The sequence below is a fragment of the Kribbella sp. NPDC000426 genome, from assembly GCF_040300265.1.
Lineage (GTDB): Bacteria > Actinomycetota > Actinomycetes > Propionibacteriales > Kribbellaceae > Kribbella.
Genome location: NZ_JBEPDK010000007.1, coordinates 1 through 56,767 on the forward strand (window position 1 = coordinate 1; position 56,767 = coordinate 56,767).

At 68.8% G+C, this 56,767-nt stretch carries 53 protein-coding genes and 1 rRNA gene (1 of these 54 cut by a window edge); 16 read left to right on the plus strand and 38 right to left on the minus strand.

Going from position 1 to position 56,767, the window contains the following annotated elements; all coding sequences use genetic code 11:
• From ABT313_RS31570 to ABT313_RS31580, 3 genes are all read right to left on the minus strand, one after another.
• A 16S ribosomal RNA gene (locus ABT313_RS31570) occupies positions 1-171 on the minus strand; the annotation flags it as partial.
• A 577-nt stretch (positions 172-748) separates the two neighbouring features.
• A complete protein-coding gene (gene tyrS / locus ABT313_RS31575) occupies positions 749-2,041 on the minus strand; it encodes a tyrosine--tRNA ligase (RefSeq protein WP_350861365.1) in 1,293 nt (430 codons plus the stop codon).
• Positions 2,042-2,101: 60 nt separating this feature from the next.
• Positions 2,102-3,139 carry an App1 family protein phosphatidate phosphatase gene (locus ABT313_RS31580; RefSeq protein ID WP_350861367.1) on the minus strand — a complete coding sequence of 346 codons (1,038 nt, stop codon included), beginning with the start codon at positions 3,137-3,139 and terminating at the stop codon, positions 2,102-2,104.
• Positions 3,140-3,248: 109 nt separating this feature from the next.
• Here ABT313_RS31580 and ABT313_RS31585 point away from each other — a divergent pair, with 109 nt between their 5' ends.
• Positions 3,249-4,196 carry an LLM class flavin-dependent oxidoreductase gene (locus ABT313_RS31585; protein WP_350861369.1) on the plus strand — a complete coding sequence of 316 codons (948 nt, stop codon included), beginning with the start codon at positions 3,249-3,251 and terminating at the stop codon, positions 4,194-4,196.
• A 13-nt stretch (positions 4,197-4,209) separates the two neighbouring features.
• Here the strand turns inward: ABT313_RS31585 and ABT313_RS31590 are convergent, their stop codons facing one another.
• Genes ABT313_RS31590 through argC form a run of 8 tightly spaced genes read right to left on the minus strand, consistent with a single transcriptional unit; the run spans position 4,210 to position 12,083 of the window.
• A complete protein-coding gene (locus ABT313_RS31590) occupies positions 4,210-4,881 on the minus strand; it encodes a DNA-3-methyladenine glycosylase (RefSeq protein WP_350861371.1) in 672 nt (223 codons plus the stop codon).
• A gap of 43 nt (positions 4,882-4,924) precedes the next feature.
• Positions 4,925-6,337, minus strand: a complete 1,413-nt coding sequence (gene argH / locus ABT313_RS31595) for an argininosuccinate lyase (protein ID WP_350861373.1) — start codon at positions 6,335-6,337, stop codon at positions 4,925-4,927.
• Between the two features lie 3 nt (positions 6,338-6,340).
• Positions 6,341-6,850, minus strand: a complete 510-nt coding sequence (locus ABT313_RS31600) for an arginine repressor (RefSeq protein WP_350861375.1) — start codon at positions 6,848-6,850, stop codon at positions 6,341-6,343.
• The gene (gene argF, locus ABT313_RS31605) at positions 6,847-7,782 is read right to left on the minus strand and encodes an ornithine carbamoyltransferase (protein WP_350861377.1); all 936 of its coding nucleotides are present in this window, start codon (positions 7,780-7,782) and stop codon (positions 6,847-6,849) included. Before argF ends, ABT313_RS31600 begins: the two co-directional genes overlap by 4 nt.
• Positions 7,782-8,981: an acetylornithine transaminase gene (locus tag ABT313_RS31610; protein ID WP_350861379.1), complete on the minus strand. Its 1,200-nt coding sequence runs from the start codon at positions 8,979-8,981 to the stop codon at positions 7,782-7,784. Before ABT313_RS31610 ends, argF begins: the two co-directional genes overlap by 1 nt.
• Positions 8,978-9,856: an acetylglutamate kinase gene (gene argB / locus ABT313_RS31615; protein ID WP_350861381.1), complete on the minus strand. Its 879-nt coding sequence runs from the start codon at positions 9,854-9,856 to the stop codon at positions 8,978-8,980. The genes ABT313_RS31610 and argB overlap by 4 nt, the downstream gene beginning before the upstream one ends.
• Complete coding sequence (gene argJ, locus ABT313_RS31620) at positions 9,853-11,055, minus strand: bifunctional glutamate N-acetyltransferase/amino-acid acetyltransferase ArgJ (RefSeq protein ID WP_350861382.1); 1,203 nt, start codon at positions 11,053-11,055, stop codon at positions 9,853-9,855. Before argJ ends, argB begins: the two co-directional genes overlap by 4 nt.
• Positions 11,052-12,083 (minus strand): N-acetyl-gamma-glutamyl-phosphate reductase, encoded by a 1,032-nt coding sequence (argC, locus tag ABT313_RS31625; protein WP_350861384.1) that lies wholly within the window; start codon positions 12,081-12,083, stop codon positions 11,052-11,054. The genes argJ and argC overlap by 4 nt, the downstream gene beginning before the upstream one ends.
• A gap of 169 nt (positions 12,084-12,252) precedes the next feature.
• Between argC and ABT313_RS31630 the strand changes: the two genes are divergently transcribed.
• Genes ABT313_RS31630 through ABT313_RS31640 form a run of 3 tightly spaced genes read left to right on the plus strand, consistent with a single transcriptional unit; the run spans position 12,253 to position 14,178 of the window.
• The gene (locus ABT313_RS31630; protein ID WP_350861386.1) at positions 12,253-12,762 is read left to right on the plus strand and encodes a carboxymuconolactone decarboxylase family protein; all 510 of its coding nucleotides are present in this window, start codon (positions 12,253-12,255) and stop codon (positions 12,760-12,762) included.
• Positions 12,759-13,619 carry an RNA polymerase sigma-70 factor gene (locus ABT313_RS31635; protein WP_350861388.1) on the plus strand — a complete coding sequence of 287 codons (861 nt, stop codon included), beginning with the start codon at positions 12,759-12,761 and terminating at the stop codon, positions 13,617-13,619. The genes ABT313_RS31630 and ABT313_RS31635 overlap by 4 nt, the downstream gene beginning before the upstream one ends.
• Before the next feature lie 40 nt (positions 13,620-13,659).
• Positions 13,660-14,178, plus strand: a complete 519-nt coding sequence (locus ABT313_RS31640; RefSeq protein ID WP_350861390.1) for a GNAT family N-acetyltransferase — start codon at positions 13,660-13,662, stop codon at positions 14,176-14,178.
• Positions 14,179-14,278: 100 nt separating this feature from the next.
• On the opposite strand, the gene ABT313_RS31645 is transcribed toward ABT313_RS31640, so the two are convergent.
• The 9 genes from ABT313_RS31645 to ABT313_RS31685 all read right to left on the minus strand — a co-directional run bounded on the left by ABT313_RS31645 (position 14,279) and on the right by ABT313_RS31685 (position 31,553).
• Positions 14,279-20,002 carry an Ig-like domain-containing protein gene (locus tag ABT313_RS31645; protein ID WP_350861392.1) on the minus strand — a complete coding sequence of 1,908 codons (5,724 nt, stop codon included), beginning with the start codon at positions 20,000-20,002 and terminating at the stop codon, positions 14,279-14,281.
• A 104-nt stretch (positions 20,003-20,106) separates the two neighbouring features.
• The gene (locus ABT313_RS31650; protein ID WP_350861393.1) at positions 20,107-22,317 is read right to left on the minus strand and encodes a hypothetical protein; all 2,211 of its coding nucleotides are present in this window, start codon (positions 22,315-22,317) and stop codon (positions 20,107-20,109) included.
• The gene (locus ABT313_RS31655; RefSeq protein ID WP_350861395.1) at positions 22,314-23,297 is read right to left on the minus strand and encodes a glycosyltransferase family 2 protein; all 984 of its coding nucleotides are present in this window, start codon (positions 23,295-23,297) and stop codon (positions 22,314-22,316) included. The genes ABT313_RS31650 and ABT313_RS31655 overlap by 4 nt, the downstream gene beginning before the upstream one ends.
• Before the next feature lie 47 nt (positions 23,298-23,344).
• Positions 23,345-24,886, minus strand: coding sequence for a gamma-glutamyltransferase (locus ABT313_RS31660; protein WP_350861397.1), 1,542 nt, complete (start codon positions 24,884-24,886; stop codon positions 23,345-23,347).
• A gap of 4 nt (positions 24,887-24,890) precedes the next feature.
• Positions 24,891-27,464, minus strand: coding sequence for a phenylalanine--tRNA ligase subunit beta (locus ABT313_RS31665; RefSeq protein ID WP_350861399.1), 2,574 nt, complete (start codon positions 27,462-27,464; stop codon positions 24,891-24,893).
• Entirely contained in the window at positions 27,464-28,573 is a 1,110-nt protein-coding gene (gene pheS / locus ABT313_RS31670) for a phenylalanine--tRNA ligase subunit alpha (protein WP_350861400.1), read from the minus strand. Before pheS ends, ABT313_RS31665 begins: the two co-directional genes overlap by 1 nt.
• Entirely contained in the window at positions 28,534-29,628 is a 1,095-nt protein-coding gene (locus ABT313_RS31675) for a hypothetical protein (protein WP_350861402.1), read from the minus strand. Before ABT313_RS31675 ends, pheS begins: the two co-directional genes overlap by 40 nt.
• Positions 29,629-29,696: 68 nt before the next feature.
• Positions 29,697-30,011 carry a hypothetical protein gene (locus tag ABT313_RS31680; RefSeq protein WP_350861403.1) on the minus strand — a complete coding sequence of 105 codons (315 nt, stop codon included), beginning with the start codon at positions 30,009-30,011 and terminating at the stop codon, positions 29,697-29,699.
• A gap of 12 nt (positions 30,012-30,023) precedes the next feature.
• Complete coding sequence (locus ABT313_RS31685) at positions 30,024-31,553, minus strand: MFS transporter (RefSeq protein WP_350861405.1); 1,530 nt, start codon at positions 31,551-31,553, stop codon at positions 30,024-30,026.
• A gap of 55 nt (positions 31,554-31,608) precedes the next feature.
• Here ABT313_RS31685 and ABT313_RS31690 point away from each other — a divergent pair, with 55 nt between their 5' ends.
• Entirely contained in the window at positions 31,609-32,316 is a 708-nt protein-coding gene (locus ABT313_RS31690; protein WP_350861407.1) for a TetR/AcrR family transcriptional regulator, read from the plus strand.
• Here the strand turns inward: ABT313_RS31690 and ABT313_RS31695 are convergent.
• The 6 genes from ABT313_RS31695 to infC form a co-directional block, all read right to left on the minus strand.
• Positions 32,306-33,013 carry a hypothetical protein gene (locus ABT313_RS31695; RefSeq protein WP_350861409.1) on the minus strand — a complete coding sequence of 236 codons (708 nt, stop codon included), beginning with the start codon at positions 33,011-33,013 and terminating at the stop codon, positions 32,306-32,308. The two genes, ABT313_RS31690 and ABT313_RS31695, sit on opposite strands and share 11 nt — an antisense overlap.
• Before the next feature lie 171 nt (positions 33,014-33,184).
• Entirely contained in the window at positions 33,185-34,078 is an 894-nt protein-coding gene (locus ABT313_RS31700) for a CehA/McbA family metallohydrolase (protein ID WP_350861411.1), read from the minus strand.
• On the minus strand, positions 34,075-34,875 hold the full coding sequence (locus ABT313_RS31705; RefSeq protein ID WP_350861413.1) for a TrmH family RNA methyltransferase: 801 nt from the start codon (positions 34,873-34,875) through the stop codon (positions 34,075-34,077). The genes ABT313_RS31700 and ABT313_RS31705 overlap by 4 nt, the downstream gene beginning before the upstream one ends.
• A 19-nt stretch (positions 34,876-34,894) precedes the next feature.
• Positions 34,895-35,287, minus strand: a complete 393-nt coding sequence (gene rplT, locus ABT313_RS31710) for a 50S ribosomal protein L20 (RefSeq protein ID WP_130439407.1) — start codon at positions 35,285-35,287, stop codon at positions 34,895-34,897.
• Positions 35,288-35,364: 77 nt separating this feature from the next.
• Positions 35,365-35,559 (minus strand): 50S ribosomal protein L35, encoded by a 195-nt coding sequence (gene rpmI / locus ABT313_RS31715; protein WP_130439409.1) that lies wholly within the window; start codon positions 35,557-35,559, stop codon positions 35,365-35,367.
• 91 nt (positions 35,560-35,650) lie between these two features.
• Positions 35,651-36,340 (minus strand): translation initiation factor IF-3, encoded by a 690-nt coding sequence (gene infC / locus ABT313_RS31720; RefSeq protein WP_137257953.1) that lies wholly within the window; start codon positions 36,338-36,340, stop codon positions 35,651-35,653.
• A gap of 324 nt (positions 36,341-36,664) precedes the next feature.
• On the opposite strand from infC, the gene ABT313_RS31725 reads away from it, so the two are divergent.
• Positions 36,665-37,042, plus strand: coding sequence for a DUF1844 domain-containing protein (locus tag ABT313_RS31725; RefSeq protein WP_350861418.1), 378 nt, complete (start codon positions 36,665-36,667; stop codon positions 37,040-37,042).
• Here ABT313_RS31725 and ABT313_RS31730 read toward each other — a convergent pair.
• The gene (locus ABT313_RS31730; protein ID WP_350861420.1) at positions 37,029-38,108 is read right to left on the minus strand and encodes an FAD-dependent oxidoreductase; all 1,080 of its coding nucleotides are present in this window, start codon (positions 38,106-38,108) and stop codon (positions 37,029-37,031) included. The two genes, ABT313_RS31725 and ABT313_RS31730, sit on opposite strands and share 14 nt — an antisense overlap.
• Positions 38,105-38,785, minus strand: coding sequence for a TetR/AcrR family transcriptional regulator (locus ABT313_RS31735; RefSeq protein WP_350861422.1), 681 nt, complete (start codon positions 38,783-38,785; stop codon positions 38,105-38,107). The genes ABT313_RS31730 and ABT313_RS31735 overlap by 4 nt, the downstream gene beginning before the upstream one ends.
• A gap of 18 nt (positions 38,786-38,803) precedes the next feature.
• Between ABT313_RS31735 and ABT313_RS31740 the strand changes: the two genes are divergently transcribed.
• The 3 genes from ABT313_RS31740 (at position 38,804) to ABT313_RS31750 (ending at position 40,517) form a co-directional block, all read left to right on the plus strand.
• Entirely contained in the window at positions 38,804-39,736 is a 933-nt protein-coding gene (locus ABT313_RS31740; RefSeq protein ID WP_350861423.1) for a phosphotransferase enzyme family protein, read from the plus strand.
• Between the two features lie 46 nt (positions 39,737-39,782).
• Positions 39,783-40,037, plus strand: a complete 255-nt coding sequence (locus ABT313_RS31745; RefSeq protein WP_350861424.1) for a hypothetical protein — start codon at positions 39,783-39,785, stop codon at positions 40,035-40,037.
• Positions 40,038-40,154: 117 nt separating this feature from the next.
• Entirely contained in the window at positions 40,155-40,517 is a 363-nt protein-coding gene (locus tag ABT313_RS31750; protein ID WP_350861426.1) for a hypothetical protein, read from the plus strand.
• 82 nt (positions 40,518-40,599) lie between these two features.
• On the opposite strand, the gene ABT313_RS31755 is transcribed toward ABT313_RS31750, so the two are convergent.
• From ABT313_RS31755 to ABT313_RS31770, 4 genes are all read right to left on the minus strand, one after another.
• Entirely contained in the window at positions 40,600-41,922 is a 1,323-nt protein-coding gene (locus ABT313_RS31755) for a discoidin domain-containing protein (RefSeq protein ID WP_350861428.1), read from the minus strand.
• 82 nt (positions 41,923-42,004) lie between these two features.
• Positions 42,005-42,919: a carbohydrate ABC transporter permease gene (locus ABT313_RS31760; protein ID WP_350861429.1), complete on the minus strand. Its 915-nt coding sequence runs from the start codon at positions 42,917-42,919 to the stop codon at positions 42,005-42,007.
• Positions 42,916-43,794 (minus strand): carbohydrate ABC transporter permease, encoded by an 879-nt coding sequence (locus ABT313_RS31765; RefSeq protein ID WP_350861431.1) that lies wholly within the window; start codon positions 43,792-43,794, stop codon positions 42,916-42,918. Before ABT313_RS31765 ends, ABT313_RS31760 begins: the two co-directional genes overlap by 4 nt.
• Positions 43,794-45,086: an ABC transporter substrate-binding protein gene (locus ABT313_RS31770; protein WP_350861433.1), complete on the minus strand. Its 1,293-nt coding sequence runs from the start codon at positions 45,084-45,086 to the stop codon at positions 43,794-43,796. Before ABT313_RS31770 ends, ABT313_RS31765 begins: the two co-directional genes overlap by 1 nt.
• An 85-nt stretch (positions 45,087-45,171) precedes the next feature.
• On the opposite strand from ABT313_RS31770, the gene ABT313_RS31775 reads away from it, so the two are divergent.
• Positions 45,172-46,188, plus strand: a complete 1,017-nt coding sequence (locus ABT313_RS31775; RefSeq protein WP_350861435.1) for a LacI family DNA-binding transcriptional regulator — start codon at positions 45,172-45,174, stop codon at positions 46,186-46,188.
• A gap of 39 nt (positions 46,189-46,227) precedes the next feature.
• Positions 46,228-47,391 (plus strand): glycoside hydrolase 5 family protein, encoded by a 1,164-nt coding sequence (locus ABT313_RS31780; protein WP_350861437.1) that lies wholly within the window; start codon positions 46,228-46,230, stop codon positions 47,389-47,391.
• Here ABT313_RS31780 and ABT313_RS31785 read toward each other — a convergent pair.
• Positions 47,384-48,571, minus strand: a complete 1,188-nt coding sequence (locus ABT313_RS31785; protein WP_350861439.1) for a serine hydrolase domain-containing protein — start codon at positions 48,569-48,571, stop codon at positions 47,384-47,386. The two genes, ABT313_RS31780 and ABT313_RS31785, sit on opposite strands and share 8 nt — an antisense overlap.
• Before the next feature lie 63 nt (positions 48,572-48,634).
• Positions 48,635-49,348, minus strand: coding sequence for a TetR/AcrR family transcriptional regulator (locus tag ABT313_RS31790; protein ID WP_350861441.1), 714 nt, complete (start codon positions 49,346-49,348; stop codon positions 48,635-48,637).
• A 140-nt stretch (positions 49,349-49,488) separates the two neighbouring features.
• On the opposite strand from ABT313_RS31790, the gene ABT313_RS31795 reads away from it, so the two are divergent.
• Genes ABT313_RS31795 through ABT313_RS31805 form a run of 3 tightly spaced genes read left to right on the plus strand, consistent with a single transcriptional unit; the run spans position 49,489 to position 53,172 of the window.
• The gene (locus ABT313_RS31795) at positions 49,489-49,914 is read left to right on the plus strand and encodes a DUF1707 domain-containing protein (protein WP_350861443.1); all 426 of its coding nucleotides are present in this window, start codon (positions 49,489-49,491) and stop codon (positions 49,912-49,914) included.
• Positions 49,911-50,645 (plus strand): ABC transporter ATP-binding protein, encoded by a 735-nt coding sequence (locus tag ABT313_RS31800; protein ID WP_350861445.1) that lies wholly within the window; start codon positions 49,911-49,913, stop codon positions 50,643-50,645. Before ABT313_RS31795 ends, ABT313_RS31800 begins: the two co-directional genes overlap by 4 nt.
• A 1-nt stretch (position 50,646) precedes the next feature.
• Complete coding sequence (locus ABT313_RS31805; RefSeq protein WP_350861447.1) at positions 50,647-53,172, plus strand: ABC transporter permease; 2,526 nt, start codon at positions 50,647-50,649, stop codon at positions 53,170-53,172.
• Positions 53,173-53,227: 55 nt separating this feature from the next.
• Here the strand turns inward: ABT313_RS31805 and ABT313_RS31810 are convergent, their stop codons facing one another.
• Positions 53,228-53,719 carry an SseB family protein gene (locus ABT313_RS31810; RefSeq protein ID WP_350861449.1) on the minus strand — a complete coding sequence of 164 codons (492 nt, stop codon included), beginning with the start codon at positions 53,717-53,719 and terminating at the stop codon, positions 53,228-53,230.
• An 88-nt stretch (positions 53,720-53,807) separates the two neighbouring features.
• On the opposite strand from ABT313_RS31810, the gene ABT313_RS31815 reads away from it, so the two are divergent.
• Positions 53,808-54,305, plus strand: a complete 498-nt coding sequence (locus ABT313_RS31815; RefSeq protein ID WP_350861451.1) for a hypothetical protein — start codon at positions 53,808-53,810, stop codon at positions 54,303-54,305.
• Positions 54,292-54,963, plus strand: a complete 672-nt coding sequence (locus ABT313_RS31820; RefSeq protein WP_350861453.1) for a uridine kinase family protein — start codon at positions 54,292-54,294, stop codon at positions 54,961-54,963. The genes ABT313_RS31815 and ABT313_RS31820 overlap by 14 nt, the downstream gene beginning before the upstream one ends.
• Here the strand turns inward: ABT313_RS31820 and ABT313_RS31825 are convergent.
• The 3 genes in view from ABT313_RS31825 to ABT313_RS31835 are tightly spaced (at most 5 nt apart) and all read right to left on the minus strand, a layout consistent with a single transcriptional unit that may run on beyond the window.
• A complete protein-coding gene (locus ABT313_RS31825; RefSeq protein ID WP_350861455.1) occupies positions 54,917-55,720 on the minus strand; it encodes a class I SAM-dependent methyltransferase in 804 nt (267 codons plus the stop codon). The two genes, ABT313_RS31820 and ABT313_RS31825, sit on opposite strands and share 47 nt — an antisense overlap.
• Complete coding sequence (locus tag ABT313_RS31830; protein WP_350862443.1) at positions 55,717-56,157, minus strand: globin domain-containing protein; 441 nt, start codon at positions 56,155-56,157, stop codon at positions 55,717-55,719. Before ABT313_RS31830 ends, ABT313_RS31825 begins: the two co-directional genes overlap by 4 nt.
• Positions 56,158-56,162: 5 nt before the next feature.
• Positions 56,163-56,767 carry the 3' portion of an RNA polymerase sigma factor gene (locus ABT313_RS31835; RefSeq protein ID WP_350861457.1) on the minus strand. 616 nt of this gene lie beyond the right edge of the window, so the window shows 605 of its 1,221 coding nt (coding positions 617-1,221); the start codon falls outside the window, past its right edge — the gene reads right to left on this strand; its stop codon occupies positions 56,163-56,165.

A 56,767-nucleotide genomic window follows, 5' to 3' on the forward strand; every position in this document is an offset into this window, starting at 1 on the left:
CCGGTATTAGACCCCGTTTCCGAGGCTTATCCCAAAGTTGAGGGTAGGTTGCTCACGTGTTACTCACCCGTTCGCCGCTCGTGTACCCCCGAAGGGGCCTTACCGCTCGACTTGCATGTGTTAAGCACGCCGCCAGCGTTCGTCCTGAGCCAGGATCAAACTCTCCGTTGAAAAATATGACAAACCAGAAAAACTGGTGAGTCGACAATCGAAAAGCGATCCTTTGAATCAGAAACAAAACCATTACTGGCTTGTCATCCGTATATTTCAAAGGAATCCGAACACAGACAACAAACAACCACCCACCAAAACCCTCCAAGAAGGCCCTGGCAGCAGATCATTCGAAGCCCATGCACGGGGTTAATGCATCTTTCGGCATTGACTTTCGGCACGCTGTTGAGTTCTCAAGAATCGGACGCACACCGCAGCTTGACCTTTCGGTCAGGCTCCCGGGGCAACCTGCGCTACTTTACCGGATCAGATCCACCGAGTCAAGACCCGATTTTCTGACCTTCCACCCGCATCCAAGCTACCGCCCCGAGTCAGACAACCCGGTTCGGCTCAGCTAGCCTTGGGGGGTTCGGAGCGACCGGCCGCTTTCGCGTCCCGCGCCTCGCTCCAACAAGAAGAACATTACGTGGCCCGCAGGTGGCCGGTCAAATCGGTTCCCGGTGTGCTGAATCACAGGCTTGTAATTTGCCTTCGGCGACCCCGATGTGGGAGTGGAGCCCACCCCGCACCCGAGCTCTCAGCCTTGGGTCGGCGACGCCAGAACCCCTGCAAATGAACGCTTCCCGCGCCGCAGCACCAGCACGCCGCCCGGGAGCAGGTCGTCCGTGCCAGGCACGTACTCCGCGTCCTTCACCTTCTCGTTGTTCAGGTACCCACCGCCCTCGGCCACAGTCCGCCGCGCAGCAGACTTGCTGGCGACCAGTCCGGACTTCACCAGGAGGTCGCCGTACGTTGGCATCGGTTCGCCGGCGCCCAGCTCCACATGGGGTGCTTCTCGTAGTGCCGCGACCAGCGTGGAGCCGTCGAGCGACCCCAACTCCCCCTGGCCGAACAGCGCCTTCGAGGCCTCCTGCACCCGACGCGTCTCCTCAGCGCCGTGCACCAGCGTGGTCACGTCCTCCGCGAGAACGCGTTGCGCCTCCCGGGCCTGTGGACGCTCTGCCGTCGCCTGCTCCAGCGCGGCCGTCTCCTCCGGCGTACGGAAGGTGTAGTACCGCACCAGCTGCATGACGTCCCGGTCGTCGCTGTTGAACCAGAACTGGTAGAAGGCGTACGGCGAGGTCAGCTCGCGGTCTAGCCACACCGTGCCGGACTCGGTCTTGCCGAACTTGGTCCCGTCGGCCTTGGTCACCAGTGGGGTGGCCAACGCATGCGCCTTCCCGCCCTCGCTGCGGCGGATCAGCTCCACGCCGGCAGTCAGGTTCCCCCATTGGTCACTGCCGCCGGTCTGCAGTGTGCAGTTGTGCCTGCGGTAGAGCTCCAGGTAGTCCAGCGACTGCAGCAGGACGTAGCTGAACTCCGTGTAGCTGATCCCCTGCTCCAGCCGAGCCTTCACCACTTCCCGGCCGAGCATCCGGTTCACCGGGAAGTGCTTCCCGATGTCCCGGAGGAAGTCGAGGGTGTTGAGGTCCTTGGTCCAGTCGTAGTTGTTGACTATCCGGGCCGGGTTCGGCAGCGACTCGTCGAAGTCGACGAACTTCTCCACCTGCGCACGGACCTTCTCGACCCATTCTTGGACGACGTCCTTCGGGTTCAGCACCCGCTCCGAGGTCTCCTTGGGATCACCGATCAGCCCGGTGGCGCCGCCGACCAACCCGATCGGGTTGTGGCCGGCCAGCTGGAGTCGCCGCAGCGTCAGCAGCTGCAGCAGGTTCCCCATGTGCAGGCTGGGCGCGGTGGGGTCGAAGCCGACATAAGAGGTGATCGGTCCCGCCGCCATCGAGGCCCGAAGGGCATCCGGGTCGGTGGAGTGGGCAATCAAGCCACGGCTCTCCAGGTCATCCAGTACCTGGGTGCGGCGTTCGGTCACTTGGTCTCTCCTCGAGTACGTCGGTCACCTCTAGTGTCCTGTACTGGGGCCAGGCGACGCTCAGGTGGGTTCCGGACGCGCGAGCACGTCACGGAGCTGTGGACGGAGCGCATGTCCGTCCGGCCCCTGCACTGTGACCGCGGTCGGGCGGTGCGGGTCGTGGGCGCCCGGGTCCTGGTTAGGCACGGGGAGTCCGTGTGACAGGACCTGCTCGGCCGGAGTGAGCTGGCGGATGCCGATGGCCAGCACGTGGTCCGGGTGCGACTGCGCGAAGTCGCCGTACAGCTGGGGGTCGTGCTGGCCGTCGTCGCCGATCAGCACCCAGCGCACATTGGGGAACTCACGCGCCAGCCGGCGCAGTGCGGTCCGCTTGTGCTCCTGGCCGCTGCGGAACCAGCCTGTGTTCGTCGGTCCCCAGTCCGTCATCAGTAACGGCCCCGGCGGGTACCCGTGCCGCGCGAAGAAGCGGGTCAGCGTCGGAGCGGTGTTCCACGCTCCCGTGGACAGGTAGAACATCGGCGCACCGGGGTGGTCGGCCAGCAGCTCGTCGTACAGCCCTGCCATCCCTGGTACGACGCGGCGCGCCTGCTCGTCGCGGACGAACGTGTTCCATGCGGCGATCATCGGACGCGGCAGCATCGTCAGGATCACCGTGTCGTCGATATCGCTGACCAGCCCGAACGTGGCGTCCGGATCCGGTACGAAGATGCGCGCCCGGGCCTGGCGCTCGCCGTGGACGCCGAGCATGATCTCGTGCCACCCCGCCGGCAGCACCTCCGGAACGGTCAGGTCGATGAACCCGCCGCGGTCGGTGACGGCGTCGTACGTCCGGCCGTTGATCGTGACGGAGACCAGCACCTTGGTCGCCGGCGCCGTGACGAAGACCCGCCAGCCGCGCACCACCTGGTCCTCGTCGTACCGCGGCTGGTTGCGCGGGTCGCGGCCGAGGACGACGCGCGCCAGCACGCGGACGAACTCCGTGTTGCCGTAGCCGACCTGCGGGATGATCCGCTCCTGCCAGCCACGACGCCGCAACACGGCCTGCACCCCGACGTTGAACCAGTCCTCGAGACGGGACGCGTAGTGCGGACGGGCCATACCAGAAACCTACCCGGAGCATGGTCCCCTAGTCGTCCTCACTCGCGCGCGGCGAGAAGCTTTGACCCGCACTTCACGAACTGTCGGCGGCGTCTCCTAGGTTCTGTCCATGACCGCTCTCGGAATGTGCTTCCCGCGTACCTTCCCGGCCGCCCTCGTCACCGACGTGGCCCGGCGTCTCGACCGCGGCGGCGCGGACGAGCTATGGATCATCGAGGACTGCTTCTTCACGGCCGGCCCGTCGCTGGTGTCGGCCGCGCTGACGTCGACCGAGCGGCTGACCGTCGGGCTCGGCATCGCACCTGCGGTCGCGCGTACGGCGGCTGTGACCGCGATGGAGTTCGCGACGCTGGAGGCGCTCGGACCGGGGAGGTTCCTGCCCGGGATCGGCCACGGCGTGCAGTCGTGGATGGAGCAGATGGGTGTCCGGCCGAAGTCGCCCCTGACAACTCTCGAGGAAGTCACCACGACTGTCACCCGGCTGCTTGCCGGCGAAGAGGTCAGCTTCGCGGGCAAGGCGGTGTACCTCAAGGACGTGAAGCTGGACGCGCCGCCGGTCACCCCGCCGCCGATCCTGCTCGGGGTGATGGGGCCGAAGTCGATGGCGCTGGCGGGGCGGGTCGCGGGAGGCGTCGTGCTCGCGGAGCCGGCGACTCCGGCGTACGTGCGGCAGTCGGTGGAGTACGCCGGTTCGCCGGACGGGTTCGTGGTCGCGGTCTTCGCGGCGATGTGTGTGCGGGAGGACCGCAAGACGGCGTACGAGTGGACCGCGCCGTGGCTGGGCTGGCGGATCGGCGACCAACACCCGGGCGTGACGGCGTTGCCGTTCTTTGAGGACATGAAGAAGTTGTTCGACGAGTCCGGCGTCGAGGGGCTGGTGGGGATGCCGACGGACTGGTGGACGCAGATCGGCGCGATCGGGACGCTCGAGGATGCAGCCGCGCATATCGAGGCGCTGGAGGCAGCCGGGGTGGACCACGTCGGGCTGTTCCCGGATCCGGAGGTGGAGCACGGGCTTCCGCAGCTGGACTACGTGCTCGAGCTGACCAAGCGGTAGGCCCTGATGGGTGTCAGGCTCGGCGCTTCGGGACGTGGGGGCGGTACGGCGAGACTGTCGGGTCGCCCGGGATCCAGAAGCGCCAGGCTCGGTCGGCTGCCTCGCGCAGGCCGACACGCGGACCGGTGGACGGCTCGCCGTCGAAGCCGGGGCCGCGGAGGAGCTGGATCGGTGAGTCCTTGGCGAGCAGGTCGGTGCCGTTGCCTTCACCTCTGATGCCGAGGGCAACACACAGGCGGGCCGGGCCGCGGGCGAGATCGCGGTCCGGGTCGGCCTTCGGGCGCTTGACCACCGGGCCTTGTCTGACGCCGGCCTGGTTGAAGGCGACCTTCTCGACGGCGGGCTGGCCGCGGCGGGCGCGGGCCAGTTCGACGCCTTCGACGATCTGGCCGGCGCGCAGCAGGACGGCCGACGGTTTGCCGGGCGGGCCGACGACGACGTTCATGCAGAAGTGCATGCCGTAGGTGAAGTAGACGTACAGGAACCCGGGCGGGCCGAACATGATCGCGTTCCGCGGAGTCTCACCGCGGTAGGCGTGCGAGCCCGGATCGTTCGGCCCGTCGTACGCCTCAACCTCGGTGATGCGCGCGACAACGGTCCCCTCGTCGGTGGTGCTGCTCACCAACATCCCCAGCAACTTCGGCGCCACTTCCAGCACAGGACCATCAAGAACCGACCGACGCATGCGCAGCACCTTAGGCGACCGCCGGGCGGGCGAGCGGGCGGGGTCAGCCTAGGCGGGTGCTGTGCTGTGCGGCTCTGGTGCGGAGTTCGGTTAGTTGGGTTTCTACCTGGGGCTGGGCGGTGCCGCCTCGGGTGTTGCGGGAGGACAGGGAACCCTGGACGGTGAGGACTGTGTGGACCTCGGGGGTTAGGTGGGGGGAGATCGCGGCTAGATCGTCGTCTGTGAGGTCCCAGAGTTCGATGCCGCGTTTTTCGCAGGCCTGGACGCAGGCGCCGGCTAGTTCGTGGGCCACGCGGAAGGGGACCTTCTGGCGGACGAGCCACTCGGCGATGTCGGTTGCCAGGGAGAAGCCCTGCGGGGCCAGCTCTTCCAGACGGGCGGTGTTGAAGCGCAGCGTCCGGATCATCCCGGTGAATGCAGGCAGCAGGACCTCGAGTGTGTCGATGGAGTCGAAGACCGGCTCCTTGTCCTCCTGCAGGTCGCGGTTGTACGCGAGCGGCTGCGCCTTCAGCGTCGCCAGCAGACCGCTCAGGTTGCCGATCAGACGACCGGCCTTGCCGCGGGCGAGCTCCGCGATGTCCGGGTTCTTCTTCTGCGGCATGATGCTCGACCCGGTCGAGAACGCGTCGTCCAGCTCGACGAAGCCGAACTCCTTCGTCGCCCAGATGATCACCTCCTCGGCCTGCCGGGACAGGTCGATCCCAATCTGCGCGGTGACGAACGCGAACTCCGCCACGAAGTCCCGCGACGAGGTCCCGTCGATCGAGTTGGCCGACGAGTTCGTGAACCCCAGCTCGTGAGCGACGAACACCGGGTCCAGCCCCAGCGAACTCCCGGCCAGAGCACCCGAGCCGTACGGCGAATCCGCGGCGACCCGCGCGTCCCAGTCGGCCAGCCGATCCAGGTCGCGGATCAACGGCCAGGCGTGCGCGAGCAGATGATGCGACAGCAGAACCGGCTGCGCGTGCTGCAGGTGCGTCCGACCCGGCATCGCCACACCGAGGTGCTGCGCGGCCTGATCAGCCAACGCGTTGACCTGCTCCAGCACCAGCCGCCCGATGATCCGGCCGTGCTCCCGCAGGTAGCTCTTGAACAGCGTCGCGACCTGGTCGTTCCGCGAACGCCCCGCCCGCAGCCGACCACCCAACTCAGCACCGAGCCGATCGAGCAACCCGTGCTCCAGCGCGGTGTGCACGTCCTCGTCAGCCTCAGCAGGCAGGAAGCGGCCCGCGAGCACATCCTCGAGAAGCCCGTCGAGCCCGGCAAGCATCGCGGCCAGGTCCTCGTCGGTCAGCAACCCCGCACGGTGCAACACCTTGGCGTGCGCCTTCGACCCAGCAATGTCGTACGGCGCCAACCGCCAGTCGAAATCCGTCGACTTGCTAAGGGCCGCCAACGCATCCGCCGGGCCACCTGCAAACCGGCCACCCCACAGTCCAGCAGTACTCAAGGTCATTCCTTACTTCGGTTCGCGGGCTGCCAGGGACAGGAAGCGGGTGGCGAGTGCTTCGCCGCCGGTTGGGTTTCGGGAGACGACCATGACGGTGTCGTCGCCGGCGATGGTGCCGAGTACGTCGTCCAGGCCCACGTGGTCGATTGCCGACGCGAAGTACTGGGCCGCACCCGGCGGGGTTCGCAGGATCACGAGGTTGGCGCTGCCTTCGGCCGACACCAGCAGCTCGGACGCAACCCGGGCCAGGCGCGCCTCGAAGGCGGCTGCCTCGCCGGCTCGCGGCGTACGGTCACCGCCTTCGCCCGGTACGGCGTACACGAGCTGGCCGGACGAGTCGCGGACCTTGACCGCACCGATCTCGACCAGGTCGCGCGACAACGTCGCCTGCCCGACGACGAGGCCGGACGCGGCCAGCAGATCGGCCAGCTCGGTCTGCGAGCGGACCGGCTGCCGGCCGAGCAGGTCGACGATCCGCTGCTGACGCGCGGTCTTGGTCGTCGGTACGGCAACGTTCATTCCCCGAAACTCCTTGCCAGCAGCCACGACAGCAGCGCCTTCTGCGCGTGCAGCCGGTTCTCGGCCTCGTCCCAGACGACCGATTGCGGGCCGTCGATCACGGCCGCGTCGATCTCCTTGCCACGGTACGCGGGCAGGCAGTGCAGCACGATCGCGTCCGGCTTCGCCTTGGAGAGGAGCTGCTCGGTCACGGCGTACGGCACGAACGGAGCCTCACGCGAGGCCGCCTCGGCCTCCTGTCCCATCGACACCCAGGTGTCGGTGGCAAGCACATCCGCTCCGTCGGCCGCCGCGATCGCGTCCGCCGTCCACGCCACCGATCCCCCGGTCGACGCGGCGATCTCGCCGGCGCGCTGCAGGATTGCGGGATCCGGCTGGTACTCCGCCGGCGATCCGACGACGACATGCATGCCCGCGGTCGCGCCGCCCAACAGGTACGAGTGGGCCATGTTGTTGGCGCCGTCACCCAGATAGACGAGCTTGAGCCCGGCCGTCGAGCCCTTGTGCTGCCGGACGGTCTGCAGGTCGGCGAGGATCTGGCACGGGTGGAATTCGTCGGTCAGCGCATTGATGACCGGCACCGCGGACGCGGCCGCCATCTCCTCGATGCGCGCCTGACCGAACGTCCGCCACACGATCGCCGCGACCTGCCGGTCGAGCACGCGCGCGGTGTCCGCGATCGGTTCGCCGCGGCCCAGCTGCGACGTCTGCGCGTCGATGATCAGCGGTACGCCGCCGAGCTCGGAGATCCCGACCGCGAACGAGATCCGGGTCCGGGTCGAGGTCTTGTCGAAGATCACCGCGACCGTCTTCGGCCCGCTCAACGGCGTGTGCCCGTGCCGGTCCCCCGCCAGCTGTGCGGCCAGCGTCAGTACTTCGTCCTGCTCGACCGGCGACAGGTCGTCGTCCCGCAGGAAGTGCCGTACTGCCATCAGACCTCCACCTTGTCGAGCAGCCCGGGAAGGGCCGCGACGAAACTGTCCGCATCAGCCTTGCTCAGGATGTACGGCGGCGCCAGCCGCAACGCACCCGGGATCGGATTGTTGATCACGAACCCCGCCTCCAGCGCCAGCGCCGCGACCTGGTCGGACACCGGCTGGGTCAACTCGATCGCCAGCAGCAGCCCGCGCCCGCGGACGCCCGCGATCATCGGGTGGTCGAGGGCGATGATCGACGACGCGAGGTGGTTGCCCACGGCATTCACCTGGGCCAGCAGCCCGTCCCGCTCGATCACGGTCAGCACCGCGAGACCCGCGATCGACGCGACCGGGTTGCCGCCGAACGTCGTACCGTGATTGCCCGGCTGGAGCAGATCCGCGGCCGCGCCGAGACCGATGCAGGCGCCGATCGGGATACCCGCGCCGAGGCCCTTCGCCACCGTCACGATGTCCGGCGTGATGCCCTCGGGCTCGAACGCGAACCACGTCCCGGTCCGGCCGATCCCGGTCTGGATCTCGTCGAGCCACAACAGCGCGCCGTGCTCGGACGTGATGCTCCGCGCGGCCCGCAGGTACCCGGGCGGCGGTACGACGACGCCGTTCTCGCCCTGGATCGGCTCGAGCACGACAGCCGCCGTGTCGTCGTCAACGGCGGCGGCGAGCGCCTCCGGGTCGCCGTACGGGACGAACTCCACGTCGCCGGGCAGCGGCGCGAACGCCTCGCGGTACGCCGGTTTCCACGTCACCGCGAGCGCGCCCATGGACCGGCCGTGGAACGCGCCGACGGTCGAGACGATCTTGGTCCGGCCGGTGCGCCGGGTGATCTTGAACGCGGCCTCGTTCGCCTCGGTGCCGGAGTTCGTGAAGAACACCTTGCCCGGGGCGTTGAAGAGACCGAGCAGTTTCTCCGCCAGCGCGATCTGCGGCGCCGAGGCGAAGAAGTTCGAGACGTGCCCGAGGGTGGCGAGCTGCGAGGTGACCGCGGACACCACGAACGGGTGCGCGTGACCGAGGCAGTTCACCGCGAGGCCGCCGAGCAGGTCGAGGTACTTGTTGCCGTCGGCATCCCACAGGTACGCGCCCTCGCCGCGCACCAGCACGCGCTTCGGCGCCCCGAAGGTGTTCATCAGGGCGCTCGAATAACGAGAGGTGAGCGTTGCCTGCGAGCCGTCGACGGTCACAAGTTCGGTCATGACGGAATCACCTGGGTTCCACTTCCGGCGTCGGTGAAGATCTCGAGGAGCAGCGAGTGCGGGACACGGCCGTCGATCACGGTCGCCCGGGACACGCCCGACTCGACCGCGCGCAGGCAGGCTTCCATCTTCGGCACCATGCCGGACGCCAGCGACGGCAGCAACTCGGCCAGCTCGGCCGTGTCGATCTGCGTGATGATCTCGTCGCTGTCCGGCCAGTTCCGGTAGAGCCCGGCCACGTCGGTCAGGACGACGAGCTTCTCGGCGCCGAGCGCGACCGCGAGTGCGGCGGCCGCGGTGTCGGCGTTCACGTTGTGTGCCTGGCCGTCCTCGTCCGGCGCGATCGTCGACACCACCGGGATCCGGCCGGCATCGATCAGGTCGACCACCGCCTCCGGACGTACTTCGACCACGTCGCCGACAAGTCCGATGTCGACGTGCTCGCCGTCCACCAGCGCCGTCCGGCGTTCCGCGGTGAACAGGCCCGCGTCCTCGCCGGACATGCCGACCGCGAACGGGCCGTGCGCGTTCAGCAGACCGACCAGCTCGCGGCCGACCTTGCCGACCAGGACCATGCCGACGACGTCCATCGCCTCCGGCGTGGTGACCCGCAGCCCGCCGCGGAACTCGCTGTCGATACCGAGCCGGCCGAGCATGTCGCTGATCTGCGGTCCGCCGCCGTGGACGACGACGACCCGCACCCCGGCGTACCGGAGGAAGACGATGTCGGAGGCGAACGCCTGCTTGAGCTTGTCGTCGACCATCGCGTTGCCGCCGTACTTCACGACGACGGTCTTGCCGTGGAACTCCTTGAGCCAGGGCAGGGCTTCGGTCAGTACGGCGGCCTTCTCGACCGCGTCTGCATGACTGTTCACGAGGAGTAGGCCGAGTTCTCTTCGACGTAGGCGTGGGACAGGTCGGTGGTGAGCACGGTCGCGGACGCGGGGCCGGCGTGCAGGTCGATCAGTACGTCGATCTCCAGGCCACTCAGGTCCGCCTCGGAGCGATCGACGCCCTTGCCGCCGGCAACGCAGATGGCAGCGCCGTTCAGGGTGATGTCGAGCAACGACGGATCGAATGCGGTGGGCGCGTTCCCGACTGCCATCGCGATCCGTCCCCAGTTCGGATCGGAGGCGAAGAACGCGGTCTTGCAGAGGTTGTCCTCAGCAACGATCTTGGCGGCGGCCAGCGCCTCGGCCTCGGTCGCGGCGCCCTGGACGGTGATGCTGACGTGCTTGGTGACGCCCTCGGCATCGGCCTGCAACTGCTTCACCAGGTCAGCAGCCAGCAGGGTCAGCGCCGCCTCGAACGCCTCGGGCGTGACACTGACCCCGGACGCGCCCGAGCTGAGCAGGAGCACGGTGTCGTTGGTCGACGTACCGCCGTCGACGTCGAGCCGGTTGAACGTCTTGCCGACCGCGTTGCGCAGCGCGTGGTCGAGGTGCGGCTGGTCGAGGACGGCGTCGGTGGTGATCACGCTCAGCATCGTCGCCATGTTCGGCGCGCACATCCCGGCGCCCTTCGCGAACCCGCCGATGCTCCAGCCGTCCGGGTGCTTCAGCGCGGCCTGCTTCGGCACGTTGTCGGTCGTCATCACCGCAGTCGCGGCAGCCAGACCGGCGGCGGCGTCGTCGGCCAGCGCGGCGACCGCCTTGTCGATACCGGGCAGGAGCGCATCCATCGGAAGACGTTCGCCGATCAGACCGGTCGAACAAACGCCGATCTCGGCGGCCCCGACACCCAGAACCGCAGCCAGCTTCTCCGCGGTCTTGTGGGTGTCCTGGAAACCTTCCGGGCCGGTGCACGCGTTCGCGCCGCCGGAGTTGAGTACGACGGCCTTCAGCGCCCCCGCGGTCAGGACCTGCTGCGACCACAACACCGGTGCGGCCTTGACCTTGTTCGTGGTGAAGACACCGGCGGCGACAGTGGAGGGGCCGTCGTTCACGACGACGGTGAGGTCCGGCGTACCGGCGGGCTTGATCCCGGCGATCACCCCGGCCGCGCGGAAGCCGGCCGGCGCGGTCACTCCGGCGCTCCGATCGACTTGGGTGGCGGGAGTGACAGCAAGGCTCACGGTGCGACTCCTACGAGGGGAAGGGCCAGGGTCTCGTCGAGACCGAGGGCCAGGTTCATGCACTGCACGGCTCCGCCGGCGGTGCCCTTGGTGAGGTTGTCCATCGCGGCCACGATGACGGCGCGGCCGGTGCGCTGGTCGAGGGCTACTTGCAACTGCACGGTGTTGGCGCCGAGGGTGGCCTGCGTCTGCGGCCACTGCCCCTCCGGCAGCAGGTGGATGAACGGCTCGTCGCGGTACGCATCCTCATAGGCCTGCCGGAGCGCGGCCAGGTCGGTGCCGTCGGCAATCGGTGCGCTGCAGGTGGCGAGGATGCCGCGGGCCATCGGGACCAGCACCGGCGTGAACGACACGCTCACGGGCTGATCGGCGTACGGCGTGAGGTTCTGCTCGATCTCCGGCGTATGCCGGTGGACCCCGCCGACGCCGTACGCCGACGCCGAGCCCATCACCTCCGCGCCGAGCAGATGCGTCTTCGGGGCCTTGCCCGCCCCCGACGTACCGCTGACGGCGACGACCACCAGCTGGGTCGGGTCGACGAGTCCCTGCTGTACGGCGGGGAGCAGGGCGAGGGTGGAGACGGTGGGATAACAACCCGGTACGGCGACCCGGTTCGACCCGCGCAGCTTGTCCCGCTGACCGGGGAGCTCCGGGAGCCCGTACGGCCACGAGCCGGCATGCTCGCCGCCGTAGAACTCGACCCACACCTCGGCCTCGGTCAGCCGGAAGTCCGCGCCGCAGTCGATCACGGTGACGTCCTCGCCGAGCTGCTCGGCGATTCCGGCGGACTGTCCGTGCGGCAGGGCCAGGAACACCACGTCGTGACCGGCGAGATTCTCCGCCGTGGTCTCGACCAGGATGCGCCCGGCCAGCGGCACGAGGTGCGGGTGGTGCACGCCGAGCGCCGTACCGGCGTTCCCGCCGGCGGTCAGGGCGCCGATCTCCACCTCGGGGTGACTGCTCAGCAACCGGAGCAGCTCGCCCCCCGCGTACCCACTGGCCCCGGCCACCGCCACCTTCACGCTCATGTGAATGAGTATGCCATGAACCGGATGAATATCCAACCGCCGTATCACCAGGTGTGTGATGCGAGTCATGTCACGGGGTGGGGGTGGGGCGTGTCCAGGGGGTGACGACGAACTGGAGGGTGAGATGGCGCGGATCGGGTTGGAGCATCGGCGGGGATGGTTTGTGCGGGTGGCGGAGTGGGGTAGCCGGCGGAAGTACGGGACGGTGCTGGAGCCGGGGCAGGCGGCGTTGCACAACCGGCGGGTGCTGGTGTCGATGCTGCTGCTGGAGGGGTCGGCGGCGCGGTGGAACAAGCTGGACCCGGAGCTGAAGGCGCTGGCTGTGATGGTGACGTCGGCACGGATCGGGTGCAGCTGGTGCATGGACTTCGGCTACTGGGAGTTCCACCACCAGGGTGTCGCCCAGGCGAAGCTGCGTGATGTGCCAGGGTGGCGGGACAGCGACGTCTACTCGGATCTGGAGCGCGCGGTGATGGACTACGCCGAGGCGATGACGGCGACCCCGCCGGAGGTCACCAATGAGCAGGTCGAGCGGTTGCGCGCAGACCTCACCGACGAGCAGCTGGTCGAGCTCACCTCCATCATCTCGCTGGAGAACTACCGCTCCCGCACGAACGCCGCACTCGGGCTGACCAGCCAGGGCTTCAAGGAGACCTGCGAACTGAGGCCGGTCAGATGACCGAGGAGCAGTTGGCCAGCGAGTTCGCCGAGCACCGGTCCGTGCTGGTCGGCGCGGCGTACCGCGTCGTCGGCAGTGTGAGCGATGCGGAGGACGTGGTCCAGGAGGCGTGGCTGCGCTGGACCGGCGTCGACCACGACGAGGTGCGTGACACCCGCGCCTACCTGATCCGCATCACCACACGACTGGCCCTCAACCGGCTGCGCGAGCAGAAAGCCCGCCGCGAGCAGTACGTCGGACCGTGGCTGCCGGAGCCGCTCGCGACGGACGACGATCCCGAGGCAGCGGTCGAGCTGGCGGACTCGGTCAGCATGGCGATGCTCGTCGTCCTCGAGACGCTGTCCCCGCTCGAGCGGGCAACCTTCGTACTGCGTGAGGTGTTCGACCTGCCGTACGACGAGATCGCGGACACGCTCGGCCGCTCCGAACCCGCCGTACGGCAGCTGGCTCATCGGGCCCGCGAGCACGTCCACGCGCGGCAGCCGCGGCACCACGTCGACAAGGCGCGCCACGACGAGGTGACGATGCGGTTCATGCAGGCGGCCGGGTCGGGCGACTTCGACCAGGTGGTCGCGTTGCTCGCGCCGGACGCCGTGCTGATCAGCGACGGCGGCGGCAAGAAGAAGGCGGCGCTGCGGCCGATCCACGGCGCGGACAAGATCGCGCGCTGGCTGTTCGCGGTGATCGCGGAGAACCCGGGCTTCGAGATCCGGATGGGCACGCTGAACGGCGAGGTCGCCTACATCGCGTACGACGGGGACGCGCCGGACACGGTCGCGTTCCTGAAGACCGAGGGCGGGCTGATCAACGAGCTGTACCTGATCCGCAACCCGGACAAGCTCGAGCACATCCACTGACCCGTAGACTATCTGCAACTCAGTCGCAGATGGAGGTGCGGTGAAGTACCTGGTGATCGACTCGGACGAGGCGCTCGATCCGGGCTTGCGGGCGGACCTGCTGGACACCTGGGTCGCGGCGACGAACGCCGGCGGCGCGGTCGGGTACACGCCGCCCGCGCCGGTCGGGCAGATCGCCGAGAACCTCGACGGCGCCCTCGGCCGGGTCGCGGCCGGGCTGGACCTGCTCGGCGTGCTGCACACCGGTGAGCGGTACGCCGGGATGGGCCTGCTGGTGAGCTCGGGCAGCGCGCTGAACGAACACTGGCGGACCGTGTTGCGGGTGATGGTCCACCCGGAGCACCAGGGCAACGGCGCCGGCCGCGCATTGATGGAGGGGTTGCGCGGCTCGGCGGTCGACCTCGGCCTCGAACAACTCCAGCTGACGATCCGCGACGGGCTCGGCCTGGACAAGTTCTACGGTCCCCTCGGGTACCGCATCGTCGGCACCCACCCCCGCGCGGTCCGCGTCGCTCCCGACGACTACCGCGACGAGATCATGCTCGTGCAGGACCTGTAGTCGCGGATCCCCAGGCCATCACATTCGTCGGTCGCCGGCGGCTCGCCGCGTGGTGCGCCCGCGGAGCGTGCGTTGTGATGGCCTGGGGAGCCGCATCCCGTCAGCGGCGGGTGCGGGCGAGGGCGAGGAGGGTGGCGCCCAGGGCGGCTAGGAGCGTGCCGAGGGTGAGGATGATCGCGGGTGGGCCGCCGGTCGGTGGGAGATCGTCGCGGCTGGTACGGAGGTCTTCGGTGGGCTGGGCGCCGACGGTGACCTTGACCGGAGCGGTGGCTTCGCCGACCTGGTAGGTCGCCTTTGCGGTGCCGGTGAACGCGGCCGCTGGTTTGAGGGTGACCGTTCCGTCGCCAGCGACCGACCAGGTGCCGGCGCCGTTGGTGACGTGCTTCGCGCACGTGCCCGTAGACGTGCGGAGGCAGACCGAGCTCGGTTCGATCGCGCCGCTGTCGTTGAGGAGAGGGTTGACGGCGACCGGGTTGCCCGGGGTACCGGTCGCTGTGTCGGGCACTGCCTTGGCGAGCAACGGCCTGGCGACTGTCACGTCGAGCAGCGCGGTGTCGGACGTGCCGTTCGCGTCGGTCACGCGGTACGCGAGCGTTCGCGTCGTCCCGATGAACCCCTTGGCCGGGGTGTAGGTGACTCCCCCGTTCGCGCCGACCACGAACGTGCCGTCCGCGGTCACGGACTTCTTCTCCTTGCCGTCCGCCGGATCACGCAGTACGACGGAAGCCGGCTGGAGCGGTGCGGACGGGTCGCCGGGCTTGTCGTTGTCGAGCACCGGCACCACGACCGCCGTACCGAAGGCTGTGTCGGCGTTGTCGTCCGTGACGACCGGCCGCACCGGCGCAACCGTGACGGTGATGGTCGCGCGGGCCGAGTTCTGGTTGGTGTCCTTCACGTCGTACGCCGTCGGCCGCGTCGTGCCGGTGAACGTCGCCACCGGACGGAACGTGATCTTGCCACTGGCAACGACGTACGTCCCCTGCCCGGCAACCGTCACCTGATCGACCAGCGCGCCGCCGGGTCCGACCAGGAGCAACGAGTCCGGGTCGAGCGTCGCGCCCGGACCAGGCTTGTCGTTCGCCAGCGGGTCGAGCGTCACGGCGACATGCTGCTTGGTCCGCGCCACGTCCGGCACCGCGACCGGGCGATCCTGCACCGTGACCGTCAACGTGCCCGCGCCGACCGTCCCGTTGCGGTCGGCAACCTGATACCCGACGGGCACAGCCACACCGGCGAACCCGTCCACCGGCGCGAACTGGATCGCCCCGGTCGGCTGCACGGTGAACGTCCCCTCCCCTGGCACAGTCAGCGTGGCCACCGGATCCCCGGTCGCCGGATCAACGAGGCGTACGCCGCCCAACGGCGCACTGGCGTCACCCGGCTTGTCGTTCGCGAGCACGTCGACCGTCACCGGAGTCCCGTACGGCGTCGTCGCCGCGTCGTCCGCGATCACCGGCGTCACCGCCGCGACCGTCACCGTGACGGACGCGCTCGCCTTGTTCCCCGTGGTGTCGGTGATCCGGTAAGCGACCGCGACGGCACCCCGGTACGCCGGGTCCGGGTCGAACACAAGCTTCCCCGAGACGACCGTGAACGCACCCTGCCCCGGGATCAAAACCTTGCCGCCCCACGAGCCGCCGTACACCTGCAGGCTGGTCCGATCGAACTGCGCGCCGGTCCCCGGCTCGTCGTTCGCGAGCGGGTCGACAGTGACGTTCACGTTCTGCTTGGTGGTCGCGACATCCGCCACCGCCGACGGACCCTTCCCGACGGTCAGCACCAGCAGACCTTCCGCGGTCGTCCCGTTGCCGTCGGCAATCCGGTACGTCGCCGGCGTCGTCACACCCTGGAACCCTTTCGCCGGCGTGAACGTGACCGCCCCGTCGTCGCCGGCGCGGTAGCTCCCCTCGCCGGCCCGCGTCATGGTCTTGCCGTAGTGCCCGGCCGCGTCCTTCAGCACGAGACTCGACGGGACCAGCGGCGCGGACGGATCGCCCGGCTTGTCGTTCGCCAGCACGTCCACCGCGATCGCATGCCCGTACGGCGTGATCGCCGAGTCCCCGATCGCGACCGGCCGGACCGGCGTCACGGTCATGCTCAACGTGGTGGTCGCGTAGTTGCCGTCCGAGTCCGCGACCCGGTAGCGAATCGCGGTGGCCTTGCCCTGGAACGCCGGCAGCGGATCGAACTCGATCGCGCCGCTCGCCTGCACGGCGTAGGTCCCCTGCTTGGCAACCGTCAGCTTCGTCGCATACCCCGTCCCGTCAAGCAGACCGACCGAACCGCGGTCGAGTGTGGCGTCGGTGCCCGGGATGTCGTTGGACAGCACGTTCACCGTCACGGTCACGTTCTGCAGGGTCGACGCGGTGTCGGCGACGGCGACCGGCGGCTTGCCGACCGTGACCGTCAACCGTGCCGTTGCCTTGGTCCCGTTGCTGTCGGCAACCTGGTACGTCAGCGGCGTACCAGGACCGCGGAAGGTCGCCGCCGGATCGAACCGGACCACTCCCCCCGCCGCCGTGTACACACCTTCGTTCGGGATCGTGACCGATGCCTTCGGCAACCCATCGGCAGGATTGATGAGGACCAGACTCCCCGGCGCCAGCGGCGCCGACGGATCGCCCGGCTTGTCGTTCGCCAGTACCTTCACCGTGACGGTCTTCCCGTACGGCGTCTGCGCGGTGTCATCGGCCGCGACTGGTGTGATCGACGTGATCGTGACCGTGATCGTCGATCGCGCGGTCTGACCGAACCAGTCGGAGATCCGGTACGTCACCTTGGTCGCCGTACCGGTGAATCCCGGCAGCGGGTCGACAGCGACCGTGCCGTCGGCGTTGGCCTTGTAGTCGGCCTGTCCCGGGATCTTCACCAGCTTCTTCAGCGAACCGTCGGCCGGATCCACGAGCGTGAGGCTCACCGGATCAAGCCCGGACCCTCGCCCGGCGGTGTCGTTGGCGAGCGGGTTCACGCGGAGCGGGAGGTTCTGCTTGCCGGTCGCTGTGTCGGCCGCGGCGGTCGGCGCCGGCGGCTTGGCGACCGTGACGGTCAGCGCGGCCGTGGTCGTCGTACCGTTCACGTCCGAGACGCGGTAGGTGACCGCCGTCGCGACGCCGGTGAACCTCGGCATCGGGTCGACCACGACCTTGCCCTCCGGCGTCGCCGTGTACGTCGCCTGACCCGCGACGACGACAGTTGCCTTTGGCTCCTTCGTCGTCGGGTCGATCAGCTGCACACTGCTCGGCACCAGCGGCACGGACGGATCACCCGCGTCGTCGTTCGACAGCACCGGCACCGTCACGTTCGTGTCGTACGCCGTACTCGCGGCGTCGTCGGACGCATCGGGCTGCACCTTCGTCACCCGTACGACCAGCGTCGACTTCCCGACCGCATCGTTGCTGTCGGCCACCTGATAGGGAATCGCGGTCGCCGTACCGTTGAAGGTCGGCAGCGGCTCGAACAGCACCTGACCGTCCGGCTTGACCGTGTACTTGCCCTGACCGCTCACCACCAGACTCGTCAACGGATCGCCGTCCGACAGCGCCAGCAACCGCACGCTCTTCGGATTCAGCGCAGCACCGGTCGGACCGGGCTTGTCGTTGTCGAGGACCGCGATCACCACCGAGCGACCCTGCAGCGTGGTGATCGTGTCCGGGTTCGCCACCGGCGGGCCGGGCGCGTCGACGGAGACGGTGAGGACGGCACGCGCCGGCGTGCCGTTCTTGTCGAGCACCTGGTAGCTCAACGGCGTACCGACGCCTTTGAACCCGTGCACCGGCTGGAAGGCGACCTCGCCGGACGCGACCAGATAGGTGCCCTGCTGCGCGATCGTCACCTTGTCGACGAGCTGCCTGCTGACCGGGTCGACGAGCCGCAGCGTGCTCGGCACGAGCGGTGCGTCGGGCGAACCGGGCAGGTCGTTGTCGAGCACGGGTACGACGACATCGGTGTCGAACGCGGTCGAGATCGAGTCGCCGTTGGCCGTCGGCGTGACCGGCGTGACCGTGACGGCGAGCGTCGACTCGGCCGTCTGGTCGGTGGTGTCGGTGACGCGGTAGCCGATCGACGTGCCGACGCCGATGAACTGCGGTTGCGGGACGAAGTCGACGCCGCCGTCGGGCTTCACGACGTACTCGCCCTCGCCGGCGATCACCACCTTCTTCTTGAAGGTCGCGTCGGCCGGATCACGCAGTACGACGGAGCCGGGGTCGAGCTGAACGCCTGCCGCGGCGTGGTCGTTCGCGAGCGGCTTGACGGACACGCTGACGTTCTGCGGAGTCGTCGCGGTGTCGGGTGCGGCGGTCGGCGCGGGCGGCTTGGCGACCGTGACGGTGAGCGCGGCGGTCGCGGTGATGCCGTTGCTGTCGGCAACGCGGTAGGTGACTGGTTTGGCCGGACCGACGAACCCGGGCACGGGCTCGACGCGGATCGTGCCGTCGGTCTTGGCGACGTACTTCGCCTGGCCGACCACGTTGACCATCTCGACGCACTTGCCGCCGTCGACCAAGCAGAGGGTCGCAGGTGCGAGCGGCGCCGACGGATCGCCTGGCTTGTCGTTGTCGAGAACCGGAACGACGACCGGTGTGTCGAACGGCGTCGTCGCGGTGTCGTCGGTCAGAACCGGCGGAGGCGGCGGGGTGATCGCGAACGGGTAGTCCTCGACCTCACCGGAATCCGCGGCTCCGATCGGCTTCTCGACCTGTACGTCGTTGTAGCCGACCCGCACCCGCGCGTACGACGCACCCGCCTTGGGCGCGATCTCCGACCACCTCAGCGTGACAGTCGTCTGCTTCGCGGCGAACGGAGCGCACGCGCGCTCGCCCGGCTCGAAGGTGCCGTTGACGTTGAGGTCGATCCACCCGCACGCGCGACCGGCCTTCGACGTACCGGCGAGCTGCAGGTCGGTGGTGTACGTCGTCTGGTTGGTGCGCAGCGGCTTGAAGACGACGCCGTCATCGGCCTGATCGGGTGTCGCCGGACCGGTCGTGCCGTTGGCAACGTCGGCGTTGTCCTCGGTGACGTCCTTCCCGAGTTGTACGTCGCTGAGCACCGACCAGGCGGCGCCGTACGACGCCGGGGCGTCACCGAAATCCTCGGGCGTGGTCGCGACGATCGAGAACGCGTCACCGGAGGACGCATTGTTGATGGCCGGGAGCTTCGGGTGCTTCGTGAACTGCGCGGTGACGGCGAAGGTGAGCTTGGTGACGATGCCGTTCACCCGGACCGATCCGCAAGCAGCAGTCGCCGAGGTGTCGAGACCGGACGGGGACTTGGTGTTGACGCAGTTCGGCCCGGCGTCGTGATCGGCGGCGCTGATGGTGTCGCTGGTGACGGCGAGGTTGTTGCCCTGTCCGAGCTTCGTCAGGCTCAGGCCGGCGGTCGTCAGCTTGAGGATCGAGTGCAGCTCGGACTGCGCGATCGGCTTGCCGCTGTCGGTCCGGCTGACCGAGCCGCCGATGCCGCCGAGGTGCAGGACCGGGTTGCGGACGGGCTGGGAGAACGCGATCGTCACCGTGCCACGATCGCCGCACCCGCCGGTGGACGCGCAGTCGCCGGTGTTCACCACGACGTCCTGCGCCGGCACGTTCTTGCCGAGCGCGGGCTGATAGGTGGTCGGGCCGCTGCCGCGGAAACCCGCGGTGGACGGATCGCCGAGCTCGGTCCTGCCGCTCGTCGTGATCGTCTGGCGCAACGCCGAACCCGGCATCACCGCAGTGGCCGCCGAGCTGAACGGCGTGGCCGGCACCTGATAGGCGTTCCCAGCGACACAGCCGAGGCTCAACAGGCCGGTGGCAAGGAGAATGGCCCCCGGTCGGGTAGCCCGCATGTGTCCCGCCCTCCCGAGCAATCAGGGTGCCGAAGTGCATCGGCCGCGGGCGGGCGGACCTGCGTAGACGTAACGGTCTGCGCCGACACAATGTTACGGGAGAATCACTCTCCGAGTTCGTAGATCAGAACCTTGCCGATGCTGTGTCGGCGGACGGCGAGTTGGTCGAGCGCGGGCGAGATCGGGCCGTTGCGGGTGTCGGCGTACAGCCAGCGGACGCCGTACTCGTTTCGCAGCTGCCGGAGTACTTCGGGGGTCGGTGCGGTGAGGGCCTGGTTGGTGAGGGCGACGCGGTCCGGCCAGGGCGACGGCTGCTCGGTGTAGCGGCGGCCGCCGTTGCCCTGCTTGGCCATCGCCTGGTTCGTGTACGCCCAGCCTTCGATCACCGTGCGGCGACCGGCGATCCCGCTGACGAGATACCCGCGCGCATCGCAGCCCGGCGCCGTCGTACCGGCCGGCCGGCACCACGTGTTGGTTGCGACCACGTCAGTAGAACCAGAGTTCTCGCCGAGCCACAGCGCGGCCTCGGCCTCATCCGGATAGACCCACCAGCGCGCGGCCCGGTACGTCGGCGCCTTCTCGGTGTCACCGCGTACGGCGCTCTGCAGGAACGAGCTGATCGGTGCCGTCGACAACAGCACGAGTACGACGAACATGCCGCCGCCCGCTTGCCGGAAGAACAACCGCCAGGCCGCGAGCAGGACCAGCGTGATGCCGAGAACCACGAGCAACATCCGCGTGCTCAGCCACAACTGCCGACCGGTCGACGCGGCCGGCACGCCACGCGCCCAGACCAGCAGACCGGCGTACACGATCGAGAGCGCGAAGGCGGCGATCGCTATCGGGATCGGCCGACGAGCCGCGCGGGCACTGGTCGCCGCGAACCATCCGGCGCCGGCCAGGCTGAAGGGCGCCGCGGTGTAGACGAAGTACGACTCGCTGACCGATGGATGGTCGATCAGCAGATAGCCGGCCCAGCCCGCGATCATCGCACCGAGCAGGAACCACGCGACCGGGTCCTTGCGACCGACGACGCCGAACCCGGCCCAGGACATCGCCTGCAAAGTCAGCAGCAGCCCGAGCAGCAGGCTGAGCGTCCCGATCACATGTCCGTGTGCGAGCGCCGGGAGAATCAGACCGCCGTCACCTGGTTGCGTGGTGTCGCCGGTGGCCGCTGTGTAGACGGGCAGCGACTTCAGTACGGCGAGGAACTGCAGCCGGGACCCACTGGTGCTTCCGGCCACGGTGAGGAAGGTCAGCGCACCTACTAGCAGCAGTGCGACCGTCGTACCAACCAATCGCCATGGCAGACGTCGCGTGGTGATCAGGAGGTACAAGGCGGCCAGTCCGACTGCTGCGACGAGCAGTGGGAGCACTGTGGGCTTCGAGCCGCCGCCAACGACTGCAACAGGCACTGTGAGCAGCCATAGCCACCTCGTGCCCCCTTTGAACAACAGCTCGATCAGGAAGACCGCCACTGCGACACCAGCGACCATGCCGAACGTCTGCGACGGACTGAGCAGGCTGACCGGCGGTGCGAGGTTCACGCTGGTGTCGACCAGCAGGAACAGCTGCGGTGCGGCCAGTGCGAGAGCTGCGAGTACGCCGGTCCACCACGTGCGGCTGACGATGCGGGCCAGTGTCGCGCAGACGAGCAGTGAGACGACCAGCCACGGCAGGACCCATAGCCGGAACAGCACGACCATCGGAGTCAGCCGGGTGGTGTCGACGGCGGCCGCCATGTCGGCGTTCGCGAGCCAGTGGTATTCGAGCCGCTCCCCCACGACCTGCGGGATCTCTGGCGGCACCGTCCGGGTCAGCTCATTCACCATCGACAGGTGATAGAGAAGGTCTGGGTAGTACGCCTCGCCGTGCGGCGGCATCGGGTGGTACGCCATCACGCCGAACGTGGCCGCGCCCATCATCACCGCCGCCGAGACGGCCAGTCCCCAGGTCCACGCCGTGGGCAACGGCTTGGGTTCGGCGATCCGCCAGTAGCTACGGCCGAAGATCGCGAAGCCGACCAGGACAAGCGCCGGCCAGACGATCAGCCAGCGTTGCCAGCCGAGCGCGGTGAAGATCGCCCAGCCGATCAGCTGCCAGGTCGCGCCGACGACCGAGCCGAGTCCCAGGTCCTCGGCCCAGTTACCCGTACTGCGCCAGGCCGCGCGGAGCAGGAGCGTGCCGGGGAGAGCGATCGCGACCGCGAAGTACACGGCGTACTTGAGCAGTGGACCCGGTCCGACATCGCCCAGCGACACGAACCCGCCGGCTGCCACCAGGATCGGCAGCAGCCACGGAAGCGACCTCTTCATCTGTCAGACGGGGCCTTGTGGTGCAGCGGCTCCTGATGGCCGTGGTCGCCGAGGCTGTCGTACCCGACGAGGAACTGCGGTCTGCGCTGACTCGACTGGAACAGGCGCGCGACGTACTCACCGAGCAGCCCGAGACAGAGCAACTGGATCGCGCCGATCACGCTGACCGCGAGCACGGTCGACGTCCAGCCGGGGATGCTCCGGCCGGTCAGCTTGATCACCAGCGCGCCGACGACGAACAACCCGGACATCGCACCACCGAGCAGCCCCAGCCAGGTCGCCAGCCGCAGCGGCGCCGCCGAGAACGCGGTCACGCTGTCGAACGCGAGCCGCAGCATCTTCGAGAAGTTGTACTTCGTCGTGCCGGCGGCCCGCTCGGCCCGGACGTAGCGCACCTCGGCACTCGGGAAACCGAGCCACGGGATCACCAGGCGGAAGACCCGCCCGTCGTCCGGCAGCGCGTTCACCGCATCGACCACGCGCCGCGTCACCAGCCGGAAGTCGGCCGCGTCGAACGGGATGTCCTTGCCGACCAGCCGGCACATCAAGCGGTAGTACAGCCGGGCGCTGGTCCGCTTCGCCCACGAGTCGCTCGAGCGGTCGGAGCGTACGCCGTACACGACGTCGACATCCTGCTCGTTGACCGCCTGGAGGAACTCCGCGATGACCTCCGGCGGATCCTGGAGGTCGGCGTCGATCGTGACGACGTACTGCCCGCGGGCGCGACGGAAGCCGGCCGACTGCGCGGCCTGGTGACCGCTGTTGCGGAGCAGCCGGACCACCCGGAGCTGCGGCCAGTCCTCGGCGGCCGCGAGCAGCAGCGGCGCGGTCTTGTCCCGGCTGCCGTCGTCGACGACGAGCAGCTCGTAGGTGATCCCCAGGCCGTCGAGCAGCGGGTGCATCCGCTCGAAGAAGATCGGCAGCACCTCCTCCTCGTCGTACATCGGTACGACGACGGAGAGCTCGGGATGGTCCCGCATCGGGTCACCTTTCAGGGTCTGAGGTGGCTGACCTTAACAGCGTGCGGTCAGGGGGAAATCGCCACCGCGCCGGTTCGGCGGGGGTCGCCGACCGCCAGCAGGCCGTCGGTCGGGTCCCAGAACGCGGCCGCGACGCCGCCGAAGTACATCGAGTGCGGCGGCATCGGGCGGGTCGGGAGCGCGGTCGAACCCGAGACCGGCAGGTCGTCCTCGTAGTCGACGACCACGTCCTCACGGACGCGGACATGCAGGCGCGGGTGCTCGACGGCTTCGCGGAGCGAGAGACCGCCATGGGTGTAGAGCGCGTAAACCTGGGCGAGCGCGGTCGGGATCCGGTCCGAGCCCGGCGAGCTGATCGCAAGGACGGCGCCGTCGCTCTCGCGGCGGGCGACACTCGGGGCCATGTTCGAGGTGAGGCGGGTGCCGGGCGCGAGGCTGTGCGGGCCGCCGTGCAGAAGCTCCTGCTCGCCGAGCGCGTTGTTCAGCCAGATGCCGGTGCCCGGGGTGAGTACGCCGGAGCCGTAGCCGGACGAGACCGTGATCGCGCAGGCGTCGCCCTCGTCGTCGACGACCGAGACCGTCGCCGTGCTGGGTGAGGTCAGCGCGCGCAGATCGCCGGCCGCGGCCAGGTCGAGCAGCTTCTGGCCTTCGAGCCGCCGTACATCTTCTTCGTCGAGCTCCGCGAGCCGGCGGCCAAGCACGGCGTGCTGCACGTCGACTAGTCGCTCCAGCTCGGCCTGTCTCCAGCTGCCGTCGGCCGGTACACCGTCGAGCAGCGCGAGCATCGCCGCGGCCGCGACTCCCCCGACAGCAGGCGGCGGGTTGGTCGCGAGGCGCCATCCGTTCTGCTTCACGACGAGAGCCGGACGGACGATCGCCTCGTACGCCGCGAGGTCCTCGGCGGTCAGGATGCCGTCGTTCGCAGCCATGTCGTGGATGAGGAGTTGGGCGAGCCGGCCCGTGTACATGGTCTCGGCGCCCTCGCGGGCGATCAGCTCGAGGGCTTCGGCGAGCTCCGGGATCACGACCGTGCTGCCGGCCTTGATCACCTCGCCGTCCTCGTCGTGGACGACACCGTGGCTGGGCTGGTGCCAGCCGAAGATGATCTCGTGGGTGAAGCCCAGGTAATACCCGGAGGTGCGGCTGAGCTCGAAGCCGTTGCGGGCGACGTCGATCGCCGGTTGGACGACCTCTCGCCACGCCGCCTTGCCGGCCCGACGGTGGGCCAGGTCGAGGGCCTTCATCCCGCCGGGCGTGGCGACGGAGCCGTGGCCGACGGTGGTCGTCGTACCGCCGCCGTAATCGGTGGTGATGTCCCAGACGCCTTGGCCGAACCGCTCGGTCGGCAGGCCGCGGCCGGGCATCTCGACCCAGCCGTCGATGGTGATCGCCTCACCACCCGCGACCTGCAACGTGACGAACCCGCCCGAGGCCGGCGACACCACGCCGATCTCGTTCACCATCGTGACCAGGGTGGCCGCGATGGCAGCATCCACCGCGTTGCCACCCTCGGCAGCCACCCGCACCCCGGCCTCGGCCGCGGCCGCGTTCGGCGCCGCGACCGCCACCCTGGGGTGATGGCCACTCATGACGTCAGCCGACCCGTTGGACGGCGCCGAAGCGGTCGACGGTCACTTGAACGGCGGCCTGCCGGGCGTCGGCGACCTCGTTCTCCTTGAGCGTCCGGTCCGGCGCCCGGAACCGCAGCGCGAACGCGAGCGACTTCTTGCCTTCGCCGATCTGCTCGCCGGTGTACACGTCGAACAGCCGCACCGACTCCAGCAACGCACCCGCGCCCTCGGCCAGCGCAGCCTGCACGTCGGCCGCCGCCACGTCGGCCGCAACGATCAACGCCACGTCCTCCTTGGCCACCGGATACGACGAGAAGGGGAGTGCGGTGATCGACTCGGGGCCGGCCGCGATCAACGCTTCGAGATCGAGCTCGACCGCACTCGACCGGGCCGGCAGGCCGAACGCCTGGCAGACCTTCGGGTGCAGCTCGCCCGCATGACCCACGACCTTGCCGTCGACGACGAACTGAGCGCAGCGCCCGGGGTGCCAGGGAGCGAGCTCGACGTTGGTCACGACCGGCTCGACGCCGACCGCCGACGAGATCAGTCGTGCGATCTGCACCGCGTCGGCCCAACCGGCCGGGCGGCCCTTGCCCCACCAACCGGTCGGGGTCATCGAACCGGTCAGCACCACGCCGACGTGCAGCGGCTGGTCCGGAAGCGCGTCGTACAGCGACTGGATCTCGGCGTCGCTCGGGCGGTGCGCGACCGACGGGAGAGGCGCGGGCTTGGTCTCCGCCTTCGGCAGGAAGACCAGGCCGGTCTGGAAGATCGCCAGGTCGGTTGCCCCGCGGCCGACGTTGCGCTCGGCCGTCCGGAGCAGCGTCGCGAGCAGCATCGTCTGCATCGACGGCTCTTCGTCGGAGATCGGGTTGACCAGGTTCACCGTCGTACGGCGTGGGTCGTCGGCGGGCAGGCCCATCGCGTCGAAGTCCGCCTCACCCGTGAACGGGTACGACACGACTTCCGTCAGCCCCGCCCCGACCAGCGCGGTCGCCACCTTGCGACGGCGCTTCTGCGCGACGGTCAGCCCCTGCCCACCCGGCGCCGCCGGCAGGATCGACGGCACGTTGTCGAACCCGAACAGCCGAATAGCCTCTTCGGCAAAGTCGTTGGGGTCCCGCAGGTCGGGCCGCCACGACGGCGGAGTGACGGTCAGCAGGTCGTCGCCCTCGATGTGCGTGGAGCCGACGGTGATGGCGCCGACCTCAGCCAGCGCCGGAGCGTGAACACCGGCAGCCAGCGGAGCAGCAACCGCATCCGCCGGAGCTGCCTCCACCGTGCAGCCCACCGACTCCAGATGACGAACAGTTTCCTCGAGCGTGATCGGCGTGCCTGCCACCCGGGCCGCGTGATCGGCGCGGACGGTCACCGGCTCGGGGAGGTTGTGGGTGTCGACGACGGTTTCCTCGGGGAGGATCGTGCCGCCGGCATACTCGGCCAGCAGATCGGCGACGCGCTGCGCGGCGTACCGCGGGAGCAGCGGGTCCACCTCACGCTCGAACCGGCGCGACGCCTCCGACGACAGCTTGTGCCGGCGCGATGCGCGCGCGATCACAATCGGGTCGAAGTGTGCGGCCTCGATCACCACGTCGGTGGTCGCGTCGGAGATCTCCGTCGACGCGCCGCCCATCACGCCGGCGACACCGATCGCGCCGGAGTCGTCGGTGATCAGCAGGTCCTCGACGTCCAGCTCACGAGTCTGGTCGTCGAGCGTCATCAGCTTTTCGCCGGCGTTCGCCCGCCGTACGACGATGTCGCCGGACAGCCGGCCCTTGTCGTAGGTGTGGATCGGCTGACCGAGCTCGAGCATCACGTAGTTCGCGACGTCGACGCCGATCGAGATCGGCCGCATCCCCGACGCGAGCAACCGCTTCTGCATCCACCGCGGCGACAACGCCTTCGCGTCGATCCCGGTCACCGTCCGCGTGACGAACACGCTGCACGCCTCGGCATCGTCGACCCGGACCGGATAACCGCCCGCGCCGGACCCGCTGAGCGGCAGCTCCGCCGGATCCTTCAGCGGCACGCCGTACGCCGTCGCCGTCTCGCGTGCGATCCCGCGGATCGAGAAGCAGTACCCGCGGTCCGGCGTGATCGCGAGGTCGAGGACGTCGTCCGCGAGCGAGAGCAGCTCGATCGCGTCGTCACCCGGCGTGGCCTCGCCCGGCTCCAGTACGACGATGCCGTGCGTACCGTCGTCGCCGAGGCCCAGCTCCTGGCTCGAGCAGATCATCCCGTTGGAGACATGCCCGTACGTCTTCCGGGCCGAGATCGCGAACCCGCCGGGCAGCACCGCACCCGGCAGCACGACGACCACCAGGTCGCCGACCGCGAAGTTGTTCGCACCGCAGACGACCCATTGCGGCTCGTCCTTGCCGATGTCGAGCGAGCACCAGCGGATCGTCTTGCCGTTCTTCTGCGGCTCGTCCTCGAAGCTCAGCACCTTGCCGACCACGAGCGGGCCGGTCAGATCGGACTCCTCGACGGTCTCGACCTCGAGGCCGGCCCGGATCAGCTTCTCCCCGACGTCGCGGCCGGTCACCCCGGCCGGGAGGTCGACGTACTCACGAAGCCATGACAGTGGGACCCGCATCAGATCTCCATCCCGAACTGGCGGCTGAACCGCACGTCACCCTCGACCATGTCCCGCATGTCCTCGACCCCGTTGCGGAACATCAGCGTCCGCTCCAGGCCCATGCCGAAGGCGAAGCCGGAGTACCGCTCCGTGTCGATGCCGTTGGCCTGCAGGACCCGCGGGTTCACCACCCCGCAGCCGCCCCACTCGATCCAGCCCTCGCTGCCGCAGGTGCGGCACGGGCGGTCCGGGTTGCCGACGGACGCGCCGCGGCAGACGAAGCACTTCAGGTCGACCTCGGCCGACGGCTCGGTGAACGGGAAGAAGTTCGGCCGCAGACGGGCCTCGAGGCCCTCGCCGAACATCGAGACGACGAAGTGGTCGAGCGTGCCCTTGAGGTGCGCGAGCGTGATGCCTTCGTCGACAACGAGCCCCTCGACCTGGTGGAAGACCGGCGTGTGGGTCGCGTCCAGCTCGTCGGTGCGGAACACACGGCCCGGGCAGATCACGTAGATCGGGGGCTTGCGGCTCAGCATCGAGCGCGCCTGCACCGGTGACGTGTGGGTGCGCAGGACCTTGCCGGAGCCGGCCGGCTCGACGAAGAACGTGTCCTGCATCTGCCGCGCCGGGTGGTCGGGCTGGAAGTTCAGTGCGTCGAAGTTCAGCCACTCGGCCTCGACCTCAGGCCCCTCCGCGACGTCCCAGCCGAGCGCGGTGAAGACATCCGCGACCTGCTCGGAGATCAGCGAGAGCGGGTGCCGCGCGCCGAGCTCGGGGGTGTGCCACGGCAGCGTCACGTCGACGCGCTCGGTGGCCAGCATCTGCTCCTCGTGCGCGGCCTCGAGGACGGCGAGCCGGGACGCGAAGCCCTCGTTGATCGCCTTCCGGGCCGCACCGATCCGCTGGCCGGCCTCCTTCCGGGCCTGCGGCGGCAGCGCGCCGATCTCCCGGTTGGCCAGCACGATCGGCGACTTGTCGCCCAGATGGGTGGACTTGGCTTCCTGCAGGGCAGCCAGATCGGCCGCCTCGGTAAACGCCGTCAGCGCCTCGTCGCGGGTCCGCTCCACCTCTTCGGCATGCAGCGGCGTCACTTCGACCGGGTCGTAATCAGTGTTGGGACCGGACATGGCTCGCTCTCAATTCGGAACTTCTGCGAATTGCAGTCTAGAAACCCCAACCCCATTCCCGTGAATCGCCCGTCCACACCTGCCCTCGTCGCGGCAGGTTGGGGAGGAGCGAGGGGGCAGGAGGTGGAGCAGGGGTGGGGGTGGCCGGGCCAGCCGTGGAGGTGGAGGGTGGCGGCTACCTGGGACGCTGCTCGGCAGGGCTCGCTGACGACCTGGTAGCCGAAGCGCAACGTCACCTTGCCGGTCGTCGCGGCAGCGTTGTCCCTGGTCATGTCGCGCCAGCGACTGAGCGAGTCAGTGTGACCCGCGCGGCCGTCGAGCTCGACGATGACGTCGTACGGCGTGTACTCCGAGTCGCGATAGACGACGGAGCCGCCGTCGACGACGCGGACCTGCCGTCGCGCCCGCGGCAGACCGTGGGCCCGCTCGACCCGCCGAAGGTACGTCTGCTCGAGGAACGACTGAACGCCTTCGGCCGCGTCCGTCAGGATCCGCCGGAGCACCCGGCGACCTTTCAGCTCCGGGAGCGAGTGCAGCTCAGCCGACAATCGGGCCGGCGTGGTCCGGCGCTGCCTGCAGGCGTCGAGCAGGATGGCCGCCCGCCTCGCCACATCCGTTTCTGCGGCGGCGGCGATCAGCACCGCGACCTCCAGCCGAACCGCTGGTGGGTCGCGCGTGGGATGCAGGAGGGAGGACAGATCGCGATGCCGGGAGACGACCACTCCAAACCTCCGGCCGACCCGCCGCGAGTGCGGTACTGCGAGATGAATCCGGTCGTCCAGGTCCCCGCCGACGCCGTATGCACGGAGCGCGGTCGCCCCGGTCAACGCCGCGCCGGGCCCACACGCCAGCCACGCTGCCCACATCCGGGTCGACCAGGGCAGCGGTCCGGTGAAGTCGGCGTACACACCTGAATGGACCCGCTGCAACTGCCGCGCCCGGCAACGTCCTTGCATGACCTTGTCGCTGATCCCGTGGGCAATCGCCTGCTCCCGACTGAACGCTCCCGCCTGCCGTCGACGCAGCTCCGCGAACGACTCGATGCTCTCCTTCACACCGGAGAAGATGCACGCGGTCGCACCCGCCGAACGGCGCGATCTTCCGGCTGTGGATGAAAGCTGACTCAGCCCATCCGCCACCTGCTGCGGACGGTCACGCCGAGGATCGCCAGCGAGACCGCCAAGGCGATCCCGCCGACCGGCAGCAAGAAGAGCGGGTACGTCGCGGCCGGGGTGCGGCCCTCGAGGATGAGGCAGGCCGCGCCGGTCACGACGTACCCGGTGGCCAGGGCGGTTGACAGGACGCCGGCCGCCTGGGCCCACTTCAGGACGAACCGTTGGGATCTCCATCGGCCGACGATCAGCGTGACGAGGGCGACCGGGATCAGCCCGAGTACGACGACGAGCATCAGGTTCACGATCCCCTGCGAGTCCCGCATGCCTGCATGCTGTCAGTGCACGGGGTCGTCCACCGGTGCCGGAGCCGGGTCCTGGACCTTGGCGTGGCCGCGTGGCAGGAGGACCAGGGCGACTATGGCGCCGGCGATTGCGCCGCCCGCGCCGACGGTCATCGAGATCGACATTGCGTCGATGAAGGCGTGTTTGGCGGCGGCGAAGAAGTCCGGGCCGAGGGCGAGCGTGTCCGCGATCGACTTGCGGGCCGCTTCGGGGACCGAGTCGGGCAGTGCCGAGGAGTACGCCGCGGCGAGCACACTGCCCAGTACGGCGACCGAGAGCGCCGCGCCCGTCTGCTGCACGGTGTCGTTCATCGCCGAACCCACGCCGCGGTGCTCCGCCGGAACGGCCTGCATCAACAGCGTGTACGCCGCCGGCCCGGCCAGGCCACCGCCGATCCCCATCACCAGCAGGCCGATGATCAACAGCCCGTACCCGCTCGAGTCCGACACCTGCGTCAGGATCCCGAAACTGCCCGCAATGATCAGCAGCCCGAGGCAGATCAGTGTCCGGTCCGCGACCTTCTTGCCGAGCGCGGCCCCGAGTCCGTTGAACACCGCCGCCGCAACGGCGTACGGAATCAGCGCCAGCCCCGCCTTCAACGGGCTGTACCCGAGCACGAACTGCAGGTACTGCGTCAACGCCAGCAATAGCCCGCCAGCGGTGAACGACAGCAGCACGATCGAGAAGCTCGTCCCGCTGAACCGGCGATCCCGGAACAACGCGAGCGGCACCATCGGGTGCTCACTCCGCTTCTCCCACAGCGCGAACGCGGTCAACGCGACCACACCGACCGCCAGACCACCGAGCACCCGCCCCGAACCCCAGCCGTACGCCGGGATCGACACGATCGCCCATACGACCGACGCCATGCCGACGATCGTCAGCACCGCTCCGACCGGGTCGACGTTGCGCGCCGGACCCTTCGACTCCGGGATCAGCGCCAGCGTCCCGATGATCGCGAGCACCGCGATCGGGACGTTCAGCAGGAAGATCGAGCCCCACCAGAAGTGGTTCAGCAACACGCCGCCTACGGTCGGGCCGGCGACGACGCCCAGCATCGCGACCATCGACCAGCCGGCCATCGCCTTGCGCTGCTCCTCCGGCGGGAACACCGTGAACAGCAACGACAGCGTGCTCGGCATCAGCAGCGATCCGCCGACGCCCATAAGGAAGCGGCAGGCGATCAGTTGCCACGGGTTGTCGGCCAGCGTCGCCAGCAGCGAGGCCGCGCCGAACACGACCAGACCGAGCAACAGCATCTTCCGCCGGCCGAACCGGTCGGACAGGCTGCCGGCGGTCAGCAGCAGCCCGGCGAACGCCAGGATGTAGGCGTCGATCACCCACTGGATGTCCGCGGGCGTCGCACCCAGGTCGCGCATCAGCGACGGGATCGCCAGGTTGAGGACGGTGTTGTCGACGACCAGGACCATCAGGCTCAGGCACAGGATCAGCAGGATCCACCAGCGACGCGGATGACCCGCCGGCGCGGAGGTCTCGGCAGACTCGAACGGTGTACTAGTCACTCGCACACTGTACGACAAACTCGTACGGTGTGCGAGAGCTTTGTAGGATGGGCGCATGAGGGAAACGATCTGGACCCGGCAACGGTCGGCTGCACCGGCGCGCGAGACGCTCAGCCGGGAGCAGATCGTCAAGACCGCGATGGAGGTGCTCGACGGCGAGGGCGTCGCCGGGCTGAGCATGCGCAAGCTGGCCGCGCGGCTCGGCGCCGGCGCGACCAGCCTCTACTGGCACGTGCCGACCAAGGACGATCTGGTCGACCTGCTGATCGACCAGGTCTGGGGCGAGATCGACGTACCCGAGCCGGAGCTGGCCGGGTGGCGGAGCGGGGCGCTGCTGTTCGGCCACAGCCTGCGCTCCGCCGTACTGCGGCATCCCTGGCTGCCCGAGGTGATGTACACCCGGCCGAGCATCGGGCCGAACGCGATGGGGCTCGGCGAGCGCGGTCTGGTGCTGTTCGGGGCGGCCGGATTCGTCACACCGCACGAGGTCGATCTGGCCATGGGCAGCGTGATGTCGTACGTGCTGGGCACGGTCAGCGCCGAGGTCGCGACCCGCGAGATGGTCCGGAAGTCCGGCCGCTCCGAAGAAAGCTGGGTGAGCGAGATGCTCGAGCAGGCGCAGTCCGTCGCCACCGACTACCCGCAGATGCAGGAGTCGGTACGCCGCCGTACGTCGGTGGACCTTGACGGCGAGCTGACCGAGAACTTCGTCTTCGGGCTCGACGCGCTCCTCGACGGACTGCAGGCCCGCGTCAAGAAGTAAGGCCGAACCAAGGCTCCTTGGCGAGCTCCTCGTCCAGCACCTTCCGGTCGCCCTCGTTCGCGACGAGCTTCGTCAGCTCTCTCGCCTTCTCCAGCTCCGCGCGAGCGGCCGCTGTCTGACCGGTCGCCGCGAGTGCTCGCGCCAGGGCCTCGCGGGCGAACGGTTCGTCCCAGTCGCCCATCTGCTCGCGGTGCGTCTCGATGAGTTCGAGACAGCGCCGCGCGTGCTGCAGTCCGACCTCGATGCGTCCGATCCGGAGCGCGACGCGGGCGATCAGGTGCTCGCCGCGCGCGTGATTCGCCTCGTTGCCGGCCTCCAACCAGTGCAGGCAGGCGGCGTACGCACCGTACAGCAACCGCTCCTGGTCCTCGAGAGGACTCGTCTCGTCGATCTCGTCGAGCAGGTCCCACGTCTCGTTGTTGAGCTCGACGCCGAAGTACCGGTGCAACTCGCGGCCCTCCACCAGCTCGGTGGCGACCTTCTCCATCAACTCCGGCCAGCTCGCCAGGCCGTACTCGCGCGCGATCGTCAGCTGCGCATCCCGCAGCGTGAAGCTCGCTTCGTCGTACGCCGGGTGGTATGCGCGAGCCCGCTCGATCGCGTCCGGCCTGCCTTTGGCGACTGCCTTCCGGAGCTCCTTGGCCCGGGCACGCAACTGGCTCAGACTCGCCTTGGCGGGCAGCGGTGTTGTCGACATCAACGGTCCTTCCAGAACAGCCCGCTCCGCTGAATCAGGCCGTCCCGAAGGGTTCACCGGCCGACACAAGTACTACTCCCACCATCCAGGTGCACTCGGTGCTTGCCGCGAAGAGGAGGCGCCCTGGCGCGCGCTACCCCAACGCTGACACGCCGACCCCGAGCCCGTCAATCAGGCCGGTAGGTGGATCGGGTTGGTCCAGGCTCGGTGGCCGGTGGGGTCTTCGATGGTGATGCGGCAGTGGCGGCCACGGAACAGCTGCCAGGGGAGGGCGCACTCGGTGAGGTCGGTGCCTTGGGCAAGTTCTGCGCCGGGGTGGCCGCCGGTGAGAAGGATCTTGGCGGCGGGTGAGCAGCGTACGACGACCAGCTCGCCCTCGATGCGTACGTCGTACAGCTCGGGGCCGGTGCTGGAGTAGAAGTGGCCGGCTTTCAGGGCGGTGAGGAGGGCGTCGGGGTCGAGGGTTTCGGCGCGGACCTGTACCCAGGCCTGACAGGGCGGCGGGTCCTGGGGTTGCAGGTGGGCGTCGTCCGCGGCGTACGTCGTCAGCCGGTGGCCGCGGTTCAGCAGGACGTCGGCGAGGTGCCAGCTGTCGCCGCGGTTCTCGCGGTCGGACAGTGCGTTGTAGACCTCGACCGAGTGGGCCGCGTCCAGGCTTTCCGCGTCGATCGCGGTCAGCAGTGAGGCGGACGGATGAGCCATGCCGACGAATGCGCCCGCGGCCCGTGCCCGGCGTGCGAGCTCAGGACCGGTCTCAGAGTTGGAAGGAGTGGCGAAGTCCAGGGGCAGTCCGGCGGCGATGATGTGCCATTGCTGCCCGGCTTCGGTCTGCGGAGCGTGGAGTTCGGCGCCGATCAGCGTGGTGAAACTGTCCGATCGCAGGTCCCGGGTGTCGGTTACCGGGTACCCGTACTCCGGCCGGAAGTGGTCGGTGATCGCGACGAAGTCGTACCCGGCGTCCCGGTAGACCTGCGCGGTTTCGGCCGGTGACAGGTAACCGTCGGACAGGTTCGTGTGCGTGTGCAGGTTCCCGCGCCAGAACCGCCCCGGCAGATCGAGCGTCACCGGCGCTGTGCCCGGGCCGACGCGTACAGGCAGACGGCGGCGGCCGTCGCGAGGTTCAGCGACTCGGCCCGGCCGTAGATCGGGACCTTCACCGAATGGTCGACGAGGGCGTTGATGCCGTCGGGCAGCCCGTGCGCCTCGTTGCCGAACAGCCAAACGGTCGGCTTGGCGAGCGTGCCGTCGTCGATGCAGGTGTCGAGGTCGGTGGCGCCGTACCCGTCGGCGGCGAGGACCTGCAGGCCCTGCTCACGCCACGACCGGACGGCCTCGACGATGTCGACGTCCGTGCTGATCGGCACGTGGAAGATGCTGCCGACGCTGGCCCGGACCGCCTTCGGGTTGTGCGGGTCGACGGACTCGGCCGACAGTACGACGGCATCGGCGCCGGCCGCGTCCGCAGTACGGATCAGGGTGCCGACGTTGCCGGGATCGCGGACCTGGACGCCGGCTGCGATCAACGTGCCGGCCGGCGCGAACGGCACGGTGACCAGCGAGCAGACGGCGACGACGCCCTGCGAGGTGACGGTCTCGCTCAAGGCTTCGACGGCGGCCCGGTTGACCTCGAACCACGGGACGCCCGCCGCCGCGGCCAGGTCGTGCAGGTCGCGATGACGGGTCGCGACCTCGGGTTCGGCGTACACCTCGACGACGAGCTCGCGATGCTCGAGTGCTTCCCGGACGGCCTGCGGACCCTCGACGAGGAACCGGCCGGCCTTGCGCCGGAACGCACGAGTGGCGAGCCGCCGAGCCTGCTTAATACGCGCTGATTGCGCGGTCAGCAGACCGGGACTCGCCACTGTGGTGTAAGGGTGTTGCTCAGGCCGCGGCGTCGGTCTTCGGCGCGTTGACGTCCGCCGGCAGGGCGGCCTTGGCCACCTGCACGAGCGCGGAGAACGCCGCCGGGTCGTTGACAGCCAGGTCGGCCAGGATCTTGCGGTCGACCTCGACCTCGGCCAGCCGCAGGCCCTGGATGAAGCGGTTGTAGGTCAGGTCCTCGGCCCGGACCGCGGCGTTGATCCGCTGGATCCACAGCTTGCGGAAGTCGCCCTTGCGCGCCTTGCGGTCACGGTAGGCGTAGACGAGCGAGTGGGTGACCTGCTCCTTGGCCTTGCGGTACAGCCGCGAGCGCTGGCCGCGGTAACCGCTGGCCTGCTCAAGTACGGTACGACGCTTCTTGTGGGCGTTGACTGCCCGCTTCACGCGTGCCATGAGGTGTTACTCCTTGTATTTCTGCGCCGGAGAGAGGGTGGCCCACTCGGCGGGGATGTTCGGGGGGTGGATGGTGCTCAGATGCCGAGAAGCTTCTTGGCCTTCTTCGCGAACGCGGGTGCAACCTCGACGGTGCCGCTCAGGCGCCGCTTGCGCTTGGACGTCTTCGCCTCGGCGAGGTGGCGGACACCGGTCTGCTCGCGGCGAACCTTGCCCGTACCGGTGATCCGGACGCGCTTCTTCATCCCCGAGTGGGTCTTCATCTTCGGCATGGCTGTTGTGCTCCTGATTATCTTCGTTGACTCGAACTTCGGTGTGAGCTGCTCCGGCCGCTGTGACTGACCTGGCCGCCGGAGCGTTTCGTCACTCCGGGTCGAGGTTGTCGGCCGGACCCTTCGGCTTCTTCGTGACGCCGGCGGCGCGTTCTGCCTCGTGGGCCTGGGCCTGCTCGGCGCGCTCCGCACGCTCCGCCTGCTCCTCGGCCTCCCGCTCGGCCTTGCGCTGCGCCTTCTCGGCTTCCACGTCCACGCGCGCCTCGGACTTCTTCTTGTGCGGCCCGAGCACCATGATCATGTTCCGGCCGTCCTGCCGCGGCGAGGACTCGACGAAGCCGAGCTCGTTCACGTCTTCGGCCAGCCGCTGCAGCAACCGGAACCCGAGCTCGGGCCGGGACTGCTCACGTCCGCGGAACATGATGGTGATCTTGACCTTGTCCCCGGCCTTCAGGAACCGGACCACGTGACCCTTCTTGGTCTCGTAGTCGTGCGGGTCGATCTTCGGCCGCAGCTTCATCTCTTTGATGATGGTGTTGGTCTGGTTCCGGCGGGACTCGCGCGCCTTCTGCGCGGTCTCGTACTTGTACTTGCCGAAATCCATCAACTTGCAGACCGGAGGCCGGGCGGTTGCCGCGACCTCGACCAGGTCGAGATCGGCCTCCTGGGCCAGCCGCAGTGCGTCTTCGATCCGGACGATGCCGACCTGCTCACCGTTCGGTCCGACCAGTCGCACTTCGGGAACGCGGATGCGCTCGTTGACGCGCAAATCAGTGGTGATGGGTCCTCCTGGGTTGAACTAGTACGTGTGCCACCTCGTCATCGCCGCGAGCCCCCCGGAAAAGACGAAAGGCCCTCGTGCGATCACACGAAGGCCCAATTCCCAGATCGACGACGCCCCAACCCCTCCGGGTGGTACGCCGTACGATCGCTGTGATGCTCCGGATGTCCTCCAGAATCTCTCAGCGTTGACCGGGACCCGCCGACTGTTCATCGACTGGGTGGGAGGTGGCCCTCCGCTTAGACCAGAACCACCGGCAGCCCTTGAATATTCCACTCAGGGGTCACCAACAGACCGGGTCGGTCGCCGTGTAAGAGTAGCAGCATGACCGACGCAGATGCCACTTCAGAGCCTGGCCCCCTTTCGACCGCTTCCCGCGACATCGCCGAGGTCCCCGCCGTCGAGATCATCTCGACGGCCGCACTCCACCTGATGAGCGCCGCGGCCGTCAACCTCGGCCTGGCCGCCGATCTGCCCGACCACAAGGACCTGGACGAGGCCCGCTCACTGATCGACTCCCTCGCCGGCCTCCTCGACGCCGCCGCCCCCGCCCTCGGCCACCACCACGCCGCTCCCCTGAAGGACGGCCTCCGCTCCCTCCAACTCGCCTTCCGCGAATCCAGCACCATCCAGGACGACCCGGGCCAGGGCCCTGGCGAGAAGTACACCGGCGCGGTCTTCCCCGCCGCTACTCAGCGCTGAAGCCGGCGAAGAACGCGACGAGGCCGTCGGGCGCGTCCGGGGCGAAGCAGACCTCCATGTTCTGAGCGGATTCCGCGGCGGCCAGCTCGGCCCTCGGGAAGAGCGCCGCCTCGTACGTCGACAGCGCGGCCTCGGTGTCGGCGTGGGCGATCAGCGCGGCGGCGAGTTCGTTGGCGTCATGCATGGCGAGGTTTGCGCCCTCGCCGGCGAACGGGGACATCAGGTGGGCGGCGTCGCCGAGAAGGGTGACGCCGGGAACGCGCTTCCACCGGTGGCCGGTCGGGAGCGTGTGGATCGCGCGCGGGAACGGCTCAGCGTCGGACTCACGGATCAGGCGGAGGAAGCGGTCGTCCCAGCCGTCGAATTCGGCCACCAGGTCGTCCCTCGTGATCCCGGACCACGGCGTCGCCGTCCGTACGGCGACGTACACGTGCAAGCGGTCAGGCTCACGGTGACCCAGGAACCCGCGGCCGTCGCCCAGCGCGAAGAGCGAGCCGCCGCCCATCAGCTCGGCGCTCTCCACGTGCCGTACGTCGGGATCGAGCAGATCCAGCTCCGCGAACGACAGACCGGAGTACGTCGGGGTCGCGTCCGACACGAGCGGCCTGACCTTCGACCACGCGCCGTCCGCTCCGATCAGCACGTCGGCGATGAAGCTGGTGCCGTCGGCGAGCCGCACCTCGCGATCGCCTGACACCTCGACGACCTTCGAGCCCCAGCGGATCATGCCGTCCGGCAGGCTGCCGAGCAGCAGTTCGCGCAGGTCGCGGCGATGCACCTCCGGCCGGCCGCTGTCCTCGTGATCATGGGCGAGCCGCAGTACGGCGTGCCGGTCGTACACCTTCATCGCCTCGCCGCCCGGCATCACGAGGCGCAGGAACTCGTCGTACAGACCGGCTGCCTTGAGCGCGGCCTGGCCCGACTCCTCGTGGATGTCGAGCATGCCGCCTTGGGCGCGGGCGGTCGGTGAGGCTTCGGCCTCGTAGACGACGGCGTCGATGCCGTTGACGTGCAGGATGCGGGCCAGGGTCAAGCCGCCGAGGCCGGCGCCGATGATCGCGATCATGCTCGTTCTCCCTTTGTGCGTGGAGTGGCGAGCACTCCGTTGATCAGAACGCGGATGCCCCACGAGGTCCGGTCCGGCCCCGCGCCACTCAGCAGGTCCTCCTCCCCCAGGGCCGCGATGCGCGGATGCGTCTCGGGCTGGACCGCCCGCAAGGCGGCAGCCACTGCGTCCCAGGCTTCGGGGTCGTCGCCGCCCGCGTGCTCGGCGGCGGTCGAGGTGGCCAGCTGCAGCAGGAGGTCGATCCCCCACGACGCCTGCCGCGGCGGCACGCCGCCCTCGTCGAGCAGGGCGAGCACAGACTCCACCAGCCGAAGGTAGTTCGCCCCGGCCGGACGCGCGGTCACGGCGGACTGCGCGAGGCTCGGGTACTCGAACAGCACCAGCGTGTACGACGCCAGCACCGCCTCCAGCCGGTCTCGCCAATCGCCGACCGCGTCTACCGGCGAGAGGTCCACCGCACCGAGCAACTCGTCGAGCACGGCGGCGTGGAGCTGGGCCGTGTTGCGGAAGTAGACGTAGAGCGACGCCGGCCCGGTGTCGAGCTCCTTGGCCAGCCGCCGCATCGTCACGCGATCGAGGCCCTCGGACCGCATCACGTCGATCGCGGCCGCCACGATCCCCCGCCGCGTCAGCGCGACCTTGGCCGGCCGCTCCCGCCTGCTCCTCGGTTCGTCCATGCATCGAGCCTAACGAACATGTTCGTTACGAACAAGTTCGTCGAATCCGATGGTGCCGGCCGACGCGCCCCGGTACGGTCGGCGAACGTGTCTGCCGACGAGATCCCCGCCCCGGTCGCCAAGCTCGACGCCGAGCAGCTGCTCCGCGAGGTGAACGAGCGGTCGGGAGCGGGTCTGACGTTCGTCGGGCAGGCGGCCGAGGGTCAGGTCGGCGCCGGGTTCGTGCGGTGGCCCGACGGGCGCGACGGCGTCCTGACCCGCGGGTTCGGTTCGCTCGACGACCTCCGGCACACGGCGCGGGTCTTGGACGCGGCGCGATCAAAAGGGCTGCCGGTGCCGCAGTACCAACTGCTCACCGAGGTGACCGACGGGGTCGGCGTCGTCCAGGAGCGTTTGCCGGGCCGGCCGCCCGAGGTGATCGACCGCGCGCTGCTCGAAGCGATGATCGCGCTGACCGACCGCTTCGCCGGGCTGGCCGCCGACCTCCCGGTCCCGTCGATGTACCTGCTCGAGAGTGGACCGGGCTTCTGCCTGCACGAGTCCCTGGAGCAATACGACGATCGCGCACGCCGGCTGCTCGACCGGGTCCGCGAGGTCGGCCGCGACGAGCCGAGCGCGATGACCGGGGACGACCTGGTCCACCTCGACTTCCACACCGGCAACGTGCTGGTCGACGAGCACGGCGAACTCACCGGCATCGTCGACTGGGACGGCATCGGCCGCGGCGACCGCCGGTTCGGTCTCGTCACGTTGCGCTTCGACGCGCAGACACGACTGCCCGGCGCCAAGCTCGACTGGTTCGACGACCTACTCGACGAAGCCCTCGATCCCGCCGTACTGCGCCTGTACTGGGCACACATGAGCCTCCGCCTGGTCGACTGGTCCATCCGCCACCACACCCCCACCGACACCACCCACTGGCTCGACTTCGCCGAGACCCGGATGCACTGATCGGGGTCGTTTCGAAGTACTTCGAAACGGCTCTGCCGCTGCCCTCGTGCGGGCTACTTTCGGCCCGGAAGCCTTCACCCGAAGGCTCGAACTCGAGGGGAACATCTTCTGGAGCTTCGCGCCGCACAACCTCTACGTCACCGGTACCCGGGTGCTGGTCAACAACCAGACGCACAACGCAGGCTTCAAGCTCTGTCCGGGGCGCAACGGCACCGGGCAGTGCGGCCCGGTCTCGCGGGTTGTCGGCGCGTACCAGCCGCACGACTTCTCCGGCGTCAAGTCGATCGTGCTGGTGAAGTAGTTCAAGCCTTTTCGGCTGAGCCCGAAATGGCTGCGGACCGCCCCCGGGCCGCCCGTACGCGGTCTAGCTTCGATGGTGAGGCCGCCGATCGGTGGCCACCGCTCGGAGGGGATGAAGATGCGCAAGATTGCGATGACTGCCGCCGGAATCGCCGCTGCTGTGATCGGTACGGGCGTGGCGCTCGCGCCGACCGCGAACGCGGCGACCACCGGCACGGCAACGGCCTGCCCGTCAGGCGCCGTCTGCCTACGGGAGCCGAACGGCAGCATCCTGAGCAAGAACATCTGGTACAGCTACGGCGCACACAACCTGTCGAACGTGATCGGTTCCAAGGTCGCGATCAACAGCCAGACCGGCGGTGCGGGTTTCCAGATCTGCACCGGCTACAACGGCACCAACTGCGGCCCGATCTACCGCGACACCGGCGAGTACCTACCGCACGACTTCACGCCGATCAACTCGATCGTGCTCGTGCGCTAGTCGTCCGGCAAGTCTGACTGGCCCGAGCGGCCCGGCGAGGAGTCGGGCCGCTCGGTGCTGCGTCAACCAGCGTCAACCTGCGTCAGGCAAAGGCTTTGAGTTCGTAGATGCGGGCGGCCGGGTCGGTGCCCTGAGTGGGCGTGGTGATGTTGAGCCGCAGGTAGCGGGCCGTCACCCCGGACAGGGTGTGCGTGGTGACGCCGGCAGTGTTGGCCGTGACCGTCGCCCGCGTCGTCCAGGTCGAGCCGTTCGTGGACGTCTGCAGGGTGTAGGCGCGGGTGTTGTACGACGCGGACTCGCCGCCGGCCGACGCGTGCGAGATCTCCACCGAACCGACCGACACGGCCGACCCCAGATCCACCTGCAGGAACTTCGAGGACGCGAGCGAGCAGAACTTGTCGGAGTTTCCGCCCGACACGCTGCCGTTGACCGCCTTGGCCGGTGTCTCGCTGCTGTTGCACGACGCGGATCCGGTAGCGGCCTTGTTCATTGCGAGGTTGACCGGACCGGTACCGCCGGCCATCGCAGAGGTCATCTCACAAGCCCATTGCCACGGCGCCGCCGTACCGCCCGGGTCGGAGTTGAAGTACTCCCAGCCGTCCACGCCACCGAAGCTCGGGTACTTCGCGACCAGCGACCCCAGGGTGCTCTTCAAGGTTGCCAACGGCACATATCCGGAGCAGTTGGCCGAGTTCGTGATCACACCGGCGACGACCTTGGACGCCGGGAACACGCCGCGGTTGATGATGGCGTCGTACCCGGTGGTGTTCGCCATCGAACCCCAGCCGCAGTAGAACTGCGCGTTGTAGAAGTCGATCTTCGAGCCCTCGTCCCGCTCGAGGGTCTCGTAGTCGAACCCGGACAGGTTGCCGCCGCCGCTCAGCGCGGGCGCGACCGGCGCCAGCGTGATGATGAAGCCGGTGCCGAAGTCCGTGGTCAACTGGTCGATCAGCCGGTTGATCCCGGCCTGCGACATGTTCTCCTCGACGTCCAGGTCGAGACCGTCGAGCCCGTACGTCGTGACGAGGTTCTTCAGCCGCAGATAGTACGTGTCGAACTGGGTGTCGAGCCGCTGGAACGATCCCTGCGCAGCGCCGCCGACGAACGCCGACACCTTCACCCCGGCGGCCTGCATCGCGTGCAGGTCCGCCCACATCTGGGTGAACTTCGCCGACTCCGGCGGATCGTCGTTCAGGTGTACGGCGTTCTCGTCGAGGTGGATCGCGCCGACCAGGACGTTCGTCACGCCGGTGGTGTTGTCGGTGAGCGCCTTCGGCGACACGTAGACGCCGTTCACGTACTGCGTCTGGTAGTAGACGACGACGCGTTTGCTGTCGGCCGTCGTACTCGCCTGCGCCTGGGCGGTCCCGAGGGTGGCGGCCAGCACGGCCGCCACGGCAGACATGACCAATGCCTTACGCAACATTGCACCAACTCCTTCGAACCAAGTACTGCATGGGCGGTTACAGCTGGATCGAAGCAACGGTTCAGCCCTTGACGGCGCCCTCCTCGACACCCTTGAAGAAGAACCGCTGCAGCGTCGCGAACACGATCACGATCGGGATGAACGCGATCATCGTGCCGGCGGCGATCAGGCGGGGGTTGTTGCTGAAGGTCCCGGACAGGTACTGCAGGCCGACGGTCAGCGTGTACTTGTTCGGGTCGGTGAGCACGATCAGCGGCCAGAGGAAGTCGTCCCAGGCGCCGATGAACGCGAAGATCGCGATCACGCTGATCGTCCCGCGCACCGACGGCAGACCGACGTACACGAAGCGCTGCCAGGCGTTCGCGCCGTCGACGATCGCGGCCTGGTCGACCTCCAGCGGCAGCGCGCGGAACGCGTTGTACATCAGCAGGACGTTGAGCGCGCCGATCATGCCGGGCAGCGCGACGCCGAACAGCGTGTTCGCCAGCCCGAACTCCCGCACGGTCACGTACTGCGAGATGATCGTCACCTCGCCCGGCAGCACCAGCGTCGCCAGGAACAGCCCGAGCACGATCTTGCGGCCCCGGAACTGCAGCCGGGAGATCGCGAACCCGGCCAGCGACGCGCCGATCACGTTGCCGCCGACAACCAGGAACGCGACCACGAGCGAGTTCCGCGCGTAGTCCAGCACCGGGATCGTGTCGGTGACCTCTTTGTAGTGCGAGAACGTCGGCTGGGCCGGCAGTAGCCGCGGGATCCGGGTGTAGATGTCCTCCCCGGATCCCTTCAGCGAGGTCGACAGCTGCCACAGGAACGGCCCGATCGTGATCAGCAGCACGAACGCCAGCAGCAGATAGCGCACGACCTTCTCGCGCGGCGAGACCGTATTGAAGCCGAACGACCCGCGCCGGCGGCCAGCAGGACGCGGGTCCTCCGAGACATCGGCCGGACGCACCGGATCGGTCACAGTCGTCATGCTTCAGCTCCCCGACGGTTGAGACGGGCCAGGACCAGCATCGGTACGACGGTGACGAAGAACAGCACGATCGACAACGCCGACGCATACCCGAGGTTGCCCTCGAAACCCTGGCTGTACTGCTGGATCAGCATCACGACCGAGTTGTCCCGGCCGCCCGGACCGCCCTTGCCGCCGCTGAGGATGAACAGCTCGGAGAACACCCGCAGCGCCGACACCGAGATCAGGATCGAGATCAGGATCATCGTCCCGCGGACGCCGGGGATCGTGATGTGCACGAACCGCCGGAACGGCCCGGCGCCGTCGACCGCGGCCGCCTCGTGCAGCTCACGCCCGACGTTCCCGAGGGCGGCCAGGTAGATGATCATGTAGTACCCGAGGCCCTTCCAGATCGTCAGGCTGATTGCGCTCAGCAACAACAGCCACTGGTCGGACAGGAACGGCAGCGGCCCGGAGATCACGCCGAGCTTCTCGGCCAGACCGTTGACCAGACCGCGGTCGTCGAGGATCCACTGCCAGATCAGCGCCACCACGACCGCGGACGCCACCACCGGGGTGTAGAACGCGGTCCGGAAGAACGTGATCCCCGGCAGCTTCTTCTCGACCAGTACGGCGAGCAGCAGCGGCAGGACCGTCAGGAACGGCAGGCAGACCACCATGTAGATGACGCTGTTGAGCAGGGCCCACCGCAACTGCTCGTCGTGCAGCAGGGCCTCGAAGTTCTTCAGCCCGACGAAGTGGCCGCCGCCGATCGGCCTGGCGTTCGTGAACGACAGGATGACGGTGTTGATCGACGGCCACAGGTTGAAGACGAGCAACCACGCGAGTGCTGGGATCACCAGCACCCACGGGGTGAACCAACGGTGATACTTCATTACTGCGTCAGCAGCTGGTTGGCCTTGGCCACCGCGGCGTCGAGGGCTGCCTGGGAGGTGATCTTGCCGGAGATCGCCAGCGAGATCTGCTGCCCGATGAAGTCGTTGGTCGCGCCGCTGATCACCGGCGGCTGCAGGTTCTTCGCCTTGGCCAGCGACTGGAACGCGAGCACCTTCGCGTCGCTCTCCGGCGTGCCGTCGGACTTCGAGAAGTACGGGTCCTGGGCGGAGGCCTTGGTGGACGGGAAGATGTTCACGATCTTCGCGAACGCGGCCTGGTTCTCGGCGTTGGTGACGAACCGCGCGAGTGCGATCGCCGCGGCCTGGTTCTTGGTCTTCGCCGACACCGACAGACCCTGCACGTACAGCGGCGGGGTGTCGAGCGCCGGCGACGGGACGACCTTGCCCTTCAGCGACGGGTTGTCCTTCTGGAAGTCCTGGATCGCGTTGCCGCCGCCGGTGGTCCAGGCGACCTTGCCCTGGGTGAAGAGCTTGGAGTTGCCCAGGTACTCGTTGGTCAGGATGTCGCGCGGCATGTAGCCGGACTTGTAGGCGTCGCGGTACTTGTCCAGCAGCGCGGCGGCCTCGGGGGTGTTGAAGACGAACTTCTTGCCGTCGTCGGACAGGATCTTGACGCCGGCGTTGGTGAAGTCGCCGATACCCGGCAGGCGGCTCATCAGGTATTCCTTGCCGCCGGTCTTGTCGTGCATGACCTTGGCGGCCGCGAGCAGCTCGTCGAAGGTCTTCGGCGGGTTCTTCACGTCCAGGCCGGCCGCGGCGAACTTGGTCGCGTTCCAGTAGTCGATGTCGGTGTTCAGGTACCACGGGTAGCCGAACGTGCCGTTCATGCCCTGGTACTGGTAGGCCTGCACGCCGCCCTCGACGTACTCGTCGGTGATCTTCGGGTCGGCGGCCGCGACGTCGAGCAGCATGTTCTGCTTGGCCAGGCTGAGCGCGAAGTCCGGCGGCAGGTTGGTGACGTCGGGCAGCTGGCCGGCCGAGGCCTGGCTCAGCACCTTCTTGTCGTAGCCGTCGCCCGGCTGGTCCAGCCAGGTCACGTGCGTGCCCGGGTACTTCGCCTCGAAGGCCTTGATCACGCCTTCGACGTACGACGTGAACTTCGGCTTGAGCGCCCACGTCTGGAAGCTGACCTCACCGGTCACCTGGGCGTTCGCGTCGACGGTCGGCTTGGCGCCACCGCTGCCGGAGTCCTCGGAACCGAGGCCGCAACCTGCCAGAGTGAGAGCGGCGGCGGCAAGGGCGGCCACCGGCGCCAGACGGCGTCTACGCATGGATTCTCCTGGGTTTGATAAACCGGTATAGCTCCTGCACTATCGGGGATCGTAGAATCCGCTGTCAAGGGTGAGGGAGGAACCAGTGGCCAGACCGACGATCGCGGATATTGCGACCAGGGCGGGGGTGTCCAAGGGCGCGGTGTCGTTCGCGCTGAACGGGCGGCCCGGGGTCAGCGACGCGACCCGCGAGCGGATCCTGAAGATCGCCGAGCAGATGAGCTGGCGGCCGCACAGCGCGGCGCGGGCGCTGGGGGCGTCGCGGGTGGACTCGGTCGGGATGGTGATCGCGCGGCCGGCCCGGACGCTGGGGGTCGAGCCGTTCTTCGCGCACCTGCTGTCCGGGGTGCAGTCGGGGCTGTCCGCGGAGTCGATCTCGCTGCAGCTGCTGATCGTCGAGGACACCGCGGCCGAGATCGAGGTGTACCGGCGGTGGGCCTCCGAGCACCGCGTCGACGGCGTCATCCTGGTCGACCTGACGGTCAAGGACCCGCGGGTCGACGAGCTCAAGGCGCTCGAGCTGCCCGCCGTCGTGATCGGCGGCCGTGGCGGCAAGGGCGCGCTCGCCTCGGTCTGGGCGGACGACCGCGACGCGATGCTCTCGATCGTGGAGTACCTGGCCGCGCTCGGCCATCGCCGGATCGCCCACGTCGCCGGTACGCCGAACTTCCAGCACACCCAGCGCCGGATCCGGGCCGTCCGCGACGCGGCGCCGCGCCTGGGCCTGGTGGATGCCCCGTCGCTGACCACGGACTTCAGCGACGCGGAGGGCGCCGCGATCACCCGCAAGCTGCTGTCCCAGCCGGAGCGGCCGACCGCGATCGTCTACGACAGCGACGTGATGGCGGTGGCCGGACTGGGGGTCGCGATGGAGATGGGCGTCTCGGTCCCCGGCGACCTGTCGATCGTCGCGTTCGACGACTCGATCCTCACCCAGCTCATGCACCCGGCCCTGACGGCGCTGTCCCGCGACACGTTCGAGTTCGGCCGGCAGGCCGCCGAGGTGCTGCTCGAGACCATCGCCGACCCCGGTGCGGTGATCAATCGCCGCACCGCGGACCCGGTCCTGACGGTCCGCGAGTCGACCGCTCCCCCGGCGTGATGTTGCTCTTCGTGCCTAAACCGATTTAGCATCCTCGCCATGCCTTCGGTTCCCCGGTTCGGTGCCAACTACGTCCCCTCCAGCGGCTGGTTCTACAGCTGGCTGGACTACGACGGCGCCGCCGTACGCCGGGACTTCGCCGACCTGGCCGCGATCGGACTGGACCACGTGCGCGTGTTCCCGGTCTGGCCGTGGATCCAGCCGAACCGGGCGATCGTCCGGCAGCGCGCGATCGCGGACCTGCTCGACACGATCGACGCCGCCGCGGAGCACGGGCTGACCGTCGCGGTCGACCTGATCCAGGGGCATCTGTCCAGCTTCGACTTCCTCCCGTCGTGGGTGCTCACCTGGCACAGGAGCAGCCTGTTCGAGGACCCGACGGTCCGCGCGGGCCTCACGGCGTACGTCGACACCGTGGCGCGCGCGGTCGCGACGAAGCCGAACGTCTTCGCGATCACGCTCGGGAACGAGGTCAACAACCTCTGGCCGGACAGCCCGACCACGCCCGGCGCGTCGACCGCCTGGGCCCAGGAGCTGCTGACCACGCTGAAGAAGGCGGCACCGGACGTGCTCGCTCTGCACTCCGTGTTCGACGACGCCTGGTACAAGGCCGATCACCCGTTCCACCCCGTTGATGCCGTGGATCTGGGTGATCTGAGCACTGTCCACTCGTGGGTTTTCAACGGGGTCTCACGAGTGGACGGTCCCCTCGGACCGGCCACGCTCACCCACGCCGACTACCTGGTCGAACTGGCTCACGCCACGGCGCTCGACCCGGCGCGAGCCGTTTGGCTGCAGGAGATCGGCGTACCCGGGCCGGATATCCCCACGGACCTGCAGGCCGAGTTCACCCGCCGTACCGTCGAGACCGTGCTGCCGAACCCGGCGCTGTACGGCGTGACGTGGTGGTCGTCGCACGACATCGACCGGAGCCTGCTGGACTTCCCGGACCGCGAGTACGACCTCGGTCTGTTCACCGTCGACCACCAGCGCAAGCCGGCGGCACAAGCGCTCGCGACTCTCATCGCCGACATCAAGGCAGATGGCATCCCCGCGCAACCGGCTGCCACCACGCTGACCGCGCCGGCGAACCTGCGCACCGAGCCGGCCCGTCGCCCGGAAGTTGCCCCCGGCAGCGAATTCCACCTGCGCTGGGTCGAGGCCCGCGCGGCCGGCCCGGTGCGGATCGTCCTGCCTAGCTAGTCAGGACCTGCCGCAGCTCCTGGTTGACGTTGGCGCCGGGAGCCGGGTCGTAGTTGCCCAGGTGTACGGCGGTCCAGCCGCGACTCGGGTACCACTCGGCGCTCGTACTCACGCCTGGCGCACCGCCGAGATGTCCGGTGATCAGTGCGCCGTTGATGATCGCGCTGTCCGCGCCGTACCCGACGAAGTTGATGACCTCCGGCAGTCCCGGCTTGGCGGGCAGCGTCTCCATCGCGAACTTCGGGGTGACGAACACGTCGCGCCAGGTCGTGCTCAGCAGCGTGCCGTCGTTGAGGGCCTTCATGAAGCGCACCAAGTCGGGCGCTGTCGCGAACGCGTTGCCGGCCGGGGTGCCGATGACGCCGAACATGTCTGTGTCGAGGGCGTCGTACCGCGTGCCTTCTGCGTCGGTGGGGTACGGATGCGCGAAACGGCGGTCGGTCTTCCATTGGGACAGCAGGGTGAAGTCGGCGGACGTCATGCCGGCCGGGCGGAAGACGTGCTTGCGGATGTAGTCGTAGTACGACTCGCCGGAGATCTTCTCGACGATGCAGCCGAGCACATGGAAGCCGGAATTGCTGTACTTGCTGGTCGTGCCTGGCGCGAAGGCGAGCGACTCGGTGCGGATGAAGGTCAGCGTGCCGTCCATCATCTGCCTGGGCGTCGTCCAGGTGGACGACTCCTCGAAGTACCCCGCGAGTTGCATGTAGTCGCCGAGGCCGGAGGTGTGGTTGAGCAGGTTGTGGATCGTGACCTTGTCCGCGATCCCGGCGGCGAATCCGGTCAGGTACTTGCCGATCGGATCGACGAGGCTCAGCGATCCGCGCTGGGCGAGCTGGGCGATGGCCGTCGCGGTGAACAGCTTCGTCACCGAGGCCAGGCAGTACCTCGTGTCGGCGCGGTTGCGGACGCCGTTCTTCTTGTCGGCAAAGCCCATCGAGCGGGACGTCACCGTGCGGCCGTCGCGGAGCACGAGGACGGTGCCGGAGAACGAGTCGTCGGCCGCGAGCTTGTCGAGATACTTGTCGAGTTCGCCACCGGGGCGTACCGCGACCGGGAGCCCGACGCCTGTCTCCTGCGCCTCGGCGGGAGCCGCCCAGGTGCCGCCGGCAACGACCGCCGGGGCAAGGGCCAGACCGGACCGGCGGAGAAACGTGCGTCTGCTGCTCTGGATTGCCAAGGGAGTTCTCCTCACGTGATCGATGACCACTGAGATCCAACTCGCCGGGCTGTTTCCCGGGCGTTAGCGCTTCGCGATCAGTACGTCGATCCCGTCGAGGATCCGTGCCAGGCCGAAGTCGAGGTCGTCGTCCAGGCCGTCCTCGTACTCCTGGTTGAGGTACACCGATGTCAGCGTCTGGTAGCCGCCCTCGATCAACCGCGGCACCAGGAACTGCCCGACCTGCTCCGCCTGCACCGGCGCGTCCACGCTCGAGTCGAGCTGCCGGGCCAACGACGCGTAGTTGCGTACGTATCCGCTCAGCAGCACCAGACAGCCGAGGTTGTCGTGCTGGCTGAGCCCTGTCTCGGACAGCGCCGTCAGCATCGCCTCCACCCAGCGCAGCTGGTTCGGCGTCACCGGGGCGCCGCGGATCGGCACGTCGAGCAGCCACGGCCGCTCGGCGTACATCTGGACCTGGGCGTTCACCCAGGCGATCGCCGCCGGGCGCCACCCTTCCGGCAGCTCGGGCGGCAGGCCGACCGCCTTGTCGTGCACGAGCACGATCAGCTCTTCCTTGGACCGGACGTAGCGGTACATCGCGTTCGTGGTGACGCCGAGGTGCGCCGCGATCCGCTGCAGCGAGATCGCCTCGAACCCGTCCCGGTCGCCGAACTCGATGCCGGTCGCGACGATCTGCTCGATCGACAGCGCCGGCTTCGGCCCGCGCCGCTGCACCGGCAGCACACCCCAGGACAGGGCGAGCCCGGGCGGCAGTTCCCCGCGGTCCTCGGTCATGGTTCCCATCCTGACGTACGCCGGCCGGGGTGTGACAGGGGTGTTAGCACCACCCTCGAAACGGGTGCTGAGCAGCGGGCGGACAAAACTGTGCAACCCCTACGCTTTTTCACATCCGAACTCCCCGAAAGGACCCGATGATGCACACGATGCTCGACCCCCTGCTGACCCCCGACCAGGTCCGGCTCACCGACGCCGACCGCCGCGCCGCGGTCGCCAAGCTCGACAGCGCCGTACGCCAGGCCGCCCTCGCCCCGTCGGACGCCGGCGACAGGCAGCTGCGGCTGCTGACAGCCGAGACTCGCGGCGAACTCCGCCACATCATGGCCGGGGTCGCCGACGCGGCTCCGCCCCGCGGGCTGACCACCGCGCTGCGCGCGTTCAGCGGTGTCTGGCTGGTGACCTGCGTGGTGCAGTTCGTGATCTGGGTGGCGCTGGCGATGTTCGGCCATTTCGACGGGCCGTGGTGGCTCTGGTCGGATCTCGGTCTCGGCGCGGTCGTCGCGATCCTCTGGTGGACGAACGAGTCGTACCACCGCAAGTCCGACGTACTGGTCGTGTCGTGACTGTCCAGCTGACCGACGTCCGCAAGGTGTACGGCACCGGGCCTGGCGCTGTCGAGGCGCTGGCCGGTGTCACCTACGGCTTCGAGGCCGGGACATTCACCGCGGTGATGGGGCCGTCCGGTTCCGGCAAGAGCACGTTGTTGCACTGTGCGGCCGGGCTCGACGTCCCGACCGCTGGCGATGTCTCGTTGGCCGGGCGGTCGCTGCGAGGTCTCGACGAGACTGCACTAACGGAGCTACGTCGCTCGGCCGTTGCCTTTGTTTTCCAGTCGTTCAATCTGATGCCGGCGCTGACCGTGCGGCAGAACGTCGTACTGCCGCTGACGCTGGCCGGGAAGTCGCCGGACGCCGCGTGGGTAACCGAGGTGATCCGGCGGGTCGGGCTCGAAGCGCGGATGAAGCACCGGCCGAGCGAGTTGTCCGGCGGTCAGCAGCAGCGGGTCGCGATCGCGCGGGCACTGGCCGGGCGTACTGCGGTCACGTTCGCGGACGAGCCGACCGGGGCGCTGGACACGACCACTGCGCTCGAGGTGCTGACGCTGCTCCGCGACCAGTCCCGCGAACTCGGTCAGACCACGGTGATGGTCACCCACGATCCGGTCGCGGCGTCGTACGCCGACCGCGTGGTCTTCCTCGTCGACGGCCGGATCGTCACCGAAACCACCCACCCCACCGCCGAGGCCGTCGCCGCGGAACTCGCCCAGCTGAGCCGCTCACCCAGGGAGAACTGACATGTTCCGCCTCGCCGCCACCACCCTGCGCTACCGCACCGCCGCCTTCCTCGCGATCTTCGTCGCAGTCCTCCTCGGCGGCGCCCTCCTCGCCGCCGCCGGCGGCCTCCTCGAAACCGCCCTCCGCCTCAACGCCCCACCCCAACACCTCGCCGCCGCCCCCATAGTCGTAGCCGGCGACCCCGCCTACCACCCACCCAACGGCAGCGGCTCAGCCCCCTTCCCCGAACGCCACCGCGTAGACACCACACTCCTCACCAAACTCGCAACCACCCCCGGAGTCGCCAAAGCAATCCCCACCCGCTCCTTCCCAGCCACGGTAATCACACCCACCGACCCAACAGCCCCCAAGCCCACCACCGGTGTGGGCGCTGGTGGGCAGGATGCTGACGGGGGCCATACCAAACCGTTTGGTATGGAGATGGTGGGGCGTGGTTGGTCGGCGGCGGCGTTGACGCCGTATGCGTTGACCAGCGGGAGGGCTCCGCGTGCCGGAGAGGTTGTGCTTGACCAGCGGTTGGTGGGGGTGGCTGCGGCTGGCGACCGAGTGACGGTGGTTGTGGGTGGGGAGCCGCGGAGGTTTGTGCTGGCGGGGATTGCGGCGGCTCAGCGGCAAGTTGACGTGCCGGCGGTGTTCTTCGCGGACGCGGATGTGCCGGCCGGGGTGGATGCGATCGGCGTGTTCCCGGCGGACGGTACGTCGGCGCGCGAGTTGGCCAAGCGGCTCGAGCTGCCGGCGGGCGTCAAGGCGTACACCGGCGACGATCGCGGTGTCGCCGAGTTCCAAGGGATTGCGACGAGTCTGCCTCTGATCATCATGTCCGGCGTCTTCGGTGGGATGGTGGCTGTGGTGATGGCGCTCGTGGTGTCGGCGACGATCGGACTGTCGGTTCGCCAGCGGCGTCGTGAGCTCGCGTTGCTGCGGGCAAGCGGTGCGACCCCGCGACAGGTCGGCAAGATGGTGATCGCCGAGACGATGGTCGTCGGCGTACTCGGGCTCGTCCTCGGCCTCCTCGGCGGACGGTTCACCGGCAACTGGATCTTCGGCCTGCTCGCCGACGGCGGGATCGTGCCCACCCAGCTCCGGTACGACCAGGGCCCGCTCCCGTTCGCCGGCGCAGCCCTCCTCACGTTCGCAGTACTGCGGATCACCGTCGGATTCGCCGCCGGCCGCGCCGCCCGGATCCGCCCGATCCAGGCCCTCGCGGAAGCCGCCGTACCGAACGTCGCCCTCAGCCGCATCCGCGTCATCATCGGCCTGATCTTCGCCGGCGCCACGGTGGCGATCGCAGTGTCCACCCCGTTCATGGGTCCGACCAACGCAGCCGCGATCGGCGGCCCGGCCGGTCTGACCGGTTCGATCGCAGTCGCGATCCTGGCCCCGCTCGTGATCCAGCGAGCCCTCGTCCCCCGCATCACCCGCCTCGTCGAGAAGCGCGGTACGAGTGGAGTCCTCGCGGTCATCAACCTCCGCGTCCGCGCGGTCCAGTTCGGCGCGATCCTGATCCCGATCACGATCGCCACAGCGATTGCCGTAGGCAACATCTACTCCCAGACCACGCAACAGAAGGCAGCCGTCGAAGCCTTCACCAGCAACCTGGCCGGCGACGTCGTCATCACCGGCGGCATCCCCGCCTCCCTCACCAAGGCCGCCGCCGAACTCCCCGCCGTCACCACATCGTCCGAACTCGTCCGCAGCAAGGGCTGGATCGAGCAGCCGTACGACGCCGCCCACACCAGCGACGCCTGGCCCCTCCTCGGCCTGAGCGGCCCCATCTACAAGGACAAAGTCACGAAGGGCTCCCTCAACGACCTCACCGGCAACACCATCGCCCTGCCCCCGGGTACGGCGAAGAAGCTCAAGGTCGACGTCGGCTCGGAGATCGGACTGCGCCTGGGCGACGACGCTCTCGTCAAGGTCAAGGTCGTCGCCCTCGCCGAAGGTCCCTCCGGCTACCAATCCCTCCTACTCCCGGCACAGCTGCTGGCCGCCCACACCACAACCGGCCTGCCGAGCCAGCTGGTCCTCAAGACCACCGACAAGCTCCACCTCGACCTGTCGAAATGGCCCGGTACGACGATGGGCGGCCGCGAGTTGCTCGCCGACGGACTGGACACCGGGCTCGGCGTCGACGCCTGGATCGGGTACCTGCTGGCTGCGATCGCGGTCGCCTACACCGCGATCGCCTCGGTCAACACGATCGCAGTCGCCGTACTCGACCGGCGCCGCGAGTTCGGCCTCCAGCGCCTGACCGGATCGACCCGCCGCGAGGTCGCACGCATGCTCGGTCTCGAGGGTCTGCTGATCGCGGCGCTCGGGCTCGTCAGCGGGCTGGTCACAGCAGCGTTCACCGTGCTCCCGATCGCGATGGCGACCCGAGGCTGGCCGATCCCGTCCGGCCCGGTCTGGGTCCTCGCCGCGTGGATCGCGGTCGTCCTCCTGCTGGTACTGCCGACCACGGCGATCACCGGTCGCATCGCGATGCGCGCCAAGCCGATGGACGCGCTCAACTCACCGGTCGGCTGAGGTTTCCGGAAAGAATCCGGCGCTGGGTGACTGTTTCCTTCCGGAAAGCGGAGGCTCAGCGGCCGGGCTCGATCCACGCGTAGCTGCCGTCCTCCAGGCGGATGACCTGGAGGCCGGCGGCCAAGCGGCGTACGTCGTCGGTCTCGATCACGCCCGCGGCCGGGCCGGCGATGTCCAGCACGATCGCCGCCGCGCCCTCCTGGATCGCCGCCGTCGCGACCAGCTGCGCCTGGGCCGGCATCGGCCGCGCCTCCGGGCTCCAGCGGCCCAGACTCTCGGTGCCGGTGAACGCGAGCAGCGCGTTCCGCCCGTCCTGGCCCTGGAGCAGCGCGACGGCCATGTCCGAGGTCTTGTCGTGCGCGAGCCCGTTCTCGTCGTACTCGACCTCGCCGAGCATCGCCACCACCGGCACGAGCAGCCGCGCCTTGGTCAGCGCCGCGAGCACAGCCCCGTCGTCACCCGCCGCGAGCGCACCCGCCAGCGCGGGATCCGCCGTCCCGTCGTCGTTGTCGAACCCGGTGAAGGCCAGCCGCCGCTCTGGTTGCATGCCGACATTGTCCCCGGAGGTCTCTTTCAGGGGTGGGTCAGGGCTCTTCCCCTCTTGGTTCCGGCGGTGACTGTGCGAGCCTGGGTATGTGCCTGATTTCAACGATTTGACGCTGCTGCCGTTCTGCGTAGGCCTCACGCTGCTCGGTCTGATCGGCTCGTGGTTCGCCTGGCGGCGACGCGGGGTGGCAGCCGGCACCCGCGGCGTGGCCTGGTCCCTGCTGCCGGTCTCGCTGTACCTGACCGGTCTGCTGGAGCTGGTCTGGGACGTGGTCCGCTCGACGGTGAGCTGGGTCACGCACCTGATCTTCTCGCCGACCGTGTGGGCCGGGGTCGCGCTGTTCGGCGTCTCGGTGGTGCTCTACGTCGTCTCGGGTGTGGCCCGGGGCCGCGGTGGGAACCAGAAGGCACAGAAAGCCGAGAAGAAACCCGCCTCGCCCGCGGGTGAGCTGACCGCCACAGGCCCCGCGCCTGCGTCGGCCACCACCGCCAAAGCTGCCAAGCCGTCAAAGGGGAAGGCGAAGCAGCAGGATTCGTCGGAGTTCGACGAGATCGAGGACATCCTGAAGCGCCATGGAATCAACTGACAAAGCCGCTGACCACGGCTCGCCCCTGACCATCGATTCGCTGCTCGACAACGTCCAGGCCGGCTCGCCTCAACTGGGCCGGACCCGACTGATCGGCATCGACGGCCCCGCCGGTTCCGGCAAGACCACCGTCGCCGCCCACCTGCAGGCCCGGGCCGAGGCCCGCGACCTCAACACCTACGTCATCCACATGGACGACCTGTACGACGGCTGGACCGGGGCCGAGCGTGGATTCGGTCTGCTCCGTGACCACGTGCTGCAACGGCTGGCCGACGGGCGCGAGGGCCGCTACCGCCGGTACGACTGGTACGTCGGCGCGTACGCCGAGCTGCACGTCGTACCGAACACGGTGGATCTGCTCATCGTCGAAGGTGTCACCGCCTGCGACCGGGACGCCGGCCACTGGCAGTCGTTGCGGCTCTGGGTCGAGACGTCGAACGAGGTCCGCCTGGAGCGCGGTATCGAACGCGACGGCGAGGCTCTCCGCGACCACTGGCTGGAGTGGATGCGCTGGGAGCGCGACCATTTCGCCGAGCAGGCCACCCGTTCGCGCGCTCACGTGATCATCGACGGCGATCCGGACATCCCGTTCGACCCGGCTCTGGAGCTGGTCACGAAGTCGGTGGCGCTGCCTCCGCACGACTCGGCGGCTTCCTAGCGCTGATCAGCCGCGCCTGCGGATGGTGGACCCACTCCCCTGCGGGCGCCTTCGCCAAGTACTTCGCCCTCAGCTCCGCGATGTATTCGTCACCACGCGCCAACGCGGTAGCACGCAGCGGGCCGGAACGGTCGGCCGCATCGAAGTACGCCGCAGCGCTGGGATGCACCATCCGGTACGAGACGAGCTCGTCCCGCTCGATCACCGCACCGTCGAGCGCCGGCACCAGCGCGTCCTCCCACGAACGGTCGCGCCGCCCGTCCATCACCTCGTCCAACAGCGCGAACGGACCCGTCTCCTCGGCGAACTCAGGCCAGTAGACGACACAAAGCCGCCCACCCGGCCGAAGCGCGTCGTACCAGGACCGGATCGCGGCAGCCGGATCAGGCAACTGCTGCAACCCGAAAACCGAAACCACCGCAGCCGCCGCCCACCCCGGATCAACCGCCGCAGCATCCCCCTGAACCACCTCCACAACCGAATCCCCACCGACACCGGCAGCGCGGAGGGTGGCGAGGCGGACCATCTCGGCCGACAGGTCGATGCCTACGATCCGGCGGTCGGGGAAGCGGGGTGCGAGCAGTTCTAGTTCGGGGAAGGTTCCGCAGCAGGGAACCAGGACCGTACCAAACGGTATGGTATGGACGGCGTCGACGGCGACCTCGACCCACGGCGCGAAGCGGGGTACGAAGTACTGCTCGTAGCCCTCGGCTGCCTCGTCCCAGCTGCGGGCGAGCCTCGCGAGGCGGTCCGTCACGTCTGCAGACCGTCCCAGGACCAGCGCGGGATCGTCAGGTCGTCGGCGATGTCGGCGGTGTTGTGGCGGTACATCGTGGTGAACGTCGCCCAGGCGAAGTAGTCGTGCAGCACCTGCCGGAGCTTCGGATCGGTCAGCCCGGTGTCGGTCATCGCCTCGTCGAAGCGCTCGATCGCGCGCCGGTTCATCTCGTCGTGCTCGCCGTTCCCGCTGTGCCGCCGCTCGACGTACGCCTCGTCGCCGTACACCCCGGTGTAGCCTTCCGGCCCGCCGAGCGCCTCGGCCCAGTACGCCGCCAGCCGTTCGATGTGATCCGGCTCGACCTCACCGTGGAACGCATGGCTGACGACCTCGTCGGCCATCACCCGCTCGTGCCAGGCCCGCGCCAGCCGGAGCATGCCTTCGGACCCACCCGCCGCTTCGTAAACGGTCTCCATGTCGCTCAAGTCTGCTCCATCGACGCAATCCGGTCACGTGCATGCGCCCGCTCCGGTTCGGACCCGGCCAGCTGAACAGCACGCTCGTACGCCGCGGTTGCCTCGGGCAAACGTCCCAGCCGGTGCAGCAGATCGGCCCGGGCCAGCGCGAACGGGTGGTAGTCCCGCAGCCGCGGCTCGTCGGCCAACTCGTCCAGAAGCGCCAGCCCGGCCTCCGCACCGTCGCGCATCGCGATCGCGGCAGCCCGGTTGAGCGCCACGACCGGCGACGGCTCGAGCTCCAGCAGTACGTCGTACAGCGCGACGATCTGCGCCCAATCGGTATCCGCGAAATCGGCCGCCTCGTCGTGCAACGCAGCGATCGCGGCCTGTACGCCGTAAGGCCCGGCGCCCCCGGTGAGCGCAGCGACGACCAGGTCGCGGCCCTCGGCGATCAGCTCGTGGTCCCACCTGCAACGGTCCTGATCCTCGAGCAGCACCAGCGAGCCGTCCGGACCGCTCCGGGCGTCGCGGCGAGCGTGGACGAGCAGCATCAACGCGAGCAGGCCCGTCACCTCGCGCTCGTCCGGGAGCAACCGATGCAGGATCCGCGCCAGCCGGATCGCTTCCT

Coding starts and splice junctions, on each gene's coding strand:
- ABT313_RS31580 (WP_350861367.1), bottom strand. CDS start 3,139: ATGGCCCGTCCGCACTACGCGTCCCGTCTCGAGGACTGGTTCAACGTC.
- ABT313_RS31585 (WP_350861369.1), top strand. CDS start 3,249: ATGACCGCTCTCGGAATGTGCTTCCCGCGTACCTTCCCGGCCGCCCTC.
- ABT313_RS31590 (WP_350861371.1), bottom strand. CDS start 4,881: ATGCGTCGGTCGGTTCTTGATGGTCCTGTGCTGGAAGTGGCGCCGAAG.
- argH (WP_350861373.1), bottom strand. CDS start 6,337: ATGACCTTGAGTACTGCTGGACTGTGGGGTGGCCGGTTTGCAGGTGGC.
- ABT313_RS31600 (WP_350861375.1), bottom strand. CDS start 6,850: ATGAACGTTGCCGTACCGACGACCAAGACCGCGCGTCAGCAGCGGATC.
- argF (WP_350861377.1), bottom strand. CDS start 7,782: ATGGCAGTACGGCACTTCCTGCGGGACGACGACCTGTCGCCGGTCGAG.
- ABT313_RS31610 (WP_350861379.1), bottom strand. CDS start 8,981: ATGACCGAACTTGTGACCGTCGACGGCTCGCAGGCAACGCTCACCTCT.
- argC (WP_350861384.1), bottom strand. CDS start 12,083: ATGAGCGTGAAGGTGGCGGTGGCCGGGGCCAGTGGGTACGCGGGGGGC.
- ABT313_RS31635 (WP_350861388.1), top strand. CDS start 12,759: ATGACCGAGGAGCAGTTGGCCAGCGAGTTCGCCGAGCACCGGTCCGTG.
- ABT313_RS31645 (WP_350861392.1), bottom strand. CDS start 20,002: ATGCGGGCTACCCGACCGGGGGCCATTCTCCTTGCCACCGGCCTGTTG.
- ABT313_RS31650 (WP_350861393.1), bottom strand. CDS start 22,317: ATGAAGAGGTCGCTTCCGTGGCTGCTGCCGATCCTGGTGGCAGCCGGC.
- ABT313_RS31655 (WP_350861395.1), bottom strand. CDS start 23,297: ATGCGGGACCATCCCGAGCTCTCCGTCGTCGTACCGATGTACGACGAG.
- ABT313_RS31660 (WP_350861397.1), bottom strand. CDS start 24,886: ATGAGTGGCCATCACCCCAGGGTGGCGGTCGCGGCGCCGAACGCGGCC.
- ABT313_RS31665 (WP_350861399.1), bottom strand. CDS start 27,464: ATGCGGGTCCCACTGTCATGGCTTCGTGAGTACGTCGACCTCCCGGCC.
- pheS (WP_350861400.1), bottom strand. CDS start 28,573: ATGTCCGGTCCCAACACTGATTACGACCCGGTCGAAGTGACGCCGCTG.
- ABT313_RS31680 (WP_350861403.1), bottom strand. CDS start 30,011: ATGCGGGACTCGCAGGGGATCGTGAACCTGATGCTCGTCGTCGTACTC.
- ABT313_RS31690 (WP_350861407.1), top strand. CDS start 31,609: ATGAGGGAAACGATCTGGACCCGGCAACGGTCGGCTGCACCGGCGCGC.
- ABT313_RS31695 (WP_350861409.1), bottom strand. CDS start 33,013: ATGTCGACAACACCGCTGCCCGCCAAGGCGAGTCTGAGCCAGTTGCGT.
- rplT (WP_130439407.1), bottom strand. CDS start 35,287: ATGGCACGCGTGAAGCGGGCAGTCAACGCCCACAAGAAGCGTCGTACC.
- rpmI (WP_130439409.1), bottom strand. CDS start 35,559: ATGCCGAAGATGAAGACCCACTCGGGGATGAAGAAGCGCGTCCGGATC.
- ABT313_RS31725 (WP_350861418.1), top strand. CDS start 36,665: ATGACCGACGCAGATGCCACTTCAGAGCCTGGCCCCCTTTCGACCGCT.
- ABT313_RS31730 (WP_350861420.1), bottom strand. CDS start 38,108: ATGATCGCGATCATCGGCGCCGGCCTCGGCGGCTTGACCCTGGCCCGC.
- ABT313_RS31735 (WP_350861422.1), bottom strand. CDS start 38,785: ATGGACGAACCGAGGAGCAGGCGGGAGCGGCCGGCCAAGGTCGCGCTG.
- ABT313_RS31740 (WP_350861423.1), top strand. CDS start 38,804: ATGTTCGTTACGAACAAGTTCGTCGAATCCGATGGTGCCGGCCGACGC.
- ABT313_RS31750 (WP_350861426.1), top strand. CDS start 40,155: ATGCGCAAGATTGCGATGACTGCCGCCGGAATCGCCGCTGCTGTGATC.
- ABT313_RS31755 (WP_350861428.1), bottom strand. CDS start 41,922: ATGTCTGCCGTGGCGGCCGTGCTGGCCGCCACCCTCGGGACCGCCCAG.
- ABT313_RS31760 (WP_350861429.1), bottom strand. CDS start 42,919: ATGACGACTGTGACCGATCCGGTGCGTCCGGCCGATGTCTCGGAGGAC.
- ABT313_RS31765 (WP_350861431.1), bottom strand. CDS start 43,794: ATGAAGTATCACCGTTGGTTCACCCCGTGGGTGCTGGTGATCCCAGCA.
- ABT313_RS31770 (WP_350861433.1), bottom strand. CDS start 45,086: ATGCGTAGACGCCGTCTGGCGCCGGTGGCCGCCCTTGCCGCCGCCGCT.
- ABT313_RS31780 (WP_350861437.1), top strand. CDS start 46,228: ATGCCTTCGGTTCCCCGGTTCGGTGCCAACTACGTCCCCTCCAGCGGC.
- ABT313_RS31790 (WP_350861441.1), bottom strand. CDS start 49,348: ATGACCGAGGACCGCGGGGAACTGCCGCCCGGGCTCGCCCTGTCCTGG.
- ABT313_RS31795 (WP_350861443.1), top strand. CDS start 49,489: ATGCACACGATGCTCGACCCCCTGCTGACCCCCGACCAGGTCCGGCTC.
- ABT313_RS31805 (WP_350861447.1), top strand. CDS start 50,647: ATGTTCCGCCTCGCCGCCACCACCCTGCGCTACCGCACCGCCGCCTTC.
- ABT313_RS31810 (WP_350861449.1), bottom strand. CDS start 53,719: ATGCAACCAGAGCGGCGGCTGGCCTTCACCGGGTTCGACAACGACGAC.
- ABT313_RS31820 (WP_350861453.1), top strand. CDS start 54,292: ATGGAATCAACTGACAAAGCCGCTGACCACGGCTCGCCCCTGACCATC.
- ABT313_RS31830 (WP_350862443.1), bottom strand. CDS start 56,157: ATGGAGACCGTTTACGAAGCGGCGGGTGGGTCCGAAGGCATGCTCCGG.